Source organism: Rhizobium leguminosarum bv. viciae (genome assembly GCF_012276115.1).
Classification (GTDB): domain Bacteria; phylum Pseudomonadota; class Alphaproteobacteria; order Rhizobiales; family Rhizobiaceae; genus Rhizobium; species Rhizobium leguminosarum_T.
The window spans coordinates 1-57,298 of the sequence record NZ_WIEU01000006.1; the positions used below are offsets into that span (position 1 = coordinate 1).

Here is a 57,298-nt window from a genome sequence, read left to right on the forward strand (position 1 = left end):
CAGGCTCATCCACGGTTGTAACCGGAGGGGGTGCGGGCGACTTCGTCACGCCTCTGGCCGGGTGGCCACCCGGCCAGAGGCTCAATCGCTTCCATCGCACGAAATTCCTAACGTGCAGATACAAGGGGGTCTTCGCGGCATACTCCTACGCTCCGTATGGCGACGGGATTATCCACCGATGACCGACATCCGCCGCTTCCTTGCCGCCCACCCAGACTGCATCCTCGTCGACATCACCGGCACACAAGGCTCCACCCCGCGTGAGGCCGGCACATTCATGCTCGTCTCGGCTGAGGCCCTGTGGGGCACGATCGGCGGCGGGCAGTTCGAATTCATGGCGATCGCGAATGCGCGGGACATGTTGGCGGGAACCGGCGGGATGGCGGAGATGGATATCCCGCTCGGGCCCGACATCGGTCAGTGCTGCGGTGGCCGCACGCAATTGCGGTTTCGCCGGGTGACGCAGGCGGTTGCCGAAGAAATCGAGGCCAGGTTAACCAGCGAGATCAAGCGCCTGCCCGAGGTCTATCTCTTCGGCGCCGGCCATGTCGGCCGGGCGCTGGCAACGGCCCTTGCGCCGCTGCCGCTGTCGGTGACGGTTGTCGAGACGCGGCAGGAAGAACTCGCCAACCTGCCTCCCGAGACGAAGACGCGGCTCATGCCGATGCCCGAAGCGCTGGTGAAGGATATTCCGGCTGGCGGCGCGGTCGTCATCCTGACACACGACCACGCGCTGGATTTCCTCATCGCCCGCGAAGCGCTGGAAAGAACGGATCTCGCCTATGCCGGCATGATCGGCTCGGCGACCAAGCGCGCCACCTTCGCCAGCTGGCTTTCCCGTGAAGGCGGCGGTGAGCGTGGCTGGCTCGAGCGGTTGACGCTGCCGATCGGCGGCGCGGCGGTCAGGGACAAGCGCCCTGAGGTGATCGCCGCCTTGACCGCCGCCGAGATCCTGACGGCGTTCGCTGACTACCGCATGCGCTCGTCCTCGTAATAGGGATCGCGCCCGTCGAGAAAACCGAGATCGCGCTTGACGCGATCCGGCACCGTCTCGAGATCGAGGCTGGGCATGCGCCAGATCCGCGCCAGCCGGCCGCCGATGCGCCGGAAAATTCCGATGGTCGGCTGCGGCGGGCTCTGTTCGATAGCATAGCAATCCATGACATCACCTCGATGGTTTGAAGGTATGAGTTGCAGTTTGCGGCCAAAAATGCTGCAATTCCAATCGAACAACCGTCTGCCTGCATCAAGAGAACTTATCCATGAAGCTGTCGAAACAATTCCCGCTGAATGCGTTGCGCGTCTTCGAGGCCGCTGCCCGGCTCGGAAGTTTCACCAAGGCGGGCGACGAACTCGGCATGACGCAGACCGCCGTCAGCTACCAGATCAAGCTGCTGGAGGAGAATGTCGGCGAGCCGCTCTTCCTGCGCCGTCCCCGCCAGATCGCACTGACAGACACCGGCGAGCGGCTGGCCCCGAAGGTGACGGAAGCTTTCGCCATGCTGCACGACGCGATGGCGACGGCGCGCGACAGCGTCGAAGGCACGCTCGCCATCAGTTCGACCCATACCTTCGCCTCGAAATGGCTGGCGCCGCGCCTTGGCTCCTTCCATTTGAAACATCCGGCCATCGCGGTGCGCTTTCAGGCGAGTTCTGACATCATCGACTTCGCCCGCGAACAGATCGATGTCGGCATCCGCTGGGGCGACGGCAACTGGCCGGGGCTGGCGCTGCACCGGCTGATGGGCCTGGAGTTCACGCCGATGCTGAGCCCGAAGCTGGCGGAGGCGGCAGGCGGCATCAGGGAGCCGCGCGATCTCCTGAACTTCGATCTCTTCGACGCCGGCGACATCTGGTGGAAACAATGGTTCGAGGCAGCTGGCGTCACAGACACGGATCTCGATCGGCGCCCGCGCAACCAGCTTGGCTCTCAGGCAGTGGAAGCCGATGCCGCGATCGCCGGCCATGGCGTCGCCATTCTTCATCCTGCCTTCTATGCGGCCGAGATCGCGCTCGGCCGGCTCTATCAACCCTTCGAACTGACCCGCAGCGACGGCAAGGCCTACTGGCTCGTCTACCCGGAAAACCGTCGCAACGTGCCCAAGATCAAGGCCTTCCGCAACTGGATCCTCGAAGAGATGAGGGCAGCCGGAAATTGATGCATGTCACCTAAAATGTGCAGCCATTTTCGGACAACGACATACCGGACCCGATTCGTGAGCCAGGCCCGGTCCTCTGGCTCGACTTCAAAATCCCATTTCCGGCGCATAGAAACAGCGCGGCGTATCCTCGTTCGGGAACAGACAGAGATGATAGTCGTTATCGCCGGATTGCATTGCCTTCGTCATTGGCAGCAGGAAGACATGAGCATGCGTGACCAGCCGGTGGTCACCTGGCATCAGCGTCACACGATATCCGCCTGGCGTCACCGCCACGCTTTTCGAAGGGATCATCTGGCAATCGCCGCTATGACTGTCGCCGTTGCAACAATAGGGGTCATAACTCCACCCCGAGGGTGCGTCGTGAGCCATCGCCAACGACGCATACGCAATCATCACACACGTCAGAATGCTGCGCATGGGCATCTTCTCCGTCGATGAATGCGCCGCCGATGATCTAACGGTTCTTATTTTATTCCGGCGGCCTGCAAAATAACTGTAATTGAGTCGTCGTAGTTCAAGGCCTGCTGAATTAGCAGATCAAGTATGAGGCAGAGATAATGCACAGCCTTCTCGGCAGCTTTTAGGCACGCGACAGCAGATCGGCGATGCGGCCGCGATCGGCAGCTTCGGCAAAACCGCCGGAAATCATCAGCGGAGCGCCGAATATCTCAACGAGCCCGTTGCCGAGGATGAGACCTTCGCCGTCTCGGCATGCGAGAATAGGGGTTACCGTCGTCTCGCTGTAGCGAAGCAGCGCGGAGAGATAGCCGGAATCATCGTTCAGATGCGGAAAGAACTCGAAGGGTACCAGACCGAGAGCTGCGCCATCCCGCACCGCATCGGGGGAACTGCCGGAAAAGAGCGCGTCGACGGCGATTGTCGGCGTCATCAAAATCGCCCCGGCACTGGTTCCGACGACGATGCCGTCATCATGCGCCCATGCGCGTAGCTTCTCCAGCATTCCGCTTTGGCGCAGCCGTCTCAGAAAATCGCCGGTATGCCCACCGGAAAGATGGATGGCGTCGCAGGAAAACAGCCGGTTGATCTCCTCGTCACCGGAAAGCGCGTCGAGATCGACGAAGAGATCGAGGGAAAGCCCGTAGCTGCGATAATACCGCCGTTTCTCGTTGAAAAACTCCCGCTGCGGCTCCGGACCGGAGGCGATATAGCCGATGCGGTTACCGCGCGACAGAATGAGCGCGGCAAGCCGCCGGTCCATCCGCGCGTTTTCGGCGATGAACTGATCGCTGTAGAGCGCGGTAATCATTCCATTGCTCCTTCGGCCTTGCCACCGTTGCAGAAATCAGTGCGCATGTGCAGTCTTTCAATCTCCTCTTCCCTCCCCGCCAAAATTTCCGCAATGTCACGAGTCGGAGGAAGATAGGGGAACTCGATGCATGAATATGCCATAGCATGGGAATGGCTCGCCTTCGCGGCGCGTTGGTTCCATGTCATTACCGCGATCGCCTGGATCGGATCGTCCTTCTATTTCATAGCGCTCGATCTCGGACTGGTGAAACGCCCGCATCTTCCACCCGGCGCCTATGGCGAGGAATGGCAGGTCCATGGCGGCGGCTTCTATCATATCCAGAAATATCTGGTGGCGCCCGCCCAGATGCCGGAGCACCTGACCTGGTTCAAATATGAGAGCTATTTCACCTGGATATCAGGCTTCCTGATGCTATGCATCGTCTATTACGGCGGCGCCGACCTCTTCCTGATCGACCGGCATGTGCTCGACATCAGCCCACCGACTGCGATCCTGATCTCGCTGGCATCGCTCGGCGTCGGCTGGGTCGTCTACGATCTGCTCTGCAAGTCGCCGCTTGGGCGGAACACCTGGGGACTGATGGCGGTGCTCTATGTCGTGCTCGTCTTCATGGCCTGGGGCTATACGCAGCTTTTCACCGGTCGCGCCGCCTTCCTGCATCTCGGCGCCTTCACCGCGACGATCATGTCGGCCAACGTCTTCATGATCATCATTCCGAACCAGAAGATCGTCGTCGCCGACCTCATCGCCGGACGGGTTCCCGATCCCAAATACGGGCAGGTCGCCAAGCAGCGTTCGCTACACAACAACTACCTGACGCTGCCCGTCATCTTCTTCATGCTGTCGAACCATTATCCGCTGTCCTTTGGTACGCAATTCAACTGGGTGATCGCGGCTCTGGTCTTCCTGATGGGCGTCACCATCCGCCACTGGTTCAACACGACGCATGCCAGAAAGGGCCGGCCGACCTGGACCTGGATCGTCACCGTCATTCTCTTCATCCTGATCATGTGGCTTTCGACCGTGCCGAAGATGCTGACCGGCGAAACCGATGCGGCGACGGTCGCGCCCGCCTTCCAGCAATTCGCCGGCGATCCGCATTTCCCCGCCGTCAAGCAACTGGTCTCGACGCGCTGTTCCATGTGCCACGCGGCCGAGCCGGTCTATGAGGGTATCGTGCGGCCGCCCAATGGCGTGATGCTCGAAAATGACGCGGAAATCGCCGCCCATGCCCGCGAGATCTATATACAGGCGGGCCGCAGCCATGCCATGCCGCCCGGCAACATCACCGATATAACGCCGGACGAACGCAAGCTGCTGGTCGCCTGGTTCGAGAGCGCAGTCGAAGGCAAGAAACAATGACGACGACACTCCTGCGCGGCCGCCTGCTTTCCTTCCACCGCGCGCCGCTAAGCCTCGCCGACAGCCAAAGCTATCTTTACGAAGAGCATGGCGGCCTGCTGATCGAGAATGGGCTGATCACGGCAATCGGGCCCTATACCGACGTCAAGGCAAAAGCAGCCGCAGACACGGTCGAGATCGACCACCGCCCGCACCTGATCATGCCGGGCTTCATCGATATGCACCTGCATTTTCCGCAGATGCAGGTGATCGCCTCCTACGCCGCCAACCTGCTCGAATGGCTGAATACCTATACCTTTCCCGAGGAATGCCGTTTCGTCGAAAGCGCGCATGCTGAAAGGATCGCCACGCATTTCTACGACGAGCTGATCCGCCACGGCACGACGACGGCGGTTGCCTATTGCTCCGTGCACAAGACCTCGGCCGACGCCTTCTTCGCCGAGGCGATGAGACGCAATATGCGCATGGTCGGCGGCAAGGTGATGATGGACCGCAACGCCCCGCAGGGCCTGCTCGACACGCCCGAGATGGGCTATGACGAGACCCGCCAGGTGATAGCGGACTGGCATGGCAAGGGCCGCAACCACGTCGCCATCACACCGCGCTTCGCCATCACCTCGACACCGGCGCAGATGGAAGCGACATCAGCCCTTGCCCGCGAATTCCCCGATCTGCACATCCAGACGCATCTTTCGGAAAATCACGACGAGATCAAGTTCACCTGCGAGCTCTATCCCGACGCGATCGACTATACCGACATCTATGCTCGCTACGGCCTGCTCGGGCCGAAAAGTCTCTTCGGTCATTGCATACACCTGTCCGAGCGCGAGGCCGATGCCATGAGCGAGGCGGGTGCCGTCGCCGTCCACTGCCCGACCTCGAACCTCTTCCTCGGCTCCGGCCTGTTTCCGCTGAAGGCGCTGACGCGGCGGGAAAAGCCGGTTCGCATCGGCGTGGCGACCGATATCGGCGGCGGTTCCAGCTATTCGATGCTGCGGACGATGGACGAGGCCTACAAGATCCAGCAGTTGCTCGGCGAACGGCTGAACCCGCTGGAAAGCTATTACCTGATGACGCGTGGCAATGCCGAGGCCCTATCGCTGGCGGACCGGATCGGTACGCTGGAACCCGGCACCGATGCCGATCTCGTCGTTCTCGATGCAACGGCGACACCCGCCATGGCGCTGAAGATGGAAGTGGTGAAGACGCTGCCCGAGGAACTCTTCCTGCTGCAGACGATGGGTGACGACCGGGCGATCGCCGAGACCTATGTGGCCGGTGTTGCGTTGAAAAAGAACCTTTAAGCGAACTTGCAAAAACCCGCCGATCTTCCCATAGTTCTCTAAGGAGAAAGCCCATGGACCTGACCGTTTCAGTGCCGGACGAACTTGCCAGCTACATCAAGAAAAAGATCGATTCCGGCGATTACCACTCTTCGAGCGATGTCGTGAGCGAAGCCCTGCGACTTCTGGAAGAGCGTGACAGTGCAAAAGCCCGCGAGATTGAACATTTGCGGGATGCATGGCGTGAGGGTGTGAAAAGCGGCGATTTCTCGCCTCTGGATATCGAAGCGGTGAAGGCCGAAGGGCGCCGACGATTTGCAGCATCTAAAGCTTGATCGATGGCCGATGTCTTCTATTCGAGCCGAGCCCGCTCGGACATGCTGGACCTTTGGTTGTGGATTGCCGGCAACAGTGGCTCGGCCATGGCCGATACCATCATCGACCGCATCGAGCAGCGCGTTTCTTCTCTGGGTCAGCATTCGCAGATGGGTCCCAAGCGCCCGGAAATCGCCGCGGATGCCCGTGTGCTCGTGATCGAGAGATGGCTTGCGCTCTACTCTGTCGACAACGATGACGTCCGCATCGTGCGCATCCTGGATGGGGCGAGCGACCTTCGCGATATTCCGTGGGAAGAATGACCTGCTTTCTCCCAATGCCGCCGGGAACTATCTCTCGAAATTTCCCGTAATGTTCCTTCGAAATTCATGTTATGGCCGATGGCCGCATTCAGATGTGAAGGTTCAATTCATGGCCACCCCACTCACCATCGCCGACCTGAAAAAGCTGGCACGGCGCCGTGTGCCGAAGATGTTTTTCGACTATGCGGATTCGGGCGCCTGGACGGAATCGACCTATGCAGCCAACGAGAGCGATTTCAGCCAGATCAAGCTGCGCCAGCGGGTGATGGTCGATATGACCGACCGCACGCTGGCAACGACGATGATCGGCCAGAAAGTGTCGATGCCCGTGGCGCTGGCGCCAACCGGCCTGACCGGCATGCAGCATGCCGATGGCGAGATGCTGGCGGCACGCGCCGCCGAGGAGTTCGGCGTTCCCTTCACGCTTTCGACTATGAGCATCTGCTCGATCGAGGACGTGGCGTCAGCAACGACGCGCCCCTTCTGGTTCCAGCTCTACGTGATGAGGGACAAGGATTTCGTCCTCAACCTCATCAATCGCGCCAAGGCGGCCGGATGCTCGGCGCTGGTGCTGACCGCCGATCTGCAGATCCTCGGCCAGCGGCATAAGGACCTGCGCAACGGCCTGTCGGCGCCGCCGAAATTCACGCCGAAACATGTCTGGCAGATGGCGACCCGGCCTTTCTGGTGCCTGGACATGCTGCAGACCAAGCGGCGCAACTTCGGCAATATCGTCGGCCATGCGAAAAATGTCACCAGTATCGCCTCGCTGGCCTTGTGGACACATGAGCAGTTCGATCCGCGGCTGTCCTGGGCTGATGTCGCCTGGATCAAGGAACAATGGGGCGGCCCGCTGATCATCAAGGGCATACTCGATCCGGAGGATGCGAAGGCGGCCGCCGACACCGGCGCCGATGCGATCGTCGTCTCCAATCATGGCGGGCGTCAGCTTGACGGCGCCCCCTCCTCGATCAGCATGCTGCCGAAGATCGTCGACGCCGTCGGCGACCGTATCGAGATCCATCTCGACGGCGGCATCCGCTCCGGCCAGGACGTGCTGAAGGCTGTGGCGCTTGGCGCCAGGGGCACCTATATCGGCCGCCCCTTCCTCTACGGCCTCGGCGCCATGGGCAAGGAAGGCGTTTCGCTGGCGCTCGGCATCATCCGCAAGGAGATGGACATCACCATGGCACTGTGCGGCAAGCGCGACATCAAGGACGTGAGTTCGGCGATCATCGCCGGGCGGCAGTGACCTGCCGCCCGCGACGGACGCGGCAACGGCTTCCTAAATATATCTCGATGCTGGACGCTGCCCTCGGTCCTCTAACTGCGCGTTAAGGCTAGGTTGTATTTTTAGCGCGACCTCTTGAAAGCACAAAAGCGGTGCTTTATGTTTTACCTATGGCAATTACAGGTAAAACACCGCATCCATCGCTGCTGCGCTACACGCTGGCGCCTGACGACAGTGCCCGGCAGGCGCTGGACGACACCATTACAGCCTATCTCAGGATGATCGAAATCCTGACCAGCCTCGTCGCCGACAAGGCGGGCGCCAATCTCGTCGTGTTGCATGACCTTGCCTATGAAACTGTCCGCGAGCAGACGGGCCTGCCGGCGCGGCTGGTGACACTCGGCCTTCGCGATTTCGCCGCCAATCGCGGCGTCACCGCCGATCCGCCGCATCTGCCGCTCGACGATAAGCTCTTCGCCATCAAAGGCCCCTCGGACCTGACGATCGCCACGGTGCACGGACGCGTTGCCGTGCCCTTCGATGTCGCGGGTTATTCACGCGGATGGGAGAGTATTTTTCCGGCTTACCTCGTTGCCGGCCAGGACCGTTACGAGATTCACATCGGCGTCACGCCGAATTCCGCTCGGATGGAGGAAAACATGACGAACGAAGGCATTCTCTCACGCATGGGTCGCCTGATCGCGGGCATCGCGAATGCGGCGATCGACAAGGCGGAAGGTGTAAACAAAATCGCCGTCATCGAACAGGCGGTCCGCGAGATCGATGCGGCGGCTGATGAGGCCCGCACCGATCTCGGCAAGGCGCGCGCGGAGGAATTCCGCATCAAGAGACGCAGGGACGAAATCGTCGAAGACATGAACGCGCTCGACCAGAAGATCCGCCTTGCCGTCTCCTCCGGGCGGGATGACCTGGCAAAGGCCGGCGTCGCCCGTCAGATCGATCTCGAATCCCAGATCGCAGCGCTCGATAAGGCGCTGGCCGATGCCAGGGAACAGGTGGACGAAGGCCAGAAAGCCTTGCAGGCCGTGCTCGCCACGCGCCGCGAGGCGGACGCTCGCCTTGCCGATTTCAAGCGCAGTATCGCCCGGCATCCCGAACAAGCAGCGACCGGTCACAGCCAGCCCGCACCGGGTGCAGATGCTGCCCGCGCTGCCGCAGCCGTCTCGCGGCTGACCGGAGTTCCCACTGGCGAGCATGGCCACAGTTCCGAATTGGACGAACTCGACCGACTGCACCGCGATCAGGCAATCGAAGCCCGGCTCGCACGCTTCAAGGCGGATAACCGATAACGCCGATGGAGCTCCTTTTTTCACCGGAATGTGCGCCCTTCGCCATCGCCGCAGCGATCCTAGTCGGCCTGACCGCGATCGAGATGCTTGCGATGGTCATGGGTTTTTCGATGACGGAATTTCTGGGAAAGCCGGAGGTTCATGGCCATGACGGCATCCTGGCTTACCTTTCCTGGCTCAATCTCGGCGGTGTTCCCCTGCTGATCCTCATGATGCTGACGCTCGGCTTCTTCGCGATGACGGGCTTTGCGTTGCAGGCCGTCGCCAACGCCTTCTGGGCGCCGCTGCCAAGCTTGATAGCCGTCATACCTGCCGCGCTGGCAACCATCCCCATGGTCAGGGCATCGAGCAGAACCGTGGCGCGGATCGTACCGCACGACGAAACCTATGCCGTCGATCTCGACGCCTTGCTCGGCCGGACAGCCGAGGTATCGATCGGCCCGCTCGATCAGGGACTGCCGGGCCGCGTCCGCGTCAAGGATCAGCATGGAAACTGGCATGTGCTTCGAGCCCGAGCCGCCAAGGGCGAAGGTCCGCTTGCGATCGGCGCTTCGGTTCTTCTCGTCGATCACAAGGCAAATGTGTTTATCGCCATTCCCGCGCCGGTCGACCCCGCCGATGCGGACAATCAATCTTTGAGGGAGCAGCAATGATGTACGACGTTATTCTACCAGCCGGCATTGGGATTGTTCTGATCTTCGGCATCGGTTTTGTCCTCGCCTCTCTTTACACGCGCTCCAGCCGCGATGAGGCCTATGTGCGCACCGGTCTCGGCGGCCAGAAGGTCGTGCTCGACGGCGGTTCGGTCGTCCTGCCGATCTTCCATTCGACCGCCCGGGTCAACCTGAAGACATTGCGGCTCGAGGTTCGCCGCGGTGAAGGCGATGCACTGATCACCAAGGACCGCATGCGTGTCGATATCGGCGCCGAGTTCTATGTGCGCGTGAAACCCGATGCCTCCTCGATTGCGCTTGCAGCTCAGACACTCGGCAATCGCACCAACGACGCCGAGGCTCTCCGCATCCTGATCGAGGCGAAATTCGTCGACGGCCTTCGCTCGGTGGCGGCGACAATGAACCTCGATGCTTTGCAGGAACAGCGCATGGATTTCGTCAAGGCCGTGCAGGAAGCCGTCGGCGCCGATCTCCAGTCGAACGGTCTCGAGCTCGAATCCGTTTCGCTGACACGCCTCGACCAGACAGATATCAAGCATTTCAACGCCAACAACTTCTTCGACGCGCAGGGTCTTGCGGCATTGACCCGCATCACCGAGGGACGCAAGAAGGAGCGAAACGAGATCGTTCGCGACACCGAAGTCGCCATCGCCCAGAAGGATCTCGAGGCCCGCCAGCAATCGCTTACCATCGAGCGGACCAAGCGGGAAGCAGAACTCAGCCAGGAACGGGACATCGCCAACAAATCCGCAGCGACACGCGCCGAAACCGCGCAGCAGGAGCAGGCCGCAAAACGCGCCGAGGAGGAAGCCCGCATCGCTTCCGAACAGGCGATCGCCGAACGCGAGGCATCCGCCAAACAGGCTCGCGAAAGCGCCAACATCGACGCCGCCCGCGCCGTCCAGCAACGCGAAACCGAGGCCAAGCGTGACCTCCAGATCGTGGCACAGGAAAGCGCCATCGCCGTTGCCAACAAGAGCCGTGAGGAATCCGAAGCAAAGGCGGCTGCGGAAACGGCCCGCGCGCTGGCGATAGCAGCAGAAGAAAAGGTTGGCACCGCCAAGGCGATCGAGATTGCCGAACGCGAAAAGCAGATTGCCGTCATCGACGCACGCAAGAAAGCCGAGACGGAAGCGACTGCCGTCACCGTCGGCGCCGAAGCCGAAAAACAGGCGGCAAGCGACCAGGCCGAGGCCATCAAGACGCTCGCCACCGCCGAGGCGGATGCGGCGATCATCAAGGCCAAGGGTATTCTCGAAACCGGCAAGGCCGCGGCCGAGAGCGAGGCATTGCTAAACGACGCTCGCAACAAGTTGAGCTCTGCTATCATCGAGTTCGAGATCACCCGCGAACGGATCCGCATCATTCCGCAGGCGCTCGCCGAAGCGGTCAAGCCGATCGAGAAAATCTCCGATATCAGGATATTCGACACCGGCGGCATGCTTGGCCGTGGAAACGGAGCGGCCGGCGGAAACGGCATCGGGCTCGGTGAAGGACTGGCCAGCCAGCTCCTCTCCTACCAGGCCAACAAACCGATCCTCGACAAATTGCTGAAGGAAGCCGGCTTCGACGGCGACGATGCCATCTCATCCCTCCTTGGAAATCTCGATGGCGCAAAACCGGCAAGACCGGCGACGACCGCCGCAGCCCCGGCAAAGCCGGCAATACCGGCCGCAGCCCCGACACAAACGATCATCCCTCCGGCGCCGAAGCCGGCACCGAAGAAGGACTGATCGCCGCGCAAGCGAGTCTGGACCAGAACAGGATGATTTTAGGCCGGTTCGGCCTAAAATCTGAATCCTGTTCTAAATTAAATAGTTAGAGCATGATGTCGCCCGAAAACCGCACACACTTTTCGGCATCATGCTCTATCTCACCCAGCCCGTTGCCAGCGCGCCGGCCCAGTCGGCACGGCCCCCTTTAGCGGCCAGTGCCGACATCGCCATATAGTCATAGGCGACGGTCCGGAACTGCCATGTCCATCCGCCCGCCGCCTTTTCCAGAATGGCATAACTCGCCAGCGGATGGCCGGCTTCCACCTTGTGGTAATAAGGCAGTTCGTCGTTATAGGCCGGGCATCCGACGCTGCCGGGATTGACGATCAGGCGGCCATCGGAGAGGCGCACAGCACGGGGAATGTGGCTGTGGCCGCAGAGGATCAGCGGCAGGTCGATGCCTTCGGCCAATGCCTCGATCGCCTCGAACGGCTGCAGGAGGACGAAGCCCTCCGGCGAGACCGATTCCAGCCAATAGAGATTGTCGTCCTTCGGCGTCGCGTGGCACAGATAGACCTCGCCGCGATAGACGAGATCGAATGGCAGGCTGCGCAGCCAGTCGAGATGAGACGACGACAATTGACCGTAGGCGGCCGCATCCGAAGCATGCATTGCCGCCGGATCCTGCTCGATCAGATAGCGGTCGTGATTGCCGCGGACCGACGTCAGGCTAAGCGGCATCAGCAAGTCTGCCGTCTTGCCGGCATCGAGCGGGCCGCTGAAGAAATCGCCGAGATTGACGATCTCCTCGACGTCTTGCGTACGAATATCAGCAAGCACCGCCTCGAGCGCCAGATGGTTTCCGTGGATATCGGCAATTGCTGCAAACCGCATTTTTTAGCTCCCTCGGTACGTGGAATAGCCGTAGGGCGATATCAGCAACGGCACATGGTCGCAAGCACCGCCTTGAGCGCCAGATGGTTGCCGTGGATATCGGCAATTGCCGCAAACCGCATTTTTTAACTCCCTCGGTACGTGGAATAGCCGTAGGGCGAAATCAGCAACGGCACATGATAGTGCGCGGTGACGTCGGCAATACCGAAGCGGATCGGCACGAGATCGAGGAAGGCGGGATCCGGCAGCGGCGTGCCGCTGGCCCTCAGATAATCGCCGGCGTGGAAGACCAGCTCATAGGTGCCGGCCCGAAAATTTTCGCCGATGAGGATGGGGCCGCCATCAACCCGGCCGTCGGCATTGGTCTCCACCGTCTTCAGATGCCTGCGAATCTCGCCGTCGACCTGGAAAAGATCGATCCTCAAGCCCTCGGCAGGCTTGCCGAGAGCGGTGTCGAGAACATGTGTGGTCAGTCCGGTCATGGGGCTGGCTCTTTGATGATATAAGGGGTTTCGAAGAAGTATTCTTCCAGATTATTGCCCGGCCCGTCACGGTCGACGACCAGAAAATCTGAGGCTTGGCCGAGCGCCATCAGCGGATGATGCCAGACGTTGCGGCGATAGTTCACGCCCTGGTCGCCGCGCGCCAGAAACACCTTCGGCCTGCCCGGGCGACCGTTCTCATCCTCGGAGACGACGACGAGAAAAGGACGGCCCGAGACCGGCGAGAAACTCTGGCTGCCGAAAGGATGGCGCTCCATCATGGTGACTTCATAGGGGAAGCTGCGCGGCTGGCCGCGAAAGAGGTTGATGATGACGCGCGCACCCTCGCCCGTCGCCTCGGTGGCGGCGAGCGCATGGAAACGCTCCGTCGTGCCGCCATTGATAAACCGCTTCGAGGCGGGGTCGGCTTCGATCACCTCGCCGAAGGGAGCAAAGGCGGATCTCGTAAGCCGACGGATGTCGAGATGTGGGGGCAATCGCTCACTCACCTTGGGCATGCCAGTGACGGATGGCATCGATCGCGGAAAGAAGCTCCGGCAGCGTGCGATACGTCGCCTCCCAGATGTCGGAAGGATCGAGATCGAAGACGCCGTCGAGGATACGGTTGCCCGTGCCGCAGATTTTCGTCCACGGCAGATCGGGATGCTCGCTCGCAAATTCCGGATGAGTCACCAGCAAGCGGGATGCCGCGGCACCGATGGTGAAGTGGCAAAAGGTGACCGCCTTGAAAGTGAGCTTGTCCCCGGCGAACACCGCCCCATCCATTCCGCCGACGAAAGACAGCGCTTCGGATGCCGCCTCATACATCTCATTGAGATAGTCGATCGCGCGCCGCTCGTTCATTCAACCTCCGGCAGCATCGTCGTCAGGCGCAGCAGCGCGATCCGCTCGACTTGCGCCGTCGCGGTCGCAAATTCCGCGTCCCTGCCATTGCCGATCCGTGTTTCGAAGGCCGACAGGATATCGTCCTTGCCGAGCCCCTTGACGGCGATGATGAAGGGAAAGCCGAATTTTTCGACATAGGCCGAATTGAGTTCGGTGAAGCGGGCATGTTCGGCCGGGCTCAGGCGGTCGAGACCGGCGCCGGACTGCTCCTTCCTGCTGTCTTCGGTGAGTTCGCCCGTTATCGCGAGGCGCCCGGCAAGGTCAGGATGGGCGCTGAGCACGCCGAGGCGCTCCTGCGGGCTTGCCGCCCGGAAGACGGCAGTTAGCGACGCATGCACGCCGGCTGCCGTCAGCGGCTCCGTCACGTGGCCGGCGTCATAGGCGCGCTCGGCGATGAAAGGCGAATGTTCAAAGACGCCGCCGAAGCGGGAAACGAAATCCTCGCGCGACATCATCAGAGCGCTTCCGGCTGATGGTGCTTGTGCCAATGCTCGGCGATCTCGATGCGGCGCGGAATCCAGACCTTGTCATGCTTCAGCACATATTCGATGAAGCGCTTCAGCGCTGCCGCCCGGCCCGGCCGCCCGACGAGGCGGCAATGCAATCCGACCGACATCATCTTCGGGCTGCCCGCCTTGCCTTCCTCATAAAGCGTGTCGAAGGCATCCTTCAGATAGGTGAAGAACTGATCACCGGCATTGAAGCCTTGCGGCGTCGCAAAACGCATGTCGTTGGTTTCGAGCGTATAGGGGATGATCAGGAAGGGTTTCCCGTCGACGCCCTTCACCCAGTAAGGCAGGTCGTCGGCGTAGGAATCGGAGGAATAAAGGAAACCGCCCTCCTCCTGCACCAGCCGAAGCGTATTGTCGGAAGGCTTGCCCTGATACAGGCCGTAGGGCCGCTCGCCGGTAAGCTCGGTATGCAGGCGCACGGCTTCGAGGATATGCTTGCGCTCCAGATCTTCAGGAAAATCCTTGTATTCCAGCCAGCGATAACCGTGGCTGGCGATCTCCCAACCGGCCTCCTTCATCGCGGCGACGGCCTCGGGGTTGCGGGCCATCGCCAGCGTCACGCCGTAGACGGTTGCCTGCACCTTGAGATCGGTGAACATCCGCCAGAGCCGCCAAAAGCCGGCACGCGAACCGTACTCATAGATCGATTCCATGTTGAGGTTGCGCTGCCCTGGCCAGGCGGCCGCACCGACGATCTCCGACAGCAGGTTTTCGGAAGCCGGATCTCCGTCGAGGATCGAGCTTTCGCCGCCCTCCTCGTAGTTGATGACGAACTGCACGGCGACGCGTGCCTCGTCCGGCCATTTCGGATCGGGCGTCAGACGCCCGTAACCGACGAGATTGCGCGGATAGGTCTCGGATACCATCAAATCACCTTCTGAAAAGACGGGGAACGGTAGCATCCGCAGCCGGAATGTCGAGACGGAAACTGCGCAACGGAATTTTACCGTTACGAAACAAATCCTTAGAGCGGATACTCAGGCGATCTTGCGCGCACTGACCTTGCCCATCGGATGCAGCGAATGAACACGGAAAGGACCGCCAGTGCCCTCCTCGATCATCAGTGCCACGTTCGAAACCGTGACAGGTTCGCAGAGGACAGGCTCGAAGATCGTCCGCAATACCGGCTCGATGCGCGGCATGTCGATCGCGTTGACGGGGCCCGTCACCGGCATATGAAAGCGGAACTCCTCCATCACATAGGGATTGCCCCAGCGATGCAGATTGGAAAATTGCGTCGCCGACAGCCCGTCCGGATCGCTGCGTTCGATCTCGGCCTCGCTGAGCGGTGCGCGGAAACGATCGAATTCCTGCACGATCGCCGAGGCGAGATACTGGATCTGCTCGCAGGGCGTGCTCGGCAACAGGCTGTAGAAATTGCCGAGCCGGGCGACTTCGATACGCGGAATCTGGAAGGGAACGAAGGCCCCGGAAAAACGCATGAGATCGCGCAGGAGCTGCGATTCTGGCATGTCGCGGGACAAGTGGAACGGCGCCTTCAAAACGCCGTGAAAGCCGTAGCGCCGCGGCACGGCGGTATGGAAGGCGATCTCGTGAATGCCGAGGCCACGAACTGCCGGAGGCTCCATCATATCGCCCGAAAACACGTTTCGGCCAAGCCAATTGGCGGCCACGAGTGACAACGGGTCGCTCGCCGGAGGCGTGAAGCAAATGGCATAACGCATGCAATTTCCTCCATCAAGGAAGTGAGCGCCGTTCAGATCCGGCGCTGTCGATGCGCAAGCAGATAGGTGATTTGCATGACAGAATAACGAAACGCAGCGGCGTCTAATTCACGTTTAACGTGAAGCCACCGCAATGTGGCTTGAAATTGCGAAGCTTTCCGGCAGCAAAAATCCGCAGTCTGTATCGCCTGCGATACATATCGCCGCCTCCGCCAGCCGGTGGGCGAGGCCGAAACTGACCTTGAAGCCGCCGGTCAGCGCGATCAGGCGCCGGTGGTCGGGATGGCGACCGATCATCGGATCCCGATCGATCGCCTTCGGGCGAAGCCCGGCCCAGCGCTCGACAATAGGGGCGTCGCGAAGCATCGGCACGATGCCGCGCGCCGCCTCGATCAGCACGTCGAGCTGGGCGTCGGTCGACGCGGGATCGTCAAAACGGTTCTCACTGGTGCTGCCGATTGCCGCGTGTCCGCCTTCATGCGCGACGATATAGAGCCCGTCGAGAAAGATCGTCGGCAGCGCCGGGTCGATATCGGCTTTCAACAATGCCGCCTGCCCCTTGACCGGCTGGCCGAGCGGTTGTTTCAGTCCCGGCGTCAGGCCTTGCAATAGCGGAAAGGACTGATGGCCGGCGGCCAGGATGCAGTGACTGAAAACAACGGTTTCGCCGTTTATTTCGGCCGTGCCCCGATCGGGATCGAGGTCGGCAACCGTTGCATGCTCCAGGGTGCGAACATGCTTTGCCCGCCGTAGGAAGGCGATAAGCGCTGCGATCAGCAAGCGAGGCGCAACGCGGGCGGCGAGCGTGTCATGCACGAAGCCGCTCTCGCCGGCAGACGCCTCGATCCAACCGTCTACATCAGGCCCGTCGAGCACATGCCAGTGGAAGCGGCGCCCGCCCGCCCGCCAATGGCGTTCGGCGTCCTCGGAGTGGCCACGCGCTATGGTGTTGAGATGCGGTTTCGGCAACGGGATAAGCCGTCCGGAACGGCGGTAACCGGCAGAAAGTCCGGTCTCGGCTTCGAGCGCGGCGATCTCGGTTTCGAGCGAGACCAGCGCATCGAACTGGAACTGCTTCTTCTCCGACCACCGGTTCGGCATATGCGGCATCAGCGCGCCGAGCAGGCCGCCGCTTGCACCTTCGCCCAATCTGCCGGCGTCACTGATAAGAGTCGGGATGCCCCGGCGCTCCGCATGGACGGCCGCCCAGAGACCCATGATGCCGCCGCCGACGATCAGCAATTCTGAGGACGATTGACCTGAGACCGGCGCAGGACTATCGGCTTTTTCCATGACAGACGTGAACCCCGATCAGATTGGCGCAGGCGCCCCGCAGCCGCTCGAATGGCGCGACGGCGATATGCCCTATTCCACCGCCTTTGGCGATCATTTTTATTGCCAGACCGATGGGCGGCTGGAATGCGGCCATGTTTTTCTCGCCGGTAACGGCCTGCCGGAGCGCTGGAACGGGCGGCAGAGATTCCTGATCGGAGAACTCGGATTCGGCACCGGCCTGAACTTCGCCGAAACCTGGCGGCAATGGAAGCTCCATTGTGCAGACGGCCAGCACCTGCATTTCACCTCCTTCGAACTCCACCCGATGCGCGGCGAAGAAATCGACCGGGCGCTGTCGCACTGGCCGGAGATCGATGCCGAACGCGAGGCGCTGACAGCGGCGTGGCCGCAAGCGCCTGATAGCATCGTTGAGCTCGATCTCGATGCCCAGACGACACTCAGCGTGGTCTGCGGCCATGCCTTGGACGGCGTGGCGGCAGCCGCGCCCGGCTTCGACGCCTGGTATCTCGACGGCTTCGCCCCGTCGCGCAACAGCGATATGTGGTCGGAGCAGTTGATGCGGCTCGTCTGCGAGAAAAGCGCAGCCGGTGGCACCTTCGCCACCTATGCGGCGGCTGGCTTCGTGCGCCGCAACCTCATCGCCGCAGGTTTTGCCGTCGAGCGCCGCAAGGGCTTTGCCGGCAAGCGCGAAATGCTCTGTGGCGCCAAGGCGTCACCCGATCAGCGTACAGATCAGTAGCTGGTGCGCCCCGGCTGCTGCTCGCTCGTTCCGAGCCACTGGCGGATTTTTTCCTCGAGCAGCTCGGGGCTGATCGGCTTCGACATGTAGTCGTCCATGCCGGCATCGAGGCAGAGTTCGCGGTCGCTTTCGAGCGCGTGAGCGGTGACGCCGATGATCGGCACCCGGTGGCCCCGCCCCTTTTCCCGTTCGCGGATCGCCTGGGTCGCCTGATGGCCGTTCATGACGGGCATCGAAACGTCCATCATGATGATGCGCGGCGTATGCCGCTCCCAGGCGGCGACCGCCTCCTCGCCATTCTCGACGACGAGGAAGGAAAGACCCGTGCCTTGCAGGATCTGTGTGAAGACGATCTGGTTGACCTCGTTATCCTCGGCGACGAGCACGTCGACGAATTCAGCGGCCCGTTTCTGCGGCAGAGGCGCCGGCGCCGGCGCGGCCGTTTCCGTCTGTAGCCGGGCAAACTCAGCCTCGGATGCCTGCTTGACGCGGCTGGCGCGCACCACCTCGACCACGGTGTTGCGCAGCACGTTGGCGCGCGCCGGTTTCATCAGATGCGCGTGGCCGTTCAACGCCGCAAATTCTTTTTCCGTGCCCGAAATATCCATCGACGTCAGGAAGATGATCGGCAGTTCGACGAAGCGGGGATCGGCGCGCAGCCGGCGCGCGACATCGGCGCCGTTCATATCGGGCATGTGATAGTCGAGCACGACGGCATCGACGGCAACGCCGAGACCGGCCGCCGCCTCCAGGATCGCAAGCCCAGTGCCGCCGCCCTCGGCGGCCACGCCGTCGAAACCCCAGAGAGAAAGCTGCTCGGTGAGGATTCGCCGGTTTACCTCATTGTCGTCGACGACGAGGATACGCGCACCCTGCACGTTGATCGGCAACGGCTTCGGCTCAAGGCGGGCGGCCGCCACCGCAAACGGCAGGTTGATGGTGAAGACGGAACCCTTGCCCCATTCGCTTTCGACGTTGAGATAACCGCCGAAAAGGTCGACGAGCCCGGCGGTGATCGCAAGACCGAGGCCTGTTCCTTCATGCCGCCGGGTCGACGAGGCGTCCACCTGCGAGAATTTATCAAACACCGATTCGAGCTTCTCCGGCGGGATACCGATGCCGGTATCCTTGATGCGGATGCACGCCATGATCTCGCCGCCGGCGGCCGCCTCGAAACCGACATCGACGAAGACATGGCCGCGCTCGGTGAACTTGACGGCGTTGCCGACCAGATTGGTGACGATCTGGCGGAAACGCCCGGCGTCGCCGATCACGGCGGCGGGCAGGTCGGGTGCGGCCCGCACCAGGAGTTCGATGTTCTTCTCGGCGGCGTGCGAGGACAAGAGTGTCGCCACGTCCTCCACCGCTTCGGTGATATCGAAGGCGGCCTTGCGCAGTTTCATCTGCCCGGCGTCGATCTTCGAGAAGTCGAGGATATCGTTGATGATCGTCAGCAGCGCATTGCCCGACTTGACGATGATATCGACGAAGGTCTTCTGGCGCGTATCGAGATTGGTCTTGGCGAGCAGCTCCGCCATGCCGAGCACGCCGTTCATCGGTGTGCGGATCTCATGGCTCATATTGGCAAGGAATTCGGATTTGGCGCGATCGGCGGCTTCGGCGCGCGACAGCAGCTGGCGCAGTTCCTCCTCGCGGCTCTTGAGGTCGGTGACGTCGGTAAAAAGCGCCACCCAGTACTGCCCCTTGCTGACCGTCGCATCCATGTTCACCCAGCGCTCGCCGCCGACATGGAAGGCCGTGGAGATCGGCAACCTCGCGGCGATATTGTCGCGCCAACCCTGCAGAATCTCGGCCGCGTCCTCGTGGAAATCGCCGCGCGCCGCGCAGAATTCGAACATGCCGAGCCAACCCTGCCCGGTCTCGATATAGGTGGCGGGAATCTCCAGGATATGAGCCAGCGCCTCATTAGACATCTTGATAATGCCATCCTGGACGATGGCGAGGCCCTGCGGCATGGCGTGTGTCGCGTCGCGCATCATCTCGCCGAGATGTTCCAGCGCGGCACGGGCCTCGTGGACTTCATTTTCCCGCTCACGCACAGCCGTGATGTCAGCATAGGTGAGCAGGATGCGGTCGTTGGAGATACGGCGGCTATCGAAGATGACGGATTTGCCGCCTGCCCAGCCGAGCTCGATCGGCTCGGGCTCCTCGGTTTCGAACAGGTGTTTGCGGAAAGCGTAGATTTCCTCGGGCGTCTGCGTGCCGTCGTAGCGACCGAGCTCATAATTGCGGCGGATGACGTCGATGAAGGGGCGGCCGTCGAAGGGGTCGTCGAGCGGCAGCTCCCAGATGCTGTAGAATTCGTCGTTGACGTAGAGGATCTGGTGGTCGTTATCGAGGATCAGCACGCCGACCGGCAGCGAGCGCAGGATATTCTCGATATCCCGGTGCAGCACTTCTTCCTGCTTCCGCGCTTCGATCAGTGCCTTCTCCCGCTCCTTGAGCGGTGAAATATCAGAAAAGGAGCCGACGACATAGGCTCGCCCGTCCGCCGTCACGACACGCTTGACTCGCGAGATCACGGGATGGATGCGGCCATCCTTGCTCGGCATTACGCCTTCCAGCTCCTGCGACAGGTCTTGTTCCAGCGACAGCCGGTTTTCCTGGTAGATCGCCTCGCCGCCCTCCGGCCCGAACATTTCATATTCGGTCATTCCCAGCACCCGCGAGCGCTCATGGCCGCTGAAAGTCTCATAATACTGGTTGGCATAGACGAGGCGATGTTTCTCGTCGCGCACGAAAACCGCGACCGGCAGATCCTCCATGATGGTGCGCAGCAGGTCACGTTCGTCGACGCTCGCGTGCCAGCTCGAATCGCTAGGGCCTACCGGTTTCTCGCCGTTGCGATAGGCGGCGTTGACGACCAGAGGCCGGCCGTCTTCGGCGAAGATGCCGATTGGGTGGTCGAGCTTTTCCAGCGCCTCGCGCACGCGGGCGAAATCGTCGGCAAGGCCATGATCGCCGGCGCCCTTCCCGTCTCCAAGGGCGCGGCGTGGCGTCTCGCGCACTTCGAAAATGCCGAGCACATAGGCTCGCTCCGGCGACGGCGAAAAGCTTTCGATCTGGATGCGTTCATGACTGAGGCCCACCGCATCGAAGCAGATGGCGTTTTCCTCGGTGCCGAACACCAGTGCGCGGCGTTCCTTGTCCTCGCGCTCCTCTTCTTCGGGACGGTCGAAGAGCTCGCGGCTGCGCCTGCCGATGAAATCGGAGATCTCGCGGCCTAGAAAACGGGCATAGGCCTCGTTGACAGCGATATAACGCAGTTCGCTGTTCTTGACATAGGCCGGGGTATCCAGATCAGCGATCCGGCGGCAAGCCAACTCCAGAAGTTCCCCGGCTGATTTCAAAAAATATCGCTCCCGCAATAAATGAAATATCGACTACAAAAACTATAACGCCAAGGCTTTTAACAAGGTTTTAACCATAAATTTCGACAGCGGAATTTTACGAGCCGGCTCACCAAGCTGAAGATAATTCGGGATTACCAGCCCCGGCTTGCACGAGACTGAAAGGTCGCCGTTCATAAATCCGTTCGACGTCGGGATCCGTTGAAATCATGACGAAAATTTAATGCCGAAACCGCTTGCGCGGCCATTGCGCCGCCGCGATCCGGGCCGAGTCTTCGGCGTGGCTTTATGGAAGCCATGCCCATGAAAGGAAAATACCATGTCCGTTCTTCATAAGACCATGGCGACGGGCCTGATCGCGCTGACCTTTGCCGGCGCCTCGCTCGCCACCGCCACCACCGCCGATGCCCGTCCACGCGATGCCTTCTGGGGCGGCCTTGCCGCCGGCGTCGTCGGCGGCGCCCTACTCTCTGAGGCGGCCCGTCCTGCTTATCCTGTCTACCCTGCCTATCCCTATTATCGCCCCTATCCGGTCTACCGGACCTATTACCGGCCATCCTACTGCCATCTCGAATGGCGACACGACGATTGGGGCGACCCCTACCGGGTCAAAGTCTGCACGGAATAGAAGAAACCGTATCCGGCGCCGCTTGACCTCCCGGCGGCGCCGGTCCAGCACAACGGCGAGCTTCGACATCAGTGCCGATGGCGCAATGCCGGCGACATCACTCAATCTGATGAAACGCTTTTGCTCCACAATGCCGGAGCAACAATTCCGCACTAAATCCTCGATAGGCAATCTGTTCGCCGCTCTGTCAAATATCGCAAAAGGCAGCTAGTAATCCGCCCATAGCGTTCACGCGTCTTGCTTTCGCTATCGGTCGCATTTCAAGCATTCAGCCAGACATTAAGCATGCTGAGGGACAGAGACGGAATGGCCACGAACACCCCGGCTGCCGGTTGGGCGGCAGACGTCGTCGCTTTCCTATCCCGAAACCTCCCTCGCACCGATGAGGAAGAGGGTTGGAACCATATGTTCCTGACAGCCTATCAGATCGGTTGCGTAACGCTGGTGGCACTTGGTCAGGCTGATGAAACCAGCGGAGGTGCGATCCCGCGTAAGAATGCCCGACTACCTGACGAACTGCCGCGTTGGGACGACCTGTGCGTCTCGGTGCTTCGACTGGCGGCACAGCAGAGGTTGCTATCTTGTCGCCTGCCTGACGGCAGTGTGCCTCTAGCGACGGGTGACTGGGTCATTTACCGGATAGGCGCACCTTCTCCACCTCCGCCGAACATCGCTGCTGCTAACGGTCTTGGTCCCGCGTTCGCAACATCCGAAGTCTTGTCGGTCCTTCGGGCATTGGGGTTACTGGCCGAAGGCCGTTGGACCGAGATTGCTGAAACCGTATTCTGGCGAGATTGGCCAGAGGAATGGGAAATGGATTTCACCTCCGATCCCCGTTTCTCTGATGCGGTTGAGCAAGCTCTCGCTACGATACCAGCTGATATCCGCACCCAAATGGACAAACTTGTCACCATCACCGGCGCGGATGTCACGGCCGCAGTCAAGCGAAGTGCATCAGCTGTAGAGGAGTCGCGCGCTAAATATGGGCCGAACGCCTCTATAGGCCCACCCGACACGCCCGAACAGGCAAGAAGAGGCTTGGAGTTCCTACGCCAGATCGAGCTTGACTGGCTGTTCTTCCGCCGCTGGCGTCTTGCTGACAGTTGGCTCACACCAAAGGAAGCGAGCAAAGCGCTGGAAATCTTCCACGACGATCTCGCTATAGCCATGCGGCGCGCCGTCGCTAAACGGCTCTATCCGAACTTGACGTTCGCGGCCGCCAGATAAGCGGGAGACCAGCATGCCGGAACCGCTCAAAAACCTGCTGCATCGCACATTGGTCGGCGATATGGCCGATCGCATTGCCGGCAACGCGCCGACGTTCGATAAAAACCGCTTCGTGATGCTGGCGACCGACGGCCTCGGAGCGCTGGAGCTGATGGAGCGCTCGGCCTTGATCCGCGACGCGCTGTTTGCCACGCTTCCCGGTGATTTCCGGGAGGCTGCAGCTATTCTGAAGGCGAGCCTGCCCGCCGCCGGCAGGTCGGGGCTCTCCGGCTGGATGCTGCTGCCGGTCAATCAGTTCATCGCCGCATGCGGCCTTGATCACTTTGATCTCGGTCTCGATCTCCTGAAGGCGCTGACGCCGCATTTCACCGCCGAATTCGGCATCCGCCCCTTTATCCACCGCGACCAACAGCGCGCGCTGGCGATCATTTCCGGCTGGGTCGACGATCCCGACCAGCATGTGCGCCGGCTGGCGAGCGAGGGAACGCGGCCGCGCCTGCCCTGGGCGATGCGCCTGCCGCAGCTCGTCAAGGATCCGGCGCCGATCCTGCCCATCCTGATCGCGCTGATGGATGATCCGGAGGATTATGTGCGCCGATCCGTGGCCAACAGCCTGAACGACGTCGCCAAGGACCACCCGGATCTGGTCGCCGCCTTCATCGCCGGCCATATCGACGGCGCTTCATCCGAACGCCGCTGGCTGCTGAAACATGCCTCGCGCACGCTTCTGAAGAAAGGCCACGCGCAGGCGCTCGCCAATTTCGGCTTCGCCGCGGCCGCTTCGCTCGAATGCGAACTGCGGATCCAGAATGCAGAGGTGATGTTCGGCGCAGGGCTGGATTTCGCAATCCGGGTGACGAATGCCGGCGAGATCACGCAATCGCTGATGATCGACTACGCCATTCATCACGTGAAGGGCGATGGCTCACTTTCGCCCAAGGTCTTCAAATGCAAGACGATAATGCTTGCTCCCGGGCAAAGCCACGCGATTGAGCGCCGCCACGCCATGCGGCCGATCACTACGCGGCGCTATTATCCCGGCAAACACCGCATCGCCATCCTCGTCAACGGCGCAGAGGCCGCATCACAAAGCTTCGTCCTCGTCATGCCCTCACTTGACCCAGCTTGAGGCTTTCTTGTGCACCGCACTTGACTTTCAGCGCGAACTAGCCCAAATGCGGGTCAGCTTTCACCCTTCCGGCCGCCGCGTGAGCGTGCCCCTGCTGAAAAATACAGACGCAGGAAGAAGGGACAAAAGCGCATTTCGATAGAGTGCCGCACTCCCCATGAGCGGCCAGAAGCGCTGGAAAGCTTTTTCCAACTCACAAGTTCCCACTTCACGCGGGGTTCTTGACGCCAGAATGAAACCGGATCGCATGGTGCGTTCCGGCGATAGTCGTTGTGGCGCCCCGAAAGGTTTTGCCTTGACTAATTTTGAATCGCTTGGTGTCTCCAAGCCGATCGTCGCTACTTTGTTCCAGCTCGGCATCGAAACGCCGACGCCGATCCAGGAACATTCCATTCCTCTCCTCCTCGAAGGCCGCGACCTGATCGGCCTTGCCCAGACCGGCACCGGCAAGACGGCCGCTTTCGGCCTGCCGCTGATCGAAAAGCTGCTTGCCGACGAACGGCGCCCCGACAACCGCACGACGCGGACGCTGATCCTTGCACCGACCCGCGAACTGGTGAACCAGATCGCCGAGAGCCTGAAGAAGTTCATCCGCAAGTCGCCGCTGCGCATCAATGTCGTCGTCGGCGGCGTCTCGATCAACAAGCAGCAGCTTCAGCTCGAAAAGGGCACCGACATCCTCGTCGCCACGCCGGGCCGCCTGCTCGACCTCGTCAATCGCCGCGCGATCACGCTGACTGCGGTTCGTTATCTCGTGCTCGACGAAGCCGACCAGATGCTCGACCTCGGCTTCGTGCATGATTTGCGCAAGATCGCCAAGATGGTGCCGAAAAAGCGCCAGACCATGCTGTTCTCGGCCACCATGCCGAAGGCGATCGCCGATCTTGCCGGCGAATATCTCGTCGATCCCGTCAAGGTCGAAGTCACGCCTCCAGGTAAGGCTGCCGACAAGGTCGAGCAGTACGTCCATTTCGTCGCCGGCAAGAACGACAAGACGGAGCTGCTCCGCAAGTCGCTGACCGAAAACCCCGATGGCCGCGCCATCGTCTTCCTGCGAACCAAGCACGGTGCCGAGAAGCTGATGAAGCATCTCGAAAACATCGGCTATTCCGTCGCCTCGATCCACGGCAACAAGAGCCAGGGCCAGCGCGAGCGGGCACTGAAGGCTTTCCGCGACGGCAGCATCAAGACGCTGATTGCCACCGACGTCGCCGCCCGCGGCATCGATATCCCGGCCGTCAGCCACGTCTACAACTACGACCTGCCTGAGGTGCCCGACGCCTATGTCCACCGCATCGGCCGCACGGCGCGCGCCGGCCGCGACGGCATCGCCATCGCCTTCTGCGCCCCCGACGAAGCCAAGCTGCTGCGTGATATAGAGCGCCTGATGGGCATCGACATCACTGTCGCAAGCGGCGAAGCGCCGGCAAACATCAGCGGCGGACCCCGTCGCGCCAACGGCAATGGCAACAACCGCAATCGCAATGGCGGCCAGGGTCGCGAAGGCCAGGGTCGTGGCGAAGGGCGGGGCGACCAGAACCGTTCGGAGCATCGCGGCAGCCGTCAGGAACGCCGCCCGCGTCGCGAAGGTGAAGGCAACGAAGTCCGCGCCGGCGGCGAGGAGCGTCGTCCACGTCCGGAGCGCTCGACCAGCCGCAACGAGGACTTCCGCGGTCAGCGCCGCGGTGAAGCGACCCCGGATCTCGGCCCCGACAACGATCTGGCCTCGACCTCCGATTTCCGCGCCTCTGCAAAGCCGCAGCGTCCGGCGCATCACGGCGCCCATGCCAACGGAGAGCCGAGCGGTCATCACCGCGGCAACAGCCGCCATGCCCACGGCCGCCCGGCCCGCAAGCATGGCGAGGACCGCGGCCCGCAGCAGGCTCAGGCAGGCGAACCGCGCCGCGACGGCAACGGTGGCAACCGCCGCGGTGGCTCCGGCTCCCGCAACGGTGGCGGCCAGCGCCGCGAACGCGCCTGACAATTGAACGACTGAAAAGCGGAAAGGCCGGGGATCGAACTGACCTCCGGCCTTTTTGTTATCTACGCTTCCGCAGGCCTAGGCTCGCTGGACGTCCTACGGTTGGTGAGATAGACGCCTGTCACGACCACCACGGTGCCGACGATCAACGGCAGGGTCAACGGTTCCCCGAAGGCTATGAAGGCTTCGAGAGCAACCGCCGGCGGCATCAGATAGATCAGCGAGGCGGCGCGTGACACCTGCCCCCGGCGGATCAGATAGAGCAGCAGTCCGACGCCGCCCATCGACAAGCCGAAGACCGACCAGGCCAGCGCGCCATAGGCCTGCGCGGCGGCGTCGAAATGCTGATGCTCGAAGACCAGCGAAAGCGGCAGCGTGAGGATCAGCGCGCCGACATATTGCAGGGTCGCGATGGTTCTGAGGTCGCCGGATTGCAGGTGTTTCTTCTGATAGAGCGTGCCGTAGGTGACGGACGCCATGGCGACAAGGTTGATCGCCAGCGGCAGGGCGGCATGCGTGAGATCGGCGGTCGCCGGATCGAGCAGCTTCGGCGAAATGGCGATGGCAATGCCGACGAAGCCAAGGGCAAGGCCGAGCTTCTGTGCCGGCTGCAGCCGCTCGCCGATGAGGAAGGGAGCTGCCATCGCCGTCAACAGCGGCTGCAGCGCTGCGATGATGCCCGATATGCCGGCCGGCACGCCATTGGCGATCGCCCACCAGAGACCGGCGAGATAGAAACCATGCAGGAAGAAGCCGGAATAGACGGCGCGCAGCGCCGTCGCCCGGCTGTTCGGCCATTGCGCCCGCACCACCAGGCAGAGTGCCAGGAATGCCGCCGCCGACAGCGCGTAACGTATCGAAAGAAAGGTGAAGGGCTCGGAATGCAGCGAGGCGTATTTCGCCACCACCCAGCCCGTGGACCAGAGCAGGACGAAAACGGCGGGGGCAAGGCGATCGAAGGACATGGAGCGGCTCGGGAGAGAAGGGTCGCCGTGCTGATAGCCCCACGCGGCAACTGCCGTCAAAGGCGAAGCATTGATGTTTATTTGAAATTTCGCTGATGGCAGAGACCCAGTGGCGGTCGCGCCAGCCGGCATTTGCCACGGAGGGCGGGCCGGGAGCCTTAGGCGCGTGACTATATTCGACCGTCTTGACCGAACGAAAAGCGATCACATGCTCAGATTTTGCGCAAGCCTAGGGGTCACCCATCCGTCATGCCGCACTGCATCACTTATAAATGCCCAGATTTTCACCCGTTTTCCGCAGCGCAAAATCTTTTCCTCGAACTGCGCATGGTTCTTGCATTGCAATTTGCGTTGTATTCAAATGAACAAAAAAGGGGAGCCGAGCTTTTGGCATTTGATGAAATGATTACCGGGGACGAAAGTCCTCGCGCGCCTTATGAAAAATACTTCGAGTGGTACAACAGCCAAGACCGGGCGCATCTGATTGCCAAGTCCCGCGATGCGGAAAACATCTTCCGGAAGACCGGCATCACCTTCGCGGTCTACGGCCATGCCGACAGTTCCGAAAAACTCATCCCCTTCGACATCATTCCCCGCATCATCTCCGCCCGCGAATGGCGCAGGCTCGCCCAAGGCATCGAGCAGCGGGTGATCGCGCTGAACGCCTTTCTCGACGATATCTACCACAAGCAGGAGATTATCCGCGCCGGCCGCATCCCGCGCGAGCTGATCGAAAACAACGTCACCTTCATCCCCGAAATGATCGGCTTCCGGCCGCCCGGCGGCGTCTACACCCACATCGTCGGCACCGACATCGTGCGCACCGGAGAGGACCAGTTTTACGTGCTGGAGGATAACGCCCGCACGCCCTCCGGTGTCAGCTATATGCTGGAAAACCGGGAAACCATGATGCAGATGTTCCCTGAGCTCTTCCACGAGAACAAGGTGCAGCGTGTCGAGGATTATCCCTACCTGCTGCGCCAGAGCCTCGCCTCGCTCGCCCCTCCCGGCTGCAAGGGCAAGCCGCGCGTCGCCGTGCTGACGCCGGGCATTTACAATTCCGCCTATTACGAGCATTCGTTCCTCGCCGACATGATGGGCGTCGAACTGGTTGAGGGCGCGGATCTGCGCGTCATCGACGGCAAGGTGAAGATGAGGACGACACGCGGTTACGAAGCGATCGACGTGCTCTACCGCCGCGTCGACGACGACTTCCTCGATCCCCTGACCTTCCGCTCCGATTCCGCGCTCGGCATTCCCGGCATCATGGATGTCTACCGCTCCGGCAACATCACTATCGCCAATGCTCCGGGCACCGGCATTTGCGACGACAAGGCGATCTATTCCTATATGCCGGAGATCGTCGAATTCTATACCGGCCGCAAGGCCCTGCTTGAAAACGTGCCGACCTGGCGCTGTTCGGAAGCCGCCAGCCTGAAATACGTGCTGGAGCATCTGGAAGAGCTGGTCGTCAAGGAAGTGCACGGCTCCGGCGGCTACGGCATGCTGGTCGGCCCGACCGCATCGAAGAAGGAGCGCGCCGATTTCGCCGAGAAGCTGAAGGCCAAGCCGAACAATTACATCGCCCAGCCGACGCTGTCGCTCTCCACCGTGCCGATCCTCGTCAACAAGGGCATCGCGCCGCGCCACGTCGACCTTCGCCCCTATGTGCTTGTATCCGACAAGGTACAGATCATTCCGGGCGGGCTCACCCGCGTGGCGCTGAAGCAAGGCTCGCTGGTGGTCAATTCCAGCCAGGGCGGCGGCACCAAAGACACTTGGGTATTGGAGGACTGATGCTCGGAAGAACAGCAAACGGCCTCTACTGGATGTTTCGTTACATCGAGCGTGCCGAAAATATAGCCCGCCTGATCGATGCGGGGTTGCGCATGTCGCTGACCCGCAGCAGCACTGGCGATGACAATTGGGATGGCGTGCTGCAAAGCGCGGGCGTGCGCGAGGCTTATGACGAAGGCCACAACAAGCTGACCAACGCCGACGCGATCGACTATCTCTTGCGCGATCACACCAATCCGTCGAGCGTCATGTCTTGCATCGATTCGGGCCGCAACAATGCCCGCATGGTGCGCACGGCGCTGACGCGTGAGACCTGGGAGGCCACCAACGAATGCTGGATCGACTTGAAGTCGCTGCTCGAAAGGCGCGTCAAGGCGGCCGAGATGCCAGAGGTGATCGATGTCATCAAGCGCCGCGCCGGACTCATCCGCGGCGCCTTCCATGGTTCGACACTGCGCAACGAGCTCTATAATTTTGCCCGCATCGGCACCTTCATCGAGCGGGCCGACAATACCAGCCGCATCCTCGACGTGAAATATTACGTGCTGCTGCCCTCGGTTTCGTCAGTCGGCTCCTCCCTCGACAACGTGCAGTGGGAATCGATTCTGCGCTCGGTCTCGGCGCACCGCGCCTATAGCTGGGCCTATGACGGCGAATACCGGGCGATGAACATCGCCGATTTCCTGACGCTGAATGTCCAGATGCCGCGCTCGCTTGCCTATTGCTACGAGAAGATTGTCAGCAATCTCGGCTATCTCGCCCAGAATTACGAGGAGCGGCTCCCTGCCCACGATACCGCGGATTCAATCCGCACCACGCTGCAGACGAGGGCGATCCGGGATATCATGGATCAGGGCCTGCACGAGTTCCTGGAGGATTTCGTCTCGCGCAACAACAAGCTCGGCGCGGAAATTTCCGACGGCTACCGGTTCTATGCATAAGCGGATAACAATATGAGATTGAAGATCAGCCACCTCACCGAATACCGCTACGACGGACCGACGCAGTTCTCGCTGCAAAGGCTGCGGCTGACGCCGCCGACCAGCCCCGCACAGAAAGTGCTCGGCTGGGCCCTGAACGTCGAGGGTGCCACGCCGGAAGTAGAATATGACGACCAGTACGGCAATCACGTCAACCTCGTCTCGCTGGAAGGCGAGCAGGAGGTGACGCGCATCCTGGCCGAAGGCGAAGTCGAGACCGAGGACAATAACGGCGTCACCGGCCCGCATACCGGTTTCTGCCCGCTTTGGCTCTTTCTACGCGACACGCCGCTGACCAAGGGCGGCAAGCTGGTAAAGGAACTCATCAAGGGCGTCAGCGGTGACAATGAGCTTGCCCGCATGCATGCGCTGATGGCGGCGATCCACGAGACGGTCGATTATAAGCCCGGCACCAGCAACACCGAGACGACGGCCGAACAGGCGCTGGAGAGGAAGAGCGGCGTCTGCCAGGATCATGCGCACATCTTCATCGCCGCTGCCCGCGCCCTGCAGGTGCCGGCGCGTTACATCTCCGGTTATTTGATGATGGAAGAAAAGATCGAACAGGCTGCGACCCATGCATGGGCCGAGGCCCATATTCCCGGCCTCGGCTGGGTCGGCTTCGATCCCGCCAATGAGATCTGCCCGGATGCGCGCTACATCAGAGTCGCCTCCGGTCTCTGCTATCGCGATGCCGCGCCGATTTCAGGCATGCGCATCGGCACGCCGGGCGAAACGCTCTCGGTCACCGTGAAGGTCGAGGACGGCGGACAGATGCAAAGCCAGAGTCAGAGCTGAGCGGAGCATAAAGACAGCTTTACCGCGCCCTGCGGTGGGGCCGATAGAATAGCTGCCGAGGTCGTCGCGAACCAAAAATGTTGGACTTGAATATAGAGACCGACGGTGCCGAAATTCCGCCTGCTTCTGGCACGCGGCGCACGCCATAACTACCGTTTTTGTCACTAACTCAATTTTAAGGCCGCAGGCATAAGCTTGTCTGCGGCGACGCCTGGCGTATTTCGGCCCCACCCAAAGCCTATTCCGCCGCAAGAACCTGAAGGTGGCCGCGCGCACCGTAGCTGAGGATCGCCTGGTCGGCCGTCAGCAACGGTACGCGATGAAAGCGGGCTGTGGCGGCGATGATGCGGTCCGCGGGGTCGGCATGAAACTGGCCGGGTAGCCGGACACTGTCTATCGCGATCGAGGGCTCAATCGGTGCAAGCTGGATTCCGGGCAGAGACAGCGCGCTGTCGATCCATCGCCCCACATCGTCGCCGAGCGCTAGACGTCCCTTCTGCACAAGCATCGCGATTTCCCAAGGCGTAATCGCCGAAATCAGGATCCGGCTTTTCTCCGTCATCTCGTCGATAATGCGCCGGGCCGGTGAACCGAGTCTTGCGTCGTCCTGCATTGCCCAGACGAGGATATGCGTGTCGATGACGATCAACGAACGGCGTCCCAATCCTCGGGTTCAACTGCCGGAGACAGCGGATCGTCATAACGCAATACGCTGCCCTTCATCGCGCCGATGATACTCCTGCGTCCGCTGGGGTCAGGTGCCGGCGAAAGCACGGCAACTGGCCTGCCGCGCTTGGTGATGACGATAGATTCATCGTCCTTCCCCATCTGATCGATAAGGTTTAGGCATTTCGCCTTGAACTCCGCCGCACCGACCGTCTTGGACATGACTATATCTCCTGTACATCTATACGGAATATAGGGCCATTTCCACATTGAACAAGTGCAAAGAAAAAGGCGGGGTCGTGCCCCCGCCTTTTTCTCGTTATGGATTGAAACGCTTTAATGGCTGTCCTTGCCGACGGCGTTTCCACGACATCCCTTGAGGAAGTCGAGATCGGCGCCGGTATCTGCCCCTTCGACATGCTGCTGATGCAGGAAGGCATAGCCGGATGTGGGCAGATCATGGTTCGGCTGCCATTCGGCGAGCCGCCGCGCCAGTTCTTCCTCGGAAATGTCGAGATGCAGACGACGGTTCGGCACATCCAGCTCGATCATGTCGCCGTTTTTCACGACCGCCAGCGGCCCGCCGACAGCCGCTTCCGGCGAGGTGTGCAGGACGACGGTACCGTAGGCCGTTCCGGACATGCGGGCGTCGGAAATGCGCACCATATCGAGGATGCCCTTCTTCAGCACCTTCGGCGGCAGCCCCATATTGCCGACCTCGGCCATCCCGGGATAGCCCTTCGGCCCACAGTTCTTCATGACCATGATGCAGGTTTCGTCGATGTCGAGGTTATCGTCGTTGATCTTGGCCTTGTAGTCGTCGATGTCCTCGAAGACAACAGCCCTGCCCTTGTGCACCAGCAGATGCGGCGAAGCCGCCGAAGGCTTCAACACCGCGCCCTTCGGCGCGAGGTTGCCGCGCAGCACGACGATGCCGCCCGAAGCTGTCAGCGCCTTTTCGGCCGGCAGGATAACGTCTTCGTTCCAGTTGACGACGTCCTTGACCTCGTCCCAGACGGTTTCGCCGGATACCGTCAACGCATCCTTGTGCAGGAGGCCCGCCTCGCCGAGGCGCTTCAGCACCACCGGCAGGCCGCCGGCATAGAAGAACTCCTCCATCAGGTACTTGCCCGACGGCATCAGGTTGACGATGGTCGGGACGTCACGGCCGCAGCGATCCCAGTCGTCAAGCGAAAGATCGATGCCGACACGGCCGGCGATGGCGAGCAGGTGGATGACGGCGTTGGTCGATCCACCGATGGCCGCGTTGGTGCGGATGGCATTCTCGAAGGCCTGCTTCGTCATGATCTCGGAGGGCTTCAGGTCGTCCTTGACCATCTGCACGATACGCCGGCCGGTCAGCTGCGCCATGACCTTGCGGCGGGAATCGACGCCCGGGATCGCAGCATTGCCGGAGAGCGCCATACCGAGCGCCTCGGCCATGGAAGCCATAGTGGAGGCGGTGCCCATGGTGTTGCAGGTGCCCGACGAACGGCTCATCGAGGCTTCCGCCTCGAGGAATTCGGCCTGCGTCATCTCGCCGGCCTTCACCATTTCGGAAAACTTCCACAGATGCGTGCCCGATCCGACGCGTTCACCACGGAAATAGCCGTTCAGCATCGGTCCGCCTGTGACGACGATCGACGGCAGGTCGCAGGAAGCCGCCCCCATGATAAGCGACGGCGTGGTCTTGTCGCAGCCGACCAGCAATACGCAGCCATCCATCGGCTGCCCGCGGATCGCCTCTTCCACCGCGAGCGCGGCAAGGTTGCGGTACATCATCGCGGTCGGGCGGAAGGTGTTTTCGGATGCCGAGAACACCGGCACCTCGAGCGGGAAGCCGCCGGCCTCCCATACGCCCGCCTTCACCTTCTCGGCGAGCTCTCTGAGATGACCGTTGCACGGGGTCATATCCGACCAGGTGTTGAGGATGCCGATCACCGGCCGGCCGTCGAACAGGTCGTGCGGATAACCCTGGTTCTTAAGCCAGCCGCGGTGATAAATCACGTCGCGGCTCGTACCGCCGTACCATTCCTGCGACCTCAGCCTGCGAGGCCATTCCGCTTTCTTTTTCATCGTCTCTATCCTTCAGGATATCGCCGGACCGCCCCGTACGGCCCGGGTTATCGCACTTGTCTCAAGCCAGGGTGTAGGCGGTCTTGACGGTTGTGTAGAATTCGGCGGCGTACTTGCCCTGCTCGCGCGGGCCGTAGGACGAGCCCTTGCGGCCGCCGAACGGCACATGGAAATCGACGCCTGCCGTCGGCAGGTTGACCATCACCATGCCGGCCTCGGAATTGCGCTTGAAGTGCGTGGCATGCTTCAGGCTGGTCGTGGCGATGCCGGCCGAAAGGCCGAACGGCGTGTCGTTGGCCGTCGCCAGCGCCTCGTCGTAATCCTTCACCCGGATCAACGAGACCACAGGCCCGAAGATCTCCTCGCGCGAAATGCGCATCTGGTTGGTCGCTTCGGTAAACAGCGTCGGCTGCAGGTAGAAGCCGGGCGTGTCGCGCGAGATCAACTCGCCGCCGAAGGCGAGCTTGGCGCCTTCCGACTTGCCGATCTCGATATAGTCGGTATCGGTCTTCAGCTGCCGTTCATCGACGACGGGGCCGATATGAGTGCCGGCCTTCAGCGCGTTGTCGACGACCAGCGTCTTCAGCTTGTCGGTGAGTGCTGCGACGAACTTGTCGTGGATGCCTTCGGTGACGATCAGGCGCGAGGAGGCGGTGCAGCGCTGGCCCGTGGAGAAGAAGCCGGAATTGGCGGCAGCCTCGACGGCGACGTTGAGATCGGCATCGTCGAGCACGACCATCGGGTTCTTGCCGCCCATTTCCAGCTGGAACTTGCGGTTATGCTCGATCGAGGCGGCGGCGACACGCCTGCCGGTGCCGGTGGAACCGGTAAACGTGATGCCGTGAACGTCGGGGCTTTCGAGCATGGCCTGGCCGACGACCGAGCCTTTGCCCATGACGAGGTTCAGCACGCCCTTCGGCAGGCCGGCGCGGTTGAGAATATCGACGATCGCCCAGGAACAGCCAGGCACCAGTTCGGCCGGCTTGAAGACGATGGCGTTGCCGTAGCAGAGCGCCGGCGCGATCTTCCAGGCGGGAATGGCGATCGGGAAATTCCACGGCGTGATGATGCCGATGACGCCGAGCGCCTCGCGTGTGATCTCGACGCCGATATTCGGGCGAACCGACGGGAGAACCTCACCGGCCAGCCTCAGCGCCTCACCGGCGAAGAATTCGAAGATCTGCGAAGCGCGGATCACCTCGCCCGTCGCCTCCGGCAGCGTCTTGCCTTCTTCGCGGGCAAGCAGCGCACCGAGTTCATCCTTGCGCGCCATGATCTCGTCGCCTGTCTTCTTCAGGATGACGTGGCGCTCCCAGATGCCGGAGCGCGACCAGGCTGGGAAGGCGGCCTTGGCGGCGGCAATGGCGTTTCTCGTGTCATCAGCGCTGCCGTCGGCATAGAGGCCGACAACCTCATTCGTATCCGACGGGTTGATGTTCTTCGTCGCGTTCGAGCCGACCCATTCGCCGGCGATCAGGTTTTGATAAATGGTCATGGGCTTAACAAGCCTCCTTTACCTTCTACGAGCAAAGAGCCGGCCACCGAATGCGGCCAGGTCTTGAATTCAGAGCTGCCTGACGGCGATCTCTTCCTCGGCGGCCACCTTCAGCGGGTTGCGGAGCGCCAGGCCGAATTCGGCAACTTCGATCTCGAAGACATCGCCCTCTTCGGTCTTGACGCCGTCGGCAAAGGAAAGGGTCGCCGTGCCGAACATATGGACATGCACATCGCCCGGAGCACGGAAGAGGCCATATTTGAAATGGTGATATTCCAGATTGGCAAAGGTGTGCGACATGTTCGCCTCACCAGACAGGAACGGCTTTTCGAAGATCACCTTGTCGCCGCGCTTGATGCGCGAGGTGCCGCGAATATCCTCCGGGGCCGCGCCGACTCGGATTTCCGGGCCGAAGCTGGCCGGGCGCAGCTTCGAATGGGCGAGATAGAGATAGTTGATCCGCTCGGTGACGTGATCGGAAAATTCGTTCGACAGCGCAAAACCGATACGGAAGGGCGAGCCGTCCTTGGCGATCACGTAGATGCCGGCCATCTCCGGTTCCTCGCCGCCGTCGAGCGCGAAGGAAGGCGAGATGAGCGGGGCGCCGGGGGCTGCGGCGCCATGGCCGTTGCCCTTGTAGAACCATTCGGGCTGGACGCCCTTTTCGCCGGCCTTCGGCTTGCCGTTCTCGAGGCCCATCTTGAACATCTTCATCGAGTCCGTGAGGGTTTCCTCGGCGGCTTCAGTGGTCTTCTTGTGCATGGAATCGCGCGTTGCCGCCGAGCCCAAATGCGTCAGGCCGGTGCCGGTCAGATGCAGGTGGGCGGCGTCGGGATGGGTGATCGGCGGAAGGAAGCGGCCTTCCGCATAGGCCTTTTCAAGATCGACGGCATCGCCGTAGCCATGCGCTTCGATGACCGAGGCAAGCGACTTGCCGCCATCTGCGGCTTCCATCGCCAGTGCATAGACGCTGACGGCGTTCTTGACCGACCTTGCAGCGCCGCCCTGCTCACGCACGGCGACGATGATCTCTCCGTTTGCACCCTTGATCTGTGAAATAAGCACGTCTTCGATCCTTCTCGTTTCGGCGAAGACAGGAAAAAGCTCCGCCTGTCCGGCTCCATCAGGAGCCGGAATCCATCATTCATAGGCTGCGAATGCCTGGCTGGCGCCTTGAGGCGCTCAGCCCTTGTTCTTGTTGTAAACGTCGAAGAACACTGCGGCGAGAAGCACGAGGCCCTTCACCATCTGCTGGAAGTCGATGCCGAGCCCGACGATCGACATACCGTTATTCATGACGCCCATGATGAACGCGCCGATGACCGCACCGGTGATCTTGCCGACGCCGCCGGACGCCGAGGCGCCGCCGATGAAGCAGGCAGCAATGACGTCGAGCTCGAAACCGACGCCGGCCTTCGGCGTTGCCGAGTTCAGACGCAGCGCGATGATCATGCCGGCAAGGCCTGCAAGCACGCCCATATTGACGAAGGTGTAGAAGCTCAGCCGCTCGGTATTGATGCCTGAAAGCTTGGTCGCCTTCGAATTGCCGCCCATGGCATAGATGCGACGGCCGATCGTGGTCCGGCGGGTGATGAAGGCATAGATCGCAATCAGCACCAGCATGACGACGAGAACGTTCGGCAGGCCCTTATAGGTGGAGAGCAGATAGCCGATCCACAGGATGGCGAGCGAAACGACCATGTTCTGGACGATGAAGAAGCCCATCGGCTCGACGTCGATCCCGTGGTCTTCGTTCACCTTGCGGCGGCGCCAGGCGAGGTAGAAGAGGATGACAGGCAGGATCACGGTCAGGATCAGCGAGGTCGACTGCACGGGTGTGCCGGCAATATCGATCATGCCGCCCGGCAGGAAGCCGGTGCTGATAACCTGGAACTCCCTCGGGAACGGACCGATGTTCTTGCCGTTCAGAACCGTCAGCGTCAGGCCGCGGAAAACAAGCATACCGGCAAGCGTCACGATGAACGATGGGATGCGGTGATAGGCGATGAAATAGCCCTGCGCCGCGCCGATGATGCCGCCCACGATCAGGCAGATCAGGCCGGCAAGCCAGAAGTTCATGCCCCATGACACGGTGAAGATCGCCGCGAGCGCGCCGACGAAGGCGACGATCGAGCCCACCGACAGGTCGATATGGCCGGCGACGATGACGAGCAGCATGCCGAGCGCCATGATGACGATGAAGGAGTTCTGCAGAACAAGGTTCGTCAGGTTTACCGGCTTGAAGAGAATGCCGCCGGTATAGAACTGGAAGAACACCATGATCGCGACGAGTGCGATGAGCATGCCGTATTCACGAATATTGCCGCGGATATAATCGGCAACGGAAACGACGTTGCTGTGCTCGGTTGTCGGGTTGACCGGAGTCATTGTCTCTTCTCCCCTGAGCGCATGATAGCGCGCATGATAGTTTCCTGGCTTGCTTCTCCCTTCGGCAATTCGGCGACGATGCGTCCTTCGTTCATCACGTAGATGCGGTCACATGTGCCAAGCAGTTCGGGCATTTCCGATGAGATCATCAGAACGCCCTTTCCATCGGCGGCAAGCTGGTTGATGATAGTATAGATTTCGTACTTTGCGCCAACGTCGATGCCGCGGGTCGGCTCGTCGAGGATCAAGATATCGGGGTCGGAAAACAGCCACTTCGACAGCACGACCTTCTGCTGGTTGCCGCCCGAAAGATTGACCGTTTCCTGGAAGACGCCAGAGGAGCGGATGCGCAGCTTCGACCGGTAATCGGTCGCGACCCTCATCTCCTTGATGTCGTCGATGACGCTATTGCTCGAAATCCCATTGAGGTTGGCAAGCGTCGTATTGTGCAGGATGCTGTCGCTGAGCACGAGACCGAGTTGCTTGCGGTCCTCGGTGACATAGGCAAGACCGGCGTCGATCGCCTTGCGCACAGTGCTGACATCGACAGCCTTGCCATTGACGAAGACCTCGCCGCTGACTTTGTGGCCATAGGATTTGCCGAAAACGCTCATGGCGAATTCGGTGCGGCCAGCCCCCATGAGACCGGCAATGCCGACAACCTCGCCCTTGCGGACGTTGACGTTGATGTCGTGCAGCACCTGGCGGTCGCGGTGCTGCTGGTGATAGGCGTTCCAGTTCTTCACTTGGAAGATCGTCTCGCCGATCGGCACGGAACGCGGCGGATAACGGTCGGCCAGATCTCGGCCCACCATGTTCTTGATGATGATGTCTTCGCTGATCTCGTCCGTGTGACAGTCGAGCGTCTTGACGGTCATGCCGTCGCGCAGGACCGTGATCTGGTCGGCAACCTTACGGATCTCGTTCAGCTTGTGGGAAATGATGATCGAAGTGATGCCCTGATTGCGGAACTCGATCAGCAGATTGAGCAGCGCGTCCGAGTCCTTCTCATTGAGCGAAGCGGTAGGCTCGTCGAGGATGAGCAGCTTCACGCTCTTTGACAGCGCCTTGGCGATCTCGACGAGCTGCTGCTTGCCGACGCCGATGTCGGTGACCAGCGTGTTCGGAGATTCGCGCAGGCCCACCTTGGTGAGCAGCTTCTTCGTGCGGTTGAAAGTCTCTTCCCAGCTGATGACGCCGTTTTTGGCATTCTCGTTGCCGAGGAAGATGTTCTCGCCGATCGACAGCAGCGGCACGAGCGCCAGCTCCTGGTGGATGATGACGATGCCGATTTCTTCGGAGTCCTTCAGGACCTTGAAGTTGCGCGTCTCGCCTTCGTAGACGATGTCGCCTTCATAGCTTCCTGTCGGATAGACGCCCGATAGTACTTTCATCAGGGTCGATTTACCGGCCCCGTTTTCGCCTACCAACGCGTGGATCTCACCCTGGCGAACCTTGAGGTTCACATTCTCCAGCGCCTTGACGCCCGGGAACGTCTTGGTGATGCTCCGCATTTCGAGGATGGTATTGTCCATAGTCAAACTTCCAGCGCCTCCGGCCGTCGAGCGGCCGGGCGATCATAAAATCGAAGACCGGAACCCGCAAGCGCGGGTTCCGGTCCCTCTCATTACTTCAGCTTGTCTTCGGTGTAGTAACCGCCGTCGACGAGGATCTGCTTGTAGTTGGTCTTGTCGACAGCAACCGGCTTCAGCAGATAGGACGGAACGATCTTGACGCCGTTGTCGTAGGTCTTCGTATCGTTGACCTCGGGCTCCTTGCCGGACATGACGGCATCGACCATGGCAACAGTGACCTTGGCGAGTTCGCGGGTGTCCTTGAAGACCGTCGAGTGCTGTTCGCCAGCAATGATCGACTTGACCGACGGAACTTCGGCGTCCTGACCGGAAACAACCGGGAGCGGCTGGTCCGGAGTGCCGTAGCCGACGCCCTTCAGCGACGAGATGATGCCGATCGACAGACCGTCATAGGGAGACAGGACGGCATCGACCTTGGCGTCGGTGTAGTTGGCCGAGAGCAGGTTGTCCATGCGGGCCTGGGCCGTTGCAGCGTCCCAACGCAGCGTGCCGACCTTGTCCATGCCGGTCTGGCCGGACTTCACGACGAGCTTGCCGCTGTCGATGTAGGGCTGCAGGACGGACATTGCGCCATCATAGAAGAAGAAGGCGTTGTTGTCGTCCGGCGAGCCGCCGAACAGTTCGATGTTGAACGGACCCTTGCCATCCTTGAGGCCGAGGGCGTCAACGATGGAACCAGCCTGCAGAACGCCGACCTGGAAATTGTCGAACGTCGCATAGTAGTCGACGTTGGCCGAGTCGCGGATCAGACGGTCATAGGCGATGACCTTGATGTTGGCGTCATGAGCCTTCTGGAGAACGTCGGAAAGCGTCGTTCCGTCGATCGAAGCGATGACGAGAACCTTGGCACCCTTGGTGACCATGTTTTCGATCTGCGAAAGCTGGTTCGGAATATCGTCGTCAGCATACTGCAGGTCGGTCTTGTAGCCGGCGGCCTCGAGCTGCTTGACGATGTTGTTGCCGTCGTCGATCCAGCGAGCCGAAGACTTCGTCGGCATTGCGATGCCCACGAGCCCCTTGTCCTGCGCCATGGCAGGCATAACGAACGAAGCGACGCCGAAGGCGGCCGCAGCCATCAATGAGATAATGGATTTCATTTCTCTCTCCCTTGTTAATAGACGGCGGACGAAAAATCGCCCGCCCCGAAACTGTGGCAGGTTCCGTATTGGATAGTTACTTCAGATGGTGAGAAACGAAGTAGGTCTCCTCCACGATCTCACACGTGTTGAGTGCCAACCAGCACACGGCGGCAAACTGGTATGGATTCCTATAACTGTCAAATAGAATAAGTGGTAATATGCATAACAATTTTGGTATATCGTTAAAAAGTATTACTTTTGATGGAGCGCAGTGAGGAGGCTGCAACCATGACGATTGTTTCCGAGCCATTTTCAATGGATCACGTCGATATCCACAGCGATAATTTCGGCGATGACAGCCTTTTACGTGCAGGACTTAAGCTGAATCACCTGCGCATGATCGTCGCAATCGAAGATAGCGGACAGATTTCCGCCGCAGCCGACGTTCTGAACATTTCGCAGCCCGCCGCATCGCGCATGTTGTCCGAAATGGAATCGATTACCAAGACGTCGCTCTATGAGCGGGTGGCCCGCGGCGTGGTGCTGACGACCTTCGGCGCAGCGCTTGCCCGCAGGGCTCGCAAGATCCTGCTGGAGCTGCGCGAGGCGAGCCGCGAGATCGGTGAATTGAAAAGCGGCAAAGGCGGCTCGGTCTTCATCGGCGCGGTGACGGCGCCGGCCATGAGCCTCGTCGTTCCGGCGATCAACAAGGTGCGCAAGGCCTATCCCGGCATCGAGATCAACATCCAGGTTGAGACGAGCAACGTGCTTGCCCGCGAGCTGCTCGCCGCCCGCCATGACTTCATCATCGGCCGCATTCCCGATGATCTCAATCCGCGCCTGTTCGAGGTGACGGAGATCGGCATCGAGCGGGCCTGCCTGATCGTGCGCAGCAGCCATCCGCTTATGAAACAGAAGACGAGCAGCCTTTCAGAGGTCAGGGATTACGACTGGGTGTTCCAGCCGCCCGGCACGCTGCTGCGCCGCACGATCGAGGACGTCTTCCTGTCGCGCGGCGTGGCGTTGCCGGAGAACATCGTCAACACCTCCTCGCTGTTGCTCACCTGCGCCATCGTCTGCGAAACCGACGCGATCGCTCCCGTCGCCGTCGACGTCGCCCAGTTCCTGGCCAGCCAGGGCTCGAATGCCTCCGATGTGCGCATGCTGCCGATCGATTTCGACATCAACGTCAAGCCCTACAGCATGATCACGGCCAAGGAACGGGCGCTGCCGCCAAGCGCAAGGCTGCTCTACGACATCATCCTCGAGGAGAGCCGCAAGCAGGCCGGCTGACGACACCCGCAAGCCCTGCGCCATCTTACCCGCCTTTAATGCACGCATCGAAAGGGAGGCGGATGCTGTTCGGACAGTCGGTATTTCAATCAGTCCTCGAGCGACTGAAGGCGGAGGACGAGACGGACGAAGACGCCGAGGCGCCGGCGGCCCATCGGGTGCCCGGCCTCGGCACCGGGCTTGCCTTCGATGTCATGGCCTTCGATGTCATGGCCCTCGATGTCATGGCCCTCGATGTCATGGAAGGTGTCTCGGCCGCCTCACAGCGCGTCGGCCAGGCCTATTTCGACAATCTGGAGCTCGATCCCGCCGCCGCGATCGCGGAGGAACCGGCGCCGCTACCCGAACCCAAGGCCGTCATGCCGGACCATCTCGCCCGCATCGCTCCGGAAGAGATCGCCGCGGAACTGGCGATCGCTGCCGCCGATACCCAACAGACGCTGAACGAGAAGCGGCGCGCCTTTGCCAAGACCAATCATCCTGATGGTGTCGCGCAGCCTTTCCGCGACAATGCCAACAGGCGCATGATGATCGCCAATCTGCTGATCGACGAGGCAATGCGCCGCCTGCCGCACAGCTGAAGCATTCTCGACCGCAGGCAAACGTTCCAAGGGTTTCGAATAACCGCCGTTTCCGGCTCGTTCGCGAACTCATATGGGCCGTTGTCCTGCGATTCAACCGGGGCCTATCGTACTCAGTTTGATTTTTTCGCGTTCGGGTAGCAGATAAATCTGCTGCTTTTTGGTGCCGGCAATAGCGTATTTCGTGACCCCCATAGACCATGCCTACGCCCTTTTCGGTAGGCCGTAGCGCTATTTAGCGAAATTGAATGCGATACAACCCGTAGTAACATAGGGCGGTGTAAATATTTTCAGGAGACCGCCGACATGTCATCTACGGAAGATCCGAAGCTGCCACCCAACACTGCGCGCAGACATTTTCTAGGTATAGCCGCCGCCGCTGGTGCTCGTGTTGCCGGCGTGGCAGCCTTGGCCACGGCAATTTCCACCTCTCCGGCCAACGCGCTGGGGCGGCTTTGGGGACGGGGCGGCTCCGGTGGACACGGAGGCTCTGGCGGGAGCGGCGGCTCAGGCGGAAGTGGTGGTGGCGGCAGCGGGAGCGGGAGCGGCCCAAATTGCTTCCTGCGGGGAACGGCGATCCTCACGGATTGCGGTGAGAAGCCTGTCGAGACCCTCAGCATCGGCGATCGCGTTGCCCTTCCTGACGGCAGCACCCGTCCGGTAAAGTGGGTCGGCCGCCAAAGCTTCAAGAAGAGCGGAGCGCGCTGGCACAAGGACGTCGTGCCGATCCGGGTTTCCCGCCACGCACTGGACGGGCACACACCCCATTCGGATCTCTATCTGTCGCCTGGCCATGCGCTGTACCTGAACGGTATTCTGATCCAGGTGAAGGACCTCGTGAACGGCAAGACGATTGCATCGGTCACTCCCGCCGCCGACGTATCGATCGAGTACTATGCCGTCATGCTCGATACGCACGAGGTTATCCTTGCCGAAGGTGCTGAGACCGAGTCCTTCCATCTGAAGAACAGCAATCACGAGAACTTCTGCAATTTTCCAGAGTACGAGCGTCTCTATGGCAAGGAACGCATCATGATGACATCCTTTGCGCCATTGCTGGGAGGTGGCTGGTCACATTTGAAAGCGCTTCTCCTGCTCGGCGTCTCGCCGCTGGTACCGATGCACGATCCATTCGGGAATGCCTGCGAAAAGATCGACGCGCAAGCCAAGGAACTGTCACTCTGACAGGACGGGAATGCGCGGGCATCGGGCTGGCTGCACACGAAGCCGTGCGTCGGTTTTGCGATAGTAAACAAAGACGTCAAGCGTGGCGCGCATCGGAAAGATCGCGGCGCGCTTCGACTGTTCGGCCTTCTTCTCTTCGTCACCTGCCGGATTCGTCCCCGCCCGCGTCATCGGGTGTGACGACTGCCGCCGTCTCCGGCGGCTTCGGATCAAAGGCCCGGATCAGCATATAGCCAGATCAGCATATAGAAGGAATAGACACCCGCACCGCCGGCCAGCATACCCGCGCCAATCACCCCCGACGGCGTTGCCCTGCCCTTCGCGACAATGCGACGAAGCGCTGCGGCGAATCGCCCGCTGATTATTCCGCCTGCCCGTCCTTGGGAGGCTTTTCAGTGGTCGCCGCAGGCCCTTCTTCCTCGGCGTCAGGCTGCGCGGCCGGCTCGGTGGCCGGCGGCTGCGGCTTGAAGGTCCAGAACAATATATAGAAGGAATAGGCACCCGCCCCGCCCGCGAGCACGCCCCAGAACGGATCGCCGGTGACGAACTCGACCACGGCCCAGCCGAAGCAGACGGCAACGATGGCAACTCGCACCCAGAGGCGCCGGTATGCCGGATGGTTCGGATCGATCAGCTGCATCTTTACCCCGCGGTCGGATATGTCGCACTGCCCTCGGCCTGTGCCGCGCTTGTCTCTAAAGCCTTTCCTGGCCAGATTAAAGTATTCTGTTGGCTCAAACGGTATCGAATGCTCGACAAGCCGGCTCCGGCAGAACGCTTCAATCCGAGCCGGAAATGCTCTGGTTCGAATCTTGCAAATGTGAAAGATCCGAGGCCTTGACGCGACACAGAGAAGGTGGAATGAAAATTCCAGAAATTTGACAATTCGGTTTATTTGTTCCGAATTCAAGGGAGGTTGGAATGACAGTGAGATTTGGTCTTCTTGGCGCCGGCCGCATCGGCAAGGTTCATGCAAAGGCTGTCAGCGGCGACGCCAATGCAAAGCTCGTCGCGGTCGCCGACGCCTTTCCGCAGGCAGCTGAAGCCATCGCCTCCGCCTATGGCTGCGAGGTCCGCACCATCGAGGCGATCGAGGCAGCCAAGGATATCGACGCCGTCGTCATCTGCACGCCGACGGATACCCATGCCGATCTGATCGAGCGCTTCGCCCGCGCCGGCAAGGCGATCTTCTGCGAAAAGCCGATCGACCTCGACGTCGCCCGCGTCAAGGCCTGCATCAAGGTGGTGGAAGAGACCGGCGCCAAGCTGATGGTCGGCTTCAACCGTCGCTTCGATCCGCATTTCATGGCTGTCCGCAAGGTCATCGACGAAGGCAAGATCGGCGATGTCGAGATGGTGACGATCACCTCGCGCGATCCCGGCGCCCCGCCGGTGGATTACATCAAGCGCTCGGGCGGCATCTTCCGCGACATGACGATCCACGATTTCGACATGGCTCGCTTCCTGCTCGGCGAAGAACCGGTGTCGGTTTTCGCGACCGCTGCTGTTCTCGTCGACAAGGCGATCGGCGAAGCCGGCGACTATGACAGCGTTTCGGTGATCCTGCAGACGAAATCCGGCAAGCAGGCCGTCATCTCCAACTCCCGCCGCGCCACCTATGGCTATGACCAGCGCATCGAGGTGCATGGTTCCAAGGGCCTCGTCTCGGCCGAGAACCAGCGGCCGGTCTCCATCGAAGTCGCAAACGGCGACGGCTATACCCGCCCGCCGCTGCATGACTTCTTCATGACCCGTTACACCGAAGCCTATGCCAACGAGATTGCTGGCTTCATCGCCGCGATCGAGAAGGGCACCAAGATCTCTCCATCAGGCGCCGATGGTCTCGCAGCGCTAGCACTCGCCGATGCCGCAGTTCAGTCCGTCAAGGAAGGCAAGCTCATCAAGATCGGCTGACGGCCCTCTCCCGACCGGAAGCCGTGCATGAGATGGCCGGGCGCCCGCCCGGCCATTTCGCGTTTAATGAAGCGCGCGCGCGGGCCTCAAAAGACCCCTCCCCAACCCCTCCCCACAGGTGGGAGGGGCTAACCTGCGGCACCTGCGCCGCCCATCCCGATACGCCGAAGATTTGGAAAGCGGGTGCGGCAGTTTAAGTCCCTCCCCCTTGTGGGGAGGGGTTGGGGAGGGGTTTTCTTTGGGGTACAGACCGGGCTGATGAATGAAACTGATAGCTTTGACCTGTGCCGAAGCCCAATCATTCGCCCTTAGCGATGCATCCTCAATCCGCTCACTGAACGCCCGAGACAACGATATCCTCGTCGATGACCGATAGCGCCCGGTTCAGATGTCCTTCGAAGACGAGGATCTGCTCGTCGGCCACTACCCTGATCTCGGGCATGCCTTCCATGCGCACGATATGCGACTGCCCGAGCCCCTCTTCGATCCCTTGCCGAAGAAGGTCGTAATAACGCGTGCCCGGCCCGGTGATGGCGATCGGCATGCGCTCCGTCAGGCTCAGCATGCGCGAGAGCCCGTTGCCGAGCGCCAGCCCCGCCTGGCGGAAGGCGAAGGCGGGGACGCGGTGGCCCTGGCGCGCCTTTGCGGCGATCTTGTCCAGTTCCGCCACCGGCACGAACTTTGCCGGGATCGTATCGAGCGGCACCTCGAAGGCGCTGCGCAGGATCGCATAGAAACCGGCATAGGCCTCGATGCAGCCGCGGGTGCCGCAGCGGCAGAGCCCGCCATTGGCCATGTGCAGCATGTGCCCGAAATTCGGCGCCGATATCTCCTGGCCTGTCTGGTTTCCGCGCCTGACGATGCCGAGCCCGACGCTATGGCCGAGCGAAAGGGCGGCGAGCGAGCGGAAATCGGCGCCCTTCACCATCTCTTCGCGCGCGCCAAGTGCGGCTGCGACCAGCAGCGTCTCGTTGTCGAGGATGACCTTGGCCTGCCATTCCGGCCGGAGTGCTGATTCGAAATCGATCTGATCGCTGCCGAAGATCGGCGACCAGACGAGAACCGGTTCGGTGGAATTGACCAGCCCCTTGCTGCTGATCGAGATCAGCAGCACCTTTTCTTGGCTGATCTTCGAGCGATCGAGAATCCTCAAAAGCCCGGCCCGCACCGCCGCGACGAAGCGGACGGCCCCCGACGGATCATGCGAACGCTCTTCGCTGAAGCGGTCGATCAGCTTGCCGGCATAATCGACCAGCGAATATTGCACCGCATCCGAGGAGATGATGACGACGATGAGATAGCCGCAATCGCGCCGCTGGCGCAGCAGCACGCGCGGCCGGCCGCGGCCGCTTGCCGGCTGCTGTTCCGATTTTTCGATGATCTGGGCCTTTTCCAGCTCAGTGGTGATCGCCGAAATGGTGGCCGATGACAGCCTGGTGAAATCGGATATTTCGGTATGCGCGAGCGCACCGTGGCGACGCAGCACGGACAGCACGAGCACGCTGTTTCTCTGCCGGACCAGCTCCGTGCTCGACTTGGTCAGCATGAATGCCGCCCTCTCCTCCTGCTTGCTCTTCCCGTGGTTTCCACTGCATCTCCAGCCGGTGTTTCGCAAGGAAATTAAGCTGGCAGTGCAGTGTTGACAGTTGAAAAAATCTCTGACACTAAATTTCTCGACTGTCGAGAAAAAAATCCAAACCTTTCTCGACAGCTATTCGCGGTGGCCGGAGGAAGCATGGGCTGGGCCGGTCGCAATCCACTCGGGAGGACATTATGAAGTCTATTTTGAAATTGATGGCCGGTGCTGCCATCCTCGTTTCCGTGCATACCGCTGCCATGGCTGCCGATCTCGTCGTCGGTGTTTCCTGGTCGAATTTCCAGGAAGAACGCTGGAAGACGGACGAAGCCGCCATCAAGAAGGCTCTCGAAGCCAAGGGCGCCAAGTATATTTCCGCTGACGCGCAGTCTTCTGCCGCAAAGCAGCTTACCGACGTCGAATCGCTGATCTCGCAGGGCGCCAACGCACTGATCATCCTCGCTCAGGACTCCGATGCGATCGGCCCGGCCATCGAGAAGGCCGCCGCTGAAGGCATCCCCGTCGTCGGCTATGACCGCCTGATCGAAAACCCGGCTGCCTTCTACATCACCTTCGACAACAAGGAAGTCGGCCGCCTGCAGGCTGAAGGCGTTTTCAAGGCCAAGCCGGAAGGCAACTACGTCTTCATCAAGGGCTCGTCTTCCGATCCGAACGCAGACTTCCTGTTCTCGGGCCAGCAGGAAGTCCTGAAGGCCGCCATCGACGCCGGCAAGATCAAGAATGTCGGCGAGGCCTATACCGACGGCTGGCTGCCGGAGAACGCTCAGCGCAACATGGAGCAGTTCCTGACCGCCAACAACAACAAGGTTGACGCCGTTGTTGCTTCGAACGACGGCACCGCCGGTGGCGCCATCGCCGCTCTCGACGCACAGGGCCTCGCCGGCTCCGTTCCGGTTTCCGGCCAGGACGGTGACAAGGCAGCGCTCAACCGCATCGCTCTTGGCACGCAGACGGTTTCCGTCTGGAAGGACAGCCGCGAACTCGGCCAGCGCGCCGCAGAAATCGCTCTCGACCTCGCCGGCGGCAAGGACATGAGCAAGATCGACGGCGCCCAGGCTTTCAAGGGCGGCCCGAAGGGCGTCGAAATGCAGTCGGTCTTCCTGAAGCCGCTTGCGATCACCAAGGAAAACCTGAACGTCGTCATCGACGCCGGCTGGATTTCCAAGGCGGAAGCCTGCCAGGGCGTCAAGGCCGACAGCGTCGCTGCCTGCAAGTAAGCCAGCGCTTGTAAACTAAAATTGCCGGCGCCGCAGCGGAATACCGTTGCGGCGCCGGATGCGGATGAGAATTCCAACGACGAAGTTTTCTCCGCCTCGCCGCACCATCGCGGGTTTTCATTCCCTGCCGGAAGGGTGTCGCGACGCCACGCGACCGGCTTCCGGAAGCATCGCGATGGTGAGTTGAAGAATAGATGCATGACGCCGATGGCAGCCTCTAGCACGCCGGCGCATCCGTCCAAACAAAGTGGGGGAACGGCAAACCCATGGCCGAAATGGTAAAATCCACAACATCAAGCGGACCGCGAGCGGCGGAAGCCAATCTTGTGACCCGCTTCTTCCGCGCCACCGAGATCGACACGCGTCTGCTCGGCATGATCGGCGCGCTGATCATCATCTGGATCGGTTTCCACATCATCACCGGCGGCCTCTTCCTGACCCCGCGCAATCTCTGGAACCTCTCGGTCCAGACGACCGACATCGCCGTCATGACGACGGGCATGGTGCTGATCATCGTCACCCGCAACATCGACCTGTCGGTCGGTTCCGTACTCGGCCTCTGCGGCATGATCATGGGCGTGACGCAGGCCAAGATCCTGCCGGAATATATCGGCTTCGACAGCCCCTTCACCTGGGCGATCACGCTGCTGGTCGGATTGGCGGCAGGCTGCCTGATCGGCGCCTTCCAGGGCATCATCATCGCCTTCCTCAATGTTCCCTCCTTCATCGTCACGCTCGGCGGCCTGCTCGTCTGGCGCGGCGCCACCTGGCTCGTCACCAGCGGCCAGACGGTTGCCCCGATGGACCAGACCTTCCGCATCATGGGCGGCGGCGCGGAAGGCTCGATCGGCGCCACCTGGAGCTGGATCGTCGGCATCGCAGCCTGTCTCTTCGTCATCGCCAGCATCGTCGGCTCGCGCAGCCAGCGCCGCCGCTTCGGCTTTCCGCGCCGGCCGATGTGGGCGGAATATTTCCTCGCCATCCTGAGCTGCGTGCTCATCCTCGGCGCGGTCTGGATCGCCAACAGCTATTACTGGCCGATCAACATCGCCAAGAAATATGCCGAGACCAACAATATTCCCTGGCCCGAGACCGGCCTGGATATCCCCTACGGCATCGCCGTGCCGGTGCTGATCGCCATCGTCGTCGGCATCATCATGACCTTCATCGCGACTAGGCTGCGCTTCGGCCGTTACGTCTTCGCGATTGGCGGCAACCCCGAAGCGGCAGAGCTCGCCGGCATCAAGACCCGCTGGGTCACCGTGCGCATCTTCGCGCTGATGGGCATTCTCGCAGCCATCGCGGCGGCGATCTCCACCGCACGCCTCAACGCCGCGACGAACTCGCAGGGTACGCTCGACGAGCTCTACACCATCGCTGCCGCCGTCATCGGCGGAACGTCGCTGGCAGGCGGCACCGGCACCATCGCCGGCGCCATGCTCGGCGCGCTCGTCATGCAGTCGCTGCAATCGGGCATGGTGCTGGCGCATGTCGATACGCCGCTGCAGAGCGTCGTCGTCGGCACAGTCCTCGTCGTGGCGGTCTGGCTCGACACCGTCTACCGCGCCCGTGCCAAGTGAGAGGAGCCCTAAACATGGCTGATCAACGCACTCCCCTCGTGGAACTGAAAAACATCTCGATCTCCTTCGGCGGCATTCACGCCGTGGACAATGCCTCGGTCGATCTCTATCCCGGCGAAGTCGTGGCATTGCTCGGGCATAACGGCGCCGGCAAGTCGACGCTCATCAAGATCCTCTCCGGCGCCTACAAGCGCGATGGCGGCGAGATCCTGATCAACGGCGAGCCTGCCGACATCCGCAACCCGCGCGATGCCAAGAAATACGGAATCGAGACGATCTACCAAACGCTCGCCGTCGCCGACAATGTCGACGCCGCTGCCAACCTCTATCTCGGCCGCGAGCTGAAGACCCGCTGGGGCACGCTCGACGACGTCGCGATGGAAGCCTCGGCCCGCGAGGTGATGGGGCGCCTGAACCCCAACTTCAAGCGCTTCAAGGAGCCGGTGAAGGCGCTTTCGGGCGGCCAGCGGCAATCGGTGGCGATCGCCCGTGCGATCCTCTTCAACGCCCGCATCCTGATCATGGACGAGCCGACGGCCGCCCTCGGCCCCCAGGAGACGGCGCAGGTCGGCGAGCTGATCAAGCAGTTGAAGAAGGAAGGCATCGGCATCTTCCTCATCAGCCACGACATCCACGACGTCTTCGACCTCGCCGACCGCGTCTCGGTGATGAAGAACGGCCAGGTCGTCGGCCACGCCCGCACCGAGGACGTGACCAAGGACGAAGTCCTCGGCATGATCATCCTCGGCAAGGTGCCGCCCAAGGCCATCCCCGGCCCCGGCGCCATGCAGATCTGACCGCCGCCAGGCGACAGCCACGACAATCACGCTCCGCCGCCCACAAGGCCGGCGGAGTTTTTATGCAACGGTCCTCGGCGCTGACGGATAAAAACACCCGCCAAACTGCAAGCACCGGTAATTCTGAGAATTTCGCGATTGAAGCCAGCCGCAAGCTAGGCTAAGAACCACCCATCGGACAGGCGATTCAAACCGCCTTAGGCATGCACCCGTAGCTCAGCTGGATAGAGTGTTGGATTCCGATTCCAAAGGTCACAGGTTCGAATCCTGTCGGGTGCGCCATTTTTCCACTGTGGCTGCGATATCTACACCGTAGGATCAGAACCCGGTGGTAGCCGGGTCGCCAAGTTCGCTATCGCCCCCAATTTCGTTTTTCTTCTTCAACCACGCGTCGCGCTCATCGTGATATTTAATCGCCCTCTCGCCCTTCGCCGTTAGGCGCCATTTTATCTTGCGGAAAAGTTTGATGAAGCCATTTTCGCTCAACGTCTTGAGCGCCTGCTTGTCGAGCTTCTCCACTATACCGTTTGCTATCCGCCGGAGTGTCACGACCGCTCGGTCGGATAGCCTTTCAGGGCCGTACCAATCATAGCCATGCTCTTGTCGATATTTCCATGAGTCGTATTCTGCGCGCCGATAGGCTTCGAACTGGCCAATCATGCCATTGTTGAGATCTGAATCGCGGCGATCTGCGATCGTGCATTTAAGCTGTTCAATGACGGCATGCTTCATGCCACACTTGGCTGCCAACTTACCATTAGTACCGTCATGAGCCCATCGTTCACGGTCTTCGGAAAAAATGAATCCTCCGGTTTTTGCAGCTTTTTCTTGCTCAATAATCTCGATCGATAAAGCCTTGCGTAGAATGTCCTCTACTCGCTCCATCTCGCCTTCTCGGCGATATACCTCAATACTCTCGTGCGCGACCACAATGCTGCGCTCAAGAGCTTCCAGCGGCACTGTTTCATCGATTGCGCGCAACATATCGAAGGCTAGCGACTTAATTGCTCTGACCAATCGAATCCGCGGCGTTTCAGCGGTAATGGCAGTCGATGTAGATTTTCCTGTGTCTCTAGTTGCCGCGTTTTTGACGGCCGCATTCATGGCAGCTTGTGACAATGCCTCTCCCGACATACTACCATTTTGCGCCTCAATTCCGCCTTCGGGCGCGACGTATAGACGGACACTTTCTGCTCCGATAGCCATCACATCATTAAGATCATGCAGCGAAATGTAGGGACTGCGGCTCTTGAGCAAACGCTTCACTTCGGTCTCGCCATAGTTAAGCATCTCAAAATATTGCATACTTTGTCGGTGCCCTTGCTCGGCCCTTGCAATGCTCCAATCCGTCCAATCCTTGTACTGGGATGGTGTTTTGCGGCGCTCCAATACGTAACAAATGTCGACGTCAGAGAAGCTCACACCCTTTTTGTCGAGCGCACTGCCAAACAATCGGATTTCGTTGACGAAGTAGCAGAGATCGTCGTTGGCATTGATTTCTTTCACTCGCTCCAAAAGGTCAGCCAAGAGTCTATCAACCCGAGCGCGATCAATACGCTTGAGCATGCTAGCATTTGTAAAGCGGGTGCCCGCAGGGCTTAGGCGATAATACATGCCGGGCGAATGCCAGCGCCCATCAGGCTGAGGAGCGCGCTCAAGAATGCCCTGTTGTTGCAAGGTATCGCAGATCCATTCAGCATGGGTTGCAGAAATCTTGAGGTGATCTCCCAACCGTTCGACGCTCCAGCCGTAGTCGTTACCATCGTGGCGACTCATCTCTCGGATTGCATCACGCACGGTCTTGATTGGCAGCCCGGCGACTTGCACAGTTCGGTCGAGATTCAATGCGGCCCTCCATACGGATATCTGTAGATTGCTTCTTGGCGCATCAGCTACACAACTACGCAAAATATGACCATGACCAAGTCGCCAAAGAGGGCAGCAATGCTACGTGACTACGTGGGGATCCACCTCCCGCGATTTTTGGTATGATCGCATCGCAAACGCGATCAACTCGTGACTGCATGACGTGCATTCTGACTGAGCTTGGTCGCGTCGGAATGGAGTCACCGTATTGAAAGATACGATAGCCCGGGGGTGTCCATTTATATCAAGCATTCAATTACATAGCAGCTCTCAGTTTCATCCTCACGGGTGCACCCTCTCTACCCAGTCTAAAATAAGCTGGGACTTGGTATCCAAGTTCAGTTCTCGTTTTCTTGGACGCGAATAGCGTTGCTCGGCAACGGCGCCGTCGGCGGTGTCTCCTCGGGGCGTAAAGACTCTGGCAGAGCTTTCGGGCTGTAACGTTCGATGAGTTGGCGAACGCGACGCACACCTCCAGCGTCTATGGAAAAGCCCGCATTTCGCAGGTCTCTGGAGGCATTCCGATTTATGTGCTCTGTAGAGGGGATAGGCCCGGACGGCTTCTTCGAAGAGGCATGTAAAAGCGCCGCGACAAACATCTCAAGTGTAAAGCCGTAGGTCTCGGTCACACTGGCAAATTCGGCTTGGTCGCGCTTGTCCTGCGCCACCGCCGCATCCCGCTCGCGGCTGGCCTTAAGTTCGGCAGCATCCTCGATGCTCCAGGCCACGACACGATGAAGTTCATGCCGGTACGGAGAGGGATCAGCGTCATCGATCTCATCTTCGACTTTAAAATCAAAGGCGTGGACAACAGTGACCTCGAAGCTTTGCGAAAGCTGTTTAACCAGGCCTTCATAGGCTGCGCGCACGGCACAAATCAGGATGGAGTCGACAACATCGGCATTATAGATCGCATAAGGGCCATAGCTGTCGCGCGGCTCCGGCCGAAGTTTGCCCACCCCCCGGATGTACATGAGCTCATTGGAAGGGCGGCTGTCGAACGTCGGATCTTCATCACCGGTGAACCAATGAAAGTCGGGTAGCCGGCGCCACTTTCTGTGGGTGATCAGATTGAAGTAATTGCGATCGGTTCGATGCCAACCGAATTCTGTGTCTCTCCAGCCGCCCGGATGCCACCGCACCGATAAATTGTTCATCTTAGTGATATGCGCTGACAGCTCGATGCGAGGCTTGGCGGATCGATCCTGATCAAGGCGCGATCGAATTTGCGCGAGGTCTAAGGTTTGCCAATTGGAGAGTTGCGCAAAGGCCTTGCCTGGGTGGTCGCTTAGCCAGTCGATCAGGTCGGAAAGAACAGTCTCCCTGTTTGGCGGCCTGGAACGGCTCTCGATGTCATCGATATTCAGACCGAGGCGTCCGAGTTCCATTAGGATATGGGAAACGTACTCGCCGACGGATCTAGCTGTTATCCCGTCGTACCAGCTAATCGGGCGGAACAGTTTTATTCGAGGCGGCAGCTTGGATTGAGAAGCACGCTTTGAACCCCTGTGACCTAGTATTTTGGCCATCGCCTCGTCCCAAATACCCTTTCGTTCAAGAATATCCATTTGGATCATTGGCGCAACCACGAATTGTTTACGCAGCGCCAAGAGATTGGGTTACCGGAAATCCGCCTAGGGCCGATGTGGAATACAAGGCGCGCTTCAACATCCGAAGCTGACCTCAGAAATGCGTAGGCATAGTAATGACAAAGCAGTTCCTAGTTTCATTCCCTCCGGCGCGCCATTTTCTGAGCAGCCTTCATAGGAAGTTCGTCGTCAGAGGAGACCTTGCGCCTCAACCGTTCGTGACGAACGCCCATAAGACCCCCCGCACCATGCAAGGTACTCGATCTCCTTGGCGCGCCTTTTGCAAGACGGAAGAGACTGAAGGCCGGGTGCGATTGTGCCTCAAATGACCCACACCCTCAACTCACCGAACTTACGCATCCGCTCGTTAGGAATTTATTGACCATAAGCTGGCTTTACTGAGCGTGATGGATGCGGAGATTCCCGCACACCGTCGAGTGTTTGGTGTAGGACGGAATTGTTCGTGTTGAAGTATCCAGTGCAAGGATTATCGGGCGGAGCCTTGGGCGGAATTGCCACGCTCCTGTCGCGTGCCGAACGGTTTGTCGCCAAGACCATTCTGCCGGCTCTGTTTGCGCTTCCGGCGCTTGTCGGCTCTGCATCATTTGCCTCGGCGGAAGATCGCGCCCTGAAGCTGTTCTTTACCCATACGGGCGAGAGGGCGACGATTACCTACAAGCGGGACGGAAAGTTCGATCCAAAGGGCCTCGCCCAGATCAATCGGTTTCTGCGCGACTGGCGAAGGAACGAGCCGACCCGGATGGATCCCCGGCTGCTCGACCTGGTCTGGGAAGTATACAAGCGCAGTGGCGGCAAGGACTATATCCACATCGTCTCCGCCTATCGTTCGCCCACCACCAACAACATGCTCCGCAACCGTTCGCGCAGCACGGGCGTCGCCAAGAAGAGCCAGCACATGCTGGGCAAGGCGATGGATTTCTACGTTCCCGGCGTGAAGCTTTCGACGTTGCGTGCGCTTGCAATGCAGATGCAGGTCGGCGGTGTCGGATATTATCCGACCTCGGGATCGCCCTTCGTGCATCTCGATGTCGGCAATGTCAGGGCCTGGCCCCGCATGTCCCGACAGGAACTCGCTCGAATATTCCCGAATGGGCAGACCATGCATCTGCCGGCCGATGGCCGGCCGCTGCCGGGATACAATCAGGCGGTTGCGAACCACAGGAAGCGCGGCAGCACTACCTCGATCCAGATCGCCGGCATCGCTGGAGAAGACGAAGACGCGAGCGCGTCGACCAGGTCGAGCGGCGATACCGCTGACAATAAACTCGTGACGGCGCTTCTGCCCACGCCCCGAAGCCGGGCATTGAATGCGCTGGCGCTGCAGACCGCCGCGGTCGAGCGCGATGACAAACGGTCCGCTCCGGATCTTTCGTCTTTCCCGATTCCGATACCGGCGATGCGGCCGCCCGCCTTGGAGCACGACGCTGATATGGATGACAAACTGGAGACTGCGTCGATCGGCCCAATTAATGTCCTTCCGGATAGGCCGGCGCCGGCGTTGCCGATCTACGCCCGCTTCGAACCCCGCCCTGTTGCACACCAGGCCTCCAAGCAGGGCACGAACATGATCGCCTCCCTGCCCATGACCGCTTCCTGGGAAGAAGCAAATTTCCTCGGATCGACGTCCGAAGCGGCGCTGATGAAATGGGCGCTGCATTCTCCTGGCGAGGTGATGGGATTGAGCGCGCCTCGCATTTCCCCGCGCACGGTTCATCGTGAGGTCAATGTCGCGACGTCAGGCGAGGACATCATTCCGGTCGCCGCCCAGTTCGATGCCAACCGGCTTGTCTCGTCCCCGGAGGGCTGACCTCATCGTCAAGGCTTGATGCGCAGCACGAAGCCGGTCAGAAGCGCCAGAACGGCTATGGTGGAACCGGGCTGGCGGTCCCGAGAAACCAGGTGCCGCCGCCCAGTGCCAGAAGCCTGTGCGGTCACCAGCAACAGCCGAGCGGCACCACGAAGGCGTGACATTCCATGTATCTGCGTATGGCCGACTAGATTTTTTAGGATCTCCTAAACAATTGCCACACCTTATGGGCGATGCGCGCGTATCGGCCCGAAAATCGGAATCTATGCTCGGGAAAAATGAGGTAGATCCAATGTGTTAAAGCGTTGTCCAGGCGCTTGAAAAGACGACGACGATCGTTTCTGCGCGCGGAAAATTCAGACCAAAGTCCGAGCCAACCCCGGACTTCGTGCCCATACCAAACGTTCAATCGCTGTAATAACAATAATATATCTTGAAGTAATGAGGCGCGTTGATGTGAGAAGCGTATCAATTTCTGGCAGAGCTGGCTTCATTGGATCGACTGTGACCGACTTCTACTTAGGAAGCGATGTCCGGAAACTGGTTGTTGTTGACAATGTTTACACTGGACCTTTCGAAAATATAGCACACATCAAGGATCCCCGTTGCCGCCGAGCGACATGCTTGTCGATGAGCAACCTCAGCTCTGGATCCGGAACGCGTCGGAGAGGTTCTCGAAACCATCCGGATTCCTTCGATCGTGCCCGCAGATGGGGCGGACTTCTCATGGCACGGATAGTCGAGATAGGGCAGGTCGTGATGATCGCGCAACGCTCATCTGTAGTATCCGGTCCGGCGCGGTCGCTCGTTATCGAGCGCGGCATCGGCAGCGACAATCACCTTAAAGTAGGTACATTTAACGATTAACATTAATGAGTGAGTATTTCTTAGAACTCCTCTAAATAATTGCCATGCATTACAGGCGATGCTAATAAACAGGCACATTTCTCAAGTCACGAGGCGCAATGCAATGAAAAGCGTATTGATTTCTGGCGGGGCTGGCTTCATCGGATCCCACTTGTGTGATCGACTTTTGCTGAGGACGGACATTCAGAAGCTGGTCGTTGTCGACAACCTCTGGACCGGGCTTTTCGAAAATATCGCGCACATCAGGGACCCCCGTTTCCACTTCGTGAAGTCCGACGTCGAGATGCTGCAGACTTCGGAGAAATTCGACGAAATCTATCACCTTGCATCCCCCGCATCGCCGCCGTGGTACATGAAGGAGCCGAAGAGGACGATCTCCGCCAATCTTCTCGGAGCGTTCCGGCTTCTCGATCTGCTGAAGAAGGGCGGACGTTTCGGTTTCACATCTTCTTCCGAAGTCTATGGCGATCCTCTGGTGTCGCCGCAGCCGGAATCCTACAAAGGCCAGGTCGACTGCACCGGACCGCGCGCGTCCTACGACGAGAGCAAACGGTGCACGGAGTCGCTGCTGTTCGAGATGCAGCGCACCCAAGGGCTCGACGTCAAGATCGTTCGTCCCTTCAACATCTATGGCCCGCGGACACGGTCCG

At 60.6% G+C, this 57,298-nt stretch carries 53 protein-coding genes, 1 tRNA gene and 1 pseudogene (1 of these 55 cut by a window edge); 28 read left to right on the forward strand and 27 right to left on the reverse strand.

The genetic code is table 11. The annotated features are described in order from the left end of the window. The first annotated feature begins 178 nt into the window (after positions 1 to 178). Positions 179 to 994, forward strand: a complete 816-nt coding sequence (xdhC, locus tag GFM02_RS13060; RefSeq protein ID WP_168321840.1) for a xanthine dehydrogenase accessory protein XdhC — start codon at positions 179 to 181, stop codon at positions 992 to 994. Here xdhC and GFM02_RS13065 read toward each other — a convergent pair. Continuing rightward, complete coding sequence (locus tag GFM02_RS13065) at positions 970 to 1,161, reverse strand: hypothetical protein (RefSeq protein ID WP_077978969.1); 192 nt, start codon at positions 1,159 to 1,161, stop codon at positions 970 to 972. The two genes, xdhC and GFM02_RS13065, sit on opposite strands and share 25 nt — an antisense overlap. 101 nt (positions 1,162 to 1,262) lie before the next feature. Here GFM02_RS13065 and GFM02_RS13070 point away from each other — a divergent pair, with 101 nt between their 5' ends. Beyond that, positions 1,263 to 2,159 carry a LysR substrate-binding domain-containing protein gene (locus tag GFM02_RS13070; RefSeq protein WP_168321841.1) on the forward strand — a complete coding sequence of 299 codons (897 nt, stop codon included), beginning with the start codon at positions 1,263 to 1,265 and terminating at the stop codon, positions 2,157 to 2,159. 87 nt (positions 2,160 to 2,246) lie between these two features. Here GFM02_RS13070 and GFM02_RS13075 read toward each other — a convergent pair whose 3' ends face one another. Both GFM02_RS13075 and GFM02_RS13080 read right to left on the reverse strand, forming a co-directional pair. Beyond that, positions 2,247 to 2,579 (reverse strand): hypothetical protein, encoded by a 333-nt coding sequence (locus GFM02_RS13075; protein WP_131664534.1) that lies wholly within the window; start codon positions 2,577 to 2,579, stop codon positions 2,247 to 2,249. 163 nt (positions 2,580 to 2,742) lie between these two features. Beyond that, positions 2,743 to 3,429, reverse strand: a complete 687-nt coding sequence (locus GFM02_RS13080) for a Type 1 glutamine amidotransferase-like domain-containing protein (protein ID WP_168321842.1) — start codon at positions 3,427 to 3,429, stop codon at positions 2,743 to 2,745. 126 nt (positions 3,430 to 3,555) lie between these two features. Between GFM02_RS13080 and puuD the strand changes: the two genes are divergently transcribed. From puuD to GFM02_RS13120, 8 genes are all read left to right on the forward strand, one after another. Then, positions 3,556 to 4,794: a urate hydroxylase PuuD gene (gene puuD / locus GFM02_RS13085; protein ID WP_168321843.1), complete on the forward strand. Its 1,239-nt coding sequence runs from the start codon at positions 3,556 to 3,558 to the stop codon at positions 4,792 to 4,794. Further along, on the forward strand, positions 4,791 to 6,098 hold the full coding sequence (gene guaD, locus GFM02_RS13090; RefSeq protein WP_168321844.1) for a guanine deaminase: 1,308 nt from the start codon (positions 4,791 to 4,793) through the stop codon (positions 6,096 to 6,098). Before puuD ends, guaD begins: the two co-directional genes overlap by 4 nt. Before the next feature lie 53 nt (positions 6,099 to 6,151). After that, on the forward strand, positions 6,152 to 6,412 hold the full coding sequence (locus GFM02_RS13095) for a type II toxin-antitoxin system ParD family antitoxin (RefSeq protein ID WP_065280900.1): 261 nt from the start codon (positions 6,152 to 6,154) through the stop codon (positions 6,410 to 6,412). A gap of 3 nt (positions 6,413 to 6,415) precedes the next feature. Then, positions 6,416 to 6,715, forward strand: a complete 300-nt coding sequence (locus GFM02_RS13100; RefSeq protein ID WP_168321845.1) for a type II toxin-antitoxin system RelE/ParE family toxin — start codon at positions 6,416 to 6,418, stop codon at positions 6,713 to 6,715. A 109-nt stretch (positions 6,716 to 6,824) separates the two neighbouring features. Further along, positions 6,825 to 7,967 carry an alpha-hydroxy acid oxidase gene (locus GFM02_RS13105; protein ID WP_168321846.1) on the forward strand — a complete coding sequence of 381 codons (1,143 nt, stop codon included), beginning with the start codon at positions 6,825 to 6,827 and terminating at the stop codon, positions 7,965 to 7,967. 131 nt (positions 7,968 to 8,098) lie between these two features. Further along, positions 8,099 to 9,256 carry a PspA/IM30 family protein gene (locus GFM02_RS13110; protein WP_168321847.1) on the forward strand — a complete coding sequence of 386 codons (1,158 nt, stop codon included), beginning with the start codon at positions 8,099 to 8,101 and terminating at the stop codon, positions 9,254 to 9,256. 5 nt (positions 9,257 to 9,261) lie between these two features. Then, positions 9,262 to 9,909, forward strand: coding sequence for an OB-fold-containig protein (locus GFM02_RS13115; protein WP_168321848.1), 648 nt, complete (start codon positions 9,262 to 9,264; stop codon positions 9,907 to 9,909). Further along, on the forward strand, positions 9,906 to 11,663 hold the full coding sequence (locus GFM02_RS13120; RefSeq protein ID WP_168321849.1) for a flotillin family protein: 1,758 nt from the start codon (positions 9,906 to 9,908) through the stop codon (positions 11,661 to 11,663). Before GFM02_RS13115 ends, GFM02_RS13120 begins: the two co-directional genes overlap by 4 nt. A gap of 135 nt (positions 11,664 to 11,798) precedes the next feature. On the opposite strand, the gene GFM02_RS13125 is transcribed toward GFM02_RS13120, so the two are convergent. The 9 genes and pseudogenes from GFM02_RS13125 to GFM02_RS13165 form a co-directional block, all read right to left on the reverse strand. Further along, complete coding sequence (locus GFM02_RS13125; protein ID WP_168321850.1) at positions 11,799 to 12,539, reverse strand: metallophosphoesterase family protein; 741 nt, start codon at positions 12,537 to 12,539, stop codon at positions 11,799 to 11,801. 3 nt (positions 12,540 to 12,542) lie between these two features. Next, positions 12,543 to 12,596 (reverse strand): annotated as a pseudogene (locus GFM02_RS35705) (hydroxyisourate hydrolase); the annotation flags it as partial. A gap of 68 nt (positions 12,597 to 12,664) precedes the next feature. After that, a complete protein-coding gene (gene uraH / locus GFM02_RS13135; RefSeq protein ID WP_168321851.1) occupies positions 12,665 to 13,021 on the reverse strand; it encodes a hydroxyisourate hydrolase in 357 nt (118 codons plus the stop codon). Next, positions 13,018 to 13,539: an ureidoglycolate lyase gene (locus GFM02_RS13140; RefSeq protein WP_205930302.1), complete on the reverse strand. Its 522-nt coding sequence runs from the start codon at positions 13,537 to 13,539 to the stop codon at positions 13,018 to 13,020. Before GFM02_RS13140 ends, uraH begins: the two co-directional genes overlap by 4 nt. Next, positions 13,523 to 13,885 (reverse strand): HepT-like ribonuclease domain-containing protein, encoded by a 363-nt coding sequence (locus GFM02_RS13145; RefSeq protein WP_065280911.1) that lies wholly within the window; start codon positions 13,883 to 13,885, stop codon positions 13,523 to 13,525. The genes GFM02_RS13140 and GFM02_RS13145 overlap by 17 nt, the downstream gene beginning before the upstream one ends. Beyond that, positions 13,882 to 14,382 carry a 2-oxo-4-hydroxy-4-carboxy-5-ureidoimidazoline decarboxylase gene (gene uraD / locus GFM02_RS13150; protein ID WP_168321853.1) on the reverse strand — a complete coding sequence of 167 codons (501 nt, stop codon included), beginning with the start codon at positions 14,380 to 14,382 and terminating at the stop codon, positions 13,882 to 13,884. The genes GFM02_RS13145 and uraD overlap by 4 nt, the downstream gene beginning before the upstream one ends. Beyond that, entirely contained in the window at positions 14,382 to 15,305 is a 924-nt protein-coding gene (gene puuE, locus GFM02_RS13155) for an allantoinase PuuE (protein ID WP_017961584.1), read from the reverse strand. The genes uraD and puuE overlap by 1 nt, the downstream gene beginning before the upstream one ends. A gap of 111 nt (positions 15,306 to 15,416) precedes the next feature. Beyond that, on the reverse strand, positions 15,417 to 16,124 hold the full coding sequence (locus GFM02_RS13160) for a DUF1045 domain-containing protein (RefSeq protein WP_168321854.1): 708 nt from the start codon (positions 16,122 to 16,124) through the stop codon (positions 15,417 to 15,419). Positions 16,125 to 16,238: 114 nt separating this feature from the next. Next, on the reverse strand, positions 16,239 to 17,417 hold the full coding sequence (locus GFM02_RS13165; RefSeq protein WP_168321855.1) for an NAD(P)/FAD-dependent oxidoreductase: 1,179 nt from the start codon (positions 17,415 to 17,417) through the stop codon (positions 16,239 to 16,241). Between GFM02_RS13165 and mnmD the strand changes: the two genes are divergently transcribed. After that, positions 17,416 to 18,159 (forward strand): tRNA (5-methylaminomethyl-2-thiouridine)(34)-methyltransferase MnmD, encoded by a 744-nt coding sequence (gene mnmD, locus GFM02_RS13170; protein WP_168321856.1) that lies wholly within the window; start codon positions 17,416 to 17,418, stop codon positions 18,157 to 18,159. The genes GFM02_RS13165 and mnmD overlap by 2 nt on opposite strands. Here the strand turns inward: mnmD and GFM02_RS13175 are convergent. Beyond that, positions 18,153 to 21,530: a response regulator gene (locus GFM02_RS13175; RefSeq protein ID WP_168321857.1), complete on the reverse strand. Its 3,378-nt coding sequence runs from the start codon at positions 21,528 to 21,530 to the stop codon at positions 18,153 to 18,155. The genes mnmD and GFM02_RS13175 overlap by 7 nt on opposite strands. 319 nt (positions 21,531 to 21,849) lie before the next feature. On the opposite strand from GFM02_RS13175, the gene GFM02_RS13180 reads away from it, so the two are divergent. From GFM02_RS13180 to GFM02_RS13195, 4 genes are all read left to right on the forward strand, one after another. Next, the gene (locus tag GFM02_RS13180) at positions 21,850 to 22,158 is read left to right on the forward strand and encodes a hypothetical protein (protein ID WP_017965453.1); all 309 of its coding nucleotides are present in this window, start codon (positions 21,850 to 21,852) and stop codon (positions 22,156 to 22,158) included. Positions 22,159 to 22,464: 306 nt separating this feature from the next. After that, a complete protein-coding gene (locus GFM02_RS13185) occupies positions 22,465 to 23,385 on the forward strand; it encodes a hypothetical protein (RefSeq protein ID WP_168321858.1) in 921 nt (306 codons plus the stop codon). A 13-nt stretch (positions 23,386 to 23,398) separates the two neighbouring features. Further along, positions 23,399 to 24,514 (forward strand): DNA alkylation repair protein, encoded by a 1,116-nt coding sequence (locus GFM02_RS13190; RefSeq protein ID WP_168321859.1) that lies wholly within the window; start codon positions 23,399 to 23,401, stop codon positions 24,512 to 24,514. 247 nt (positions 24,515 to 24,761) lie between these two features. Further along, positions 24,762 to 26,495 carry a DEAD/DEAH box helicase gene (locus tag GFM02_RS13195; protein ID WP_168321987.1) on the forward strand — a complete coding sequence of 578 codons (1,734 nt, stop codon included), beginning with the start codon at positions 24,762 to 24,764 and terminating at the stop codon, positions 26,493 to 26,495. Between the two features lie 62 nt (positions 26,496 to 26,557). Here GFM02_RS13195 and GFM02_RS13200 read toward each other — a convergent pair whose 3' ends face one another. After that, a complete protein-coding gene (locus tag GFM02_RS13200; protein WP_168321860.1) occupies positions 26,558 to 27,460 on the reverse strand; it encodes a DMT family transporter in 903 nt (300 codons plus the stop codon). Between the two features lie 387 nt (positions 27,461 to 27,847). Between GFM02_RS13200 and GFM02_RS13205 the strand changes: the two genes are divergently transcribed. The 3 genes from GFM02_RS13205 to GFM02_RS13215 are packed head-to-tail and all read left to right on the forward strand — an operon-like array spanning position 27,848 to position 31,035. Then, positions 27,848 to 29,257, forward strand: coding sequence for a circularly permuted type 2 ATP-grasp protein (locus GFM02_RS13205; protein ID WP_168270555.1), 1,410 nt, complete (start codon positions 27,848 to 27,850; stop codon positions 29,255 to 29,257). Further along, the gene (locus GFM02_RS13210) at positions 29,257 to 30,198 is read left to right on the forward strand and encodes an alpha-E domain-containing protein (RefSeq protein WP_168321861.1); all 942 of its coding nucleotides are present in this window, start codon (positions 29,257 to 29,259) and stop codon (positions 30,196 to 30,198) included. The genes GFM02_RS13205 and GFM02_RS13210 overlap by 1 nt, the downstream gene beginning before the upstream one ends. Before the next feature lie 12 nt (positions 30,199 to 30,210). Next, positions 30,211 to 31,035, forward strand: coding sequence for a transglutaminase family protein (locus tag GFM02_RS13215; RefSeq protein ID WP_020051220.1), 825 nt, complete (start codon positions 30,211 to 30,213; stop codon positions 31,033 to 31,035). A gap of 238 nt (positions 31,036 to 31,273) precedes the next feature. Here the strand turns inward: GFM02_RS13215 and GFM02_RS13220 are convergent, their stop codons facing one another. From GFM02_RS13220 to chvE, 8 genes are all read right to left on the reverse strand, one after another. Next, positions 31,274 to 31,684: a type II toxin-antitoxin system VapC family toxin gene (locus tag GFM02_RS13220; protein WP_168321862.1), complete on the reverse strand. Its 411-nt coding sequence runs from the start codon at positions 31,682 to 31,684 to the stop codon at positions 31,274 to 31,276. Then, complete coding sequence (locus GFM02_RS13225; RefSeq protein WP_027664015.1) at positions 31,681 to 31,923, reverse strand: type II toxin-antitoxin system Phd/YefM family antitoxin; 243 nt, start codon at positions 31,921 to 31,923, stop codon at positions 31,681 to 31,683. The genes GFM02_RS13220 and GFM02_RS13225 overlap by 4 nt, the downstream gene beginning before the upstream one ends. A gap of 114 nt (positions 31,924 to 32,037) precedes the next feature. Next, a complete protein-coding gene (gene araD / locus GFM02_RS13230) occupies positions 32,038 to 33,777 on the reverse strand; it encodes an L-arabinonate dehydratase (RefSeq protein ID WP_020051223.1) in 1,740 nt (579 codons plus the stop codon). A 61-nt stretch (positions 33,778 to 33,838) separates the two neighbouring features. Further along, the gene (locus GFM02_RS13235) at positions 33,839 to 35,272 is read right to left on the reverse strand and encodes an aldehyde dehydrogenase family protein (RefSeq protein ID WP_168305328.1); all 1,434 of its coding nucleotides are present in this window, start codon (positions 35,270 to 35,272) and stop codon (positions 33,839 to 33,841) included. A gap of 69 nt (positions 35,273 to 35,341) precedes the next feature. Next, positions 35,342 to 36,337: an AraD1 family protein gene (araD1, locus tag GFM02_RS13240; RefSeq protein WP_011653084.1), complete on the reverse strand. Its 996-nt coding sequence runs from the start codon at positions 36,335 to 36,337 to the stop codon at positions 35,342 to 35,344. 117 nt (positions 36,338 to 36,454) lie between these two features. Further along, on the reverse strand, positions 36,455 to 37,660 hold the full coding sequence (gene mmsB, locus GFM02_RS13245; RefSeq protein WP_077979000.1) for a multiple monosaccharide ABC transporter permease: 1,206 nt from the start codon (positions 37,658 to 37,660) through the stop codon (positions 36,455 to 36,457). After that, positions 37,657 to 39,195 carry a multiple monosaccharide ABC transporter ATP-binding protein gene (gene mmsA, locus GFM02_RS13250; protein ID WP_168321863.1) on the reverse strand — a complete coding sequence of 513 codons (1,539 nt, stop codon included), beginning with the start codon at positions 39,193 to 39,195 and terminating at the stop codon, positions 37,657 to 37,659. The genes mmsB and mmsA overlap by 4 nt, the downstream gene beginning before the upstream one ends. Before the next feature lie 92 nt (positions 39,196 to 39,287). Beyond that, the gene (gene chvE / locus GFM02_RS13255) at positions 39,288 to 40,352 is read right to left on the reverse strand and encodes a multiple monosaccharide ABC transporter substrate-binding protein (protein WP_020051228.1); all 1,065 of its coding nucleotides are present in this window, start codon (positions 40,350 to 40,352) and stop codon (positions 39,288 to 39,290) included. A gap of 270 nt (positions 40,353 to 40,622) precedes the next feature. On the opposite strand from chvE, the gene GFM02_RS13260 reads away from it, so the two are divergent. From GFM02_RS13260 to GFM02_RS13270, 3 genes are all read left to right on the forward strand, one after another. Then, a complete protein-coding gene (locus GFM02_RS13260; protein ID WP_168270543.1) occupies positions 40,623 to 41,627 on the forward strand; it encodes a LysR family transcriptional regulator in 1,005 nt (334 codons plus the stop codon). A gap of 62 nt (positions 41,628 to 41,689) precedes the next feature. Further along, positions 41,690 to 42,208, forward strand: a complete 519-nt coding sequence (locus GFM02_RS13265; RefSeq protein ID WP_168321864.1) for a hypothetical protein — start codon at positions 41,690 to 41,692, stop codon at positions 42,206 to 42,208. A 306-nt stretch (positions 42,209 to 42,514) separates the two neighbouring features. After that, complete coding sequence (locus GFM02_RS13270) at positions 42,515 to 43,393, forward strand: Hint domain-containing protein (protein ID WP_168270539.1); 879 nt, start codon at positions 42,515 to 42,517, stop codon at positions 43,391 to 43,393. A gap of 361 nt (positions 43,394 to 43,754) precedes the next feature. On the opposite strand, the gene GFM02_RS13275 is transcribed toward GFM02_RS13270, so the two are convergent. Further along, positions 43,755 to 44,033: a hypothetical protein gene (locus GFM02_RS13275; protein WP_168270536.1), complete on the reverse strand. Its 279-nt coding sequence runs from the start codon at positions 44,031 to 44,033 to the stop codon at positions 43,755 to 43,757. A gap of 281 nt (positions 44,034 to 44,314) precedes the next feature. On the opposite strand from GFM02_RS13275, the gene iolG reads away from it, so the two are divergent. Then, positions 44,315 to 45,307: an inositol 2-dehydrogenase gene (iolG, locus tag GFM02_RS13280; protein WP_168270534.1), complete on the forward strand. Its 993-nt coding sequence runs from the start codon at positions 44,315 to 44,317 to the stop codon at positions 45,305 to 45,307. A 331-nt stretch (positions 45,308 to 45,638) separates the two neighbouring features. Here the strand turns inward: iolG and GFM02_RS13285 are convergent, their stop codons facing one another. Then, positions 45,639 to 46,853, reverse strand: coding sequence for an ROK family transcriptional regulator (locus GFM02_RS13285; RefSeq protein ID WP_168270532.1), 1,215 nt, complete (start codon positions 46,851 to 46,853; stop codon positions 45,639 to 45,641). A gap of 227 nt (positions 46,854 to 47,080) precedes the next feature. On the opposite strand from GFM02_RS13285, the gene xylF reads away from it, so the two are divergent. The 4 genes from xylF (at position 47,081) to GFM02_RS13305 (ending at position 50,780) form a co-directional block, all read left to right on the forward strand. Next, a complete protein-coding gene (xylF, locus tag GFM02_RS13290; RefSeq protein WP_011653094.1) occupies positions 47,081 to 48,121 on the forward strand; it encodes a D-xylose ABC transporter substrate-binding protein in 1,041 nt (346 codons plus the stop codon). 266 nt (positions 48,122 to 48,387) lie between these two features. Next, on the forward strand, positions 48,388 to 49,701 hold the full coding sequence (locus GFM02_RS13295) for a sugar ABC transporter permease (protein WP_168270531.1): 1,314 nt from the start codon (positions 48,388 to 48,390) through the stop codon (positions 49,699 to 49,701). Positions 49,702 to 49,715: 14 nt separating this feature from the next. Further along, positions 49,716 to 50,498, forward strand: coding sequence for an ATP-binding cassette domain-containing protein (locus GFM02_RS13300; RefSeq protein WP_003542059.1), 783 nt, complete (start codon positions 49,716 to 49,718; stop codon positions 50,496 to 50,498). 205 nt (positions 50,499 to 50,703) lie between these two features. Next, positions 50,704 to 50,780: transfer RNA gene (locus tag GFM02_RS13305), tRNA-Arg, on the forward strand. Positions 50,781 to 50,816: 36 nt separating this feature from the next. Here the strand turns inward: GFM02_RS13305 and GFM02_RS13310 are convergent. Then, entirely contained in the window at positions 50,817 to 52,343 is a 1,527-nt protein-coding gene (locus GFM02_RS13310; RefSeq protein WP_168272607.1) for a nucleotidyltransferase domain-containing protein, read from the reverse strand. A gap of 359 nt (positions 52,344 to 52,702) precedes the next feature. Then, complete coding sequence (locus GFM02_RS13315) at positions 52,703 to 53,974, reverse strand: hypothetical protein (protein ID WP_168272606.1); 1,272 nt, start codon at positions 53,972 to 53,974, stop codon at positions 52,703 to 52,705. A 436-nt stretch (positions 53,975 to 54,410) separates the two neighbouring features. Between GFM02_RS13315 and GFM02_RS13320 the strand changes: the two genes are divergently transcribed. Then, a complete protein-coding gene (locus tag GFM02_RS13320; RefSeq protein WP_168321865.1) occupies positions 54,411 to 55,781 on the forward strand; it encodes a DUF882 domain-containing protein in 1,371 nt (456 codons plus the stop codon). A gap of 8 nt (positions 55,782 to 55,789) precedes the next feature. Here the strand turns inward: GFM02_RS13320 and GFM02_RS13325 are convergent, their stop codons facing one another. Continuing rightward, positions 55,790 to 55,945 carry a hypothetical protein gene (locus GFM02_RS13325; protein ID WP_168321866.1) on the reverse strand — a complete coding sequence of 52 codons (156 nt, stop codon included), beginning with the start codon at positions 55,943 to 55,945 and terminating at the stop codon, positions 55,790 to 55,792. Between the two features lie 806 nt (positions 55,946 to 56,751). On the opposite strand from GFM02_RS13325, the gene GFM02_RS13330 reads away from it, so the two are divergent. Further along, positions 56,752 to 57,298 carry the 5' portion of an NAD-dependent epimerase/dehydratase family protein gene (locus GFM02_RS13330; protein ID WP_168321867.1) on the forward strand. Its footprint extends 407 nt past the window's final position, so only the first 547 of its 954 coding nucleotides appear in the window; its start codon is at positions 56,752 to 56,754; its stop codon lies beyond the right edge, outside the window.

Coding starts and splice junctions, on each gene's coding strand:
- xdhC (WP_168321840.1), top strand. CDS start 179: ATGACCGACATCCGCCGCTTCCTTGCCGCCCACCCAGACTGCATCCTC.
- GFM02_RS13065 (WP_077978969.1), bottom strand. CDS start 1,161: ATGGATTGCTATGCTATCGAACAGAGCCCGCCGCAGCCGACCATCGGA.
- GFM02_RS13070 (WP_168321841.1), top strand. CDS start 1,263: ATGAAGCTGTCGAAACAATTCCCGCTGAATGCGTTGCGCGTCTTCGAG.
- GFM02_RS13075 (WP_131664534.1), bottom strand. CDS start 2,579: ATGCGCAGCATTCTGACGTGTGTGATGATTGCGTATGCGTCGTTGGCG.
- GFM02_RS13080 (WP_168321842.1), bottom strand. CDS start 3,429: ATGATTACCGCGCTCTACAGCGATCAGTTCATCGCCGAAAACGCGCGG.
- puuD (WP_168321843.1), top strand. CDS start 3,556: ATGCATGAATATGCCATAGCATGGGAATGGCTCGCCTTCGCGGCGCGT.
- guaD (WP_168321844.1), top strand. CDS start 4,791: ATGACGACGACACTCCTGCGCGGCCGCCTGCTTTCCTTCCACCGCGCG.
- GFM02_RS13095 (WP_065280900.1), top strand. CDS start 6,152: ATGGACCTGACCGTTTCAGTGCCGGACGAACTTGCCAGCTACATCAAG.
- GFM02_RS13100 (WP_168321845.1), top strand. CDS start 6,416: ATGGCCGATGTCTTCTATTCGAGCCGAGCCCGCTCGGACATGCTGGAC.
- GFM02_RS13105 (WP_168321846.1), top strand. CDS start 6,825: ATGGCCACCCCACTCACCATCGCCGACCTGAAAAAGCTGGCACGGCGC.
- GFM02_RS13115 (WP_168321848.1), top strand. CDS start 9,262: ATGGAGCTCCTTTTTTCACCGGAATGTGCGCCCTTCGCCATCGCCGCA.
- GFM02_RS13120 (WP_168321849.1), top strand. CDS start 9,906: ATGATGTACGACGTTATTCTACCAGCCGGCATTGGGATTGTTCTGATC.
- GFM02_RS13125 (WP_168321850.1), bottom strand. CDS start 12,539: ATGCGGTTTGCAGCAATTGCCGATATCCACGGAAACCATCTGGCGCTC.
- uraH (WP_168321851.1), bottom strand. CDS start 13,021: ATGACCGGACTGACCACACATGTTCTCGACACCGCTCTCGGCAAGCCT.
- GFM02_RS13140 (WP_205930302.1), bottom strand. CDS start 13,539: ATGCCCAAGGTGAGTGAGCGATTGCCCCCACATCTCGACATCCGTCGG.
- GFM02_RS13145 (WP_065280911.1), bottom strand. CDS start 13,885: ATGAACGAGCGGCGCGCGATCGACTATCTCAATGAGATGTATGAGGCG.
- uraD (WP_168321853.1), bottom strand. CDS start 14,382: ATGATGTCGCGCGAGGATTTCGTTTCCCGCTTCGGCGGCGTCTTTGAA.
- puuE (WP_017961584.1), bottom strand. CDS start 15,305: ATGGTATCCGAGACCTATCCGCGCAATCTCGTCGGTTACGGGCGTCTG.
- GFM02_RS13160 (WP_168321854.1), bottom strand. CDS start 16,124: ATGCGTTATGCCATTTGCTTCACGCCTCCGGCGAGCGACCCGTTGTCA.
- mnmD (WP_168321856.1), top strand. CDS start 17,416: ATGACAGACGTGAACCCCGATCAGATTGGCGCAGGCGCCCCGCAGCCG.
- GFM02_RS13165 (WP_168321855.1), bottom strand. CDS start 17,417: ATGGAAAAAGCCGATAGTCCTGCGCCGGTCTCAGGTCAATCGTCCTCA.
- GFM02_RS13180 (WP_017965453.1), top strand. CDS start 21,850: ATGTCCGTTCTTCATAAGACCATGGCGACGGGCCTGATCGCGCTGACC.
- GFM02_RS13185 (WP_168321858.1), top strand. CDS start 22,465: ATGGCCACGAACACCCCGGCTGCCGGTTGGGCGGCAGACGTCGTCGCT.
- GFM02_RS13190 (WP_168321859.1), top strand. CDS start 23,399: ATGCCGGAACCGCTCAAAAACCTGCTGCATCGCACATTGGTCGGCGAT.
- GFM02_RS13195 (WP_168321987.1), top strand. CDS start 24,762: ATGGTGCGTTCCGGCGATAGTCGTTGTGGCGCCCCGAAAGGTTTTGCC.
- GFM02_RS13200 (WP_168321860.1), bottom strand. CDS start 27,460: ATGTCCTTCGATCGCCTTGCCCCCGCCGTTTTCGTCCTGCTCTGGTCC.
- GFM02_RS13210 (WP_168321861.1), top strand. CDS start 29,257: ATGCTCGGAAGAACAGCAAACGGCCTCTACTGGATGTTTCGTTACATC.
- GFM02_RS13215 (WP_020051220.1), top strand. CDS start 30,211: ATGAGATTGAAGATCAGCCACCTCACCGAATACCGCTACGACGGACCG.
- GFM02_RS13225 (WP_027664015.1), bottom strand. CDS start 31,923: ATGTCCAAGACGGTCGGTGCGGCGGAGTTCAAGGCGAAATGCCTAAAC.
- araD (WP_020051223.1), bottom strand. CDS start 33,777: ATGAAAAAGAAAGCGGAATGGCCTCGCAGGCTGAGGTCGCAGGAATGG.
- GFM02_RS13235 (WP_168305328.1), bottom strand. CDS start 35,272: ATGACCATTTATCAAAACCTGATCGCCGGCGAATGGGTCGGCTCGAAC.
- mmsB (WP_077979000.1), bottom strand. CDS start 37,660: ATGACTCCGGTCAACCCGACAACCGAGCACAGCAACGTCGTTTCCGTT.
- mmsA (WP_168321863.1), bottom strand. CDS start 39,195: ATGGACAATACCATCCTCGAAATGCGGAGCATCACCAAGACGTTCCCG.
- chvE (WP_020051228.1), bottom strand. CDS start 40,352: ATGAAATCCATTATCTCATTGATGGCTGCGGCCGCCTTCGGCGTCGCT.
- GFM02_RS13260 (WP_168270543.1), top strand. CDS start 40,623: ATGACGATTGTTTCCGAGCCATTTTCAATGGATCACGTCGATATCCAC.
- GFM02_RS13265 (WP_168321864.1), top strand. CDS start 41,690: ATGCTGTTCGGACAGTCGGTATTTCAATCAGTCCTCGAGCGACTGAAG.
- GFM02_RS13270 (WP_168270539.1), top strand. CDS start 42,515: ATGTCATCTACGGAAGATCCGAAGCTGCCACCCAACACTGCGCGCAGA.
- GFM02_RS13275 (WP_168270536.1), bottom strand. CDS start 44,033: ATGCAGCTGATCGATCCGAACCATCCGGCATACCGGCGCCTCTGGGTG.
- iolG (WP_168270534.1), top strand. CDS start 44,315: ATGACAGTGAGATTTGGTCTTCTTGGCGCCGGCCGCATCGGCAAGGTT.
- GFM02_RS13285 (WP_168270532.1), bottom strand. CDS start 46,853: ATGCTGACCAAGTCGAGCACGGAGCTGGTCCGGCAGAGAAACAGCGTG.
- xylF (WP_011653094.1), top strand. CDS start 47,081: ATGAAGTCTATTTTGAAATTGATGGCCGGTGCTGCCATCCTCGTTTCC.
- GFM02_RS13295 (WP_168270531.1), top strand. CDS start 48,388: ATGGCCGAAATGGTAAAATCCACAACATCAAGCGGACCGCGAGCGGCG.
- GFM02_RS13300 (WP_003542059.1), top strand. CDS start 49,716: ATGGCTGATCAACGCACTCCCCTCGTGGAACTGAAAAACATCTCGATC.
- GFM02_RS13325 (WP_168321866.1), bottom strand. CDS start 55,945: ATGTCACGCCTTCGTGGTGCCGCTCGGCTGTTGCTGGTGACCGCACAG.